We start from the raw sequence: 57,289 nt of genomic DNA, 5'->3' as shown, positions 1-57,289 counted from the left end.
GCACTTCGGCTTCATCGAGCTTCCCGGCCAGCCCGGCCGCTGGATGCTGCCGCGCTCACACTTTGCCGGTTTGGCTTGAGTCGCCACCCGGTTTGGTGACGGTCCGCCAGCACCCACGCAGGCGCGCAGCGCCGCCTCATGGACAATCCGGCTTCCATCCTTGCCCGATCGCCACGGGCCTTGTTGCATGATCCGCCTCTCCGAGCTCAAACTCCCGCTGGAAGCGCTCTCCATAGAGGAGCGCACCGCGGCGCGCCGTGCCACCGACGCGCCGGCCGAAACCGCCGCCGACCGGGCACCGCCGCCGCACCCCATCGCCGCATTGCGCGGCCTCGTGTGCCAGACCCTGGGCCTGCCCGACGCCGCGCTTGCCGAGCTGCGCGTGCACAAACGCAGCTTCGATGCGCGTGGCGCGGCGCTGCGTGCGGTGTATATCGTCGATGTCGCGCTCACCGACCCCGCGCAGGAAACCGCCGTGCTCGCGCGGCACGCGGCCAACCCGCACGTGCAGCCCACGCCGGACATGGTGTGGCGTGCGCCCGCAACCGCGCCGCTGGACTGGGCCCCGGCCGAGGGCGACCGGCCCGTGGTGGTGGGCTTCGGGCCCTGCGGCATCTTTGCCGCGCTGACGCTTGCCGAGATGGGCCTGCGCCCGCTGGTGCTCGAGCGCGGGCGCCCGGTGCGCGAGCGCACCCAGGACACCTGGGGCCTGTGGCGGCGCGGCGTGCTCAAGGCCGAATCCAACGTGCAGTTTGGCGAGGGCGGCGCCGGCCTGTTCTCGGACGGTAAGCTCTACAGCCAGATCAAGGACCCGCGCCACCTGGGCCGTCGCGTCATGCAGGCCTTCGTCGAGGCCGGTGCGCCGCCTGAAATCCTCTACGAAGCGCACCCGCACATAGGCACCTTCAAACTCGTCAAGGTGGTGCAGGCGCTGCGCGCGCGCATCACGGCGTTGGGTGGCGAGGTGCGTTTCGCGCAGCGGGTGGCGGACGTGCTGATCGAGCCGGACGCGCCCGCGCACGGCCCGCGCCAGCTGCGCGGCCTGCAAGTGCACGACCTGGAGCGCGGACAAGACTACGTGCTGCACGCCCGCCGCGTGGTGTTCGCACTGGGCCACAGCGCGCGCGACACTTTTGCGCAGCTGCACCAGCGCGGCGTGTTTCTGGAGCCCAAGCCTTTTTCCATCGGCGTGCGCATCGAACACCCGCAAAGCCTGATCGACCACGCGCGCTGGGGGCGCCATGCGGGCAACCCGCTGCTGGGCGCGGCGGCCTACAAACTGGTGCACCACGCGCGCAATGGCCGCACGGTGTACAGCTTTTGCATGTGCCCGGGCGGCACGGTGGTGGCCGCCACCAGCGAGCCCGAGCGCGTCGTGACGAACGGCATGAGCCAGTATTCGCGCGCCGAACGCAATGCCAACGCGGGGCTGGTGGTGGGCATAGGGCCGGAGGACTTCCCGCACGCCGACCCGGCCGCCTGGGCCGCAGCCTTCGGCGCTGAAGCCGGCGTCCACTACGCCCGCGAGGCCGCGGCGCTGGCGGGCCAGTCCGCCGTGCACCCGCTGGCCGGCGTGGTGCTGCAGCGCCAGTTGGAAAGCGCCGCCTACCGCGCCGGGGGTGGTGGCTATCTGGCGCCGGCCCAGCTCGTGGGCGATTTTGTGGCGGCACGGCCATCGACCGCCCTGGGCGCCGTGCAGCCCTCGTACCAGCCCGGCGTGACCCTGTGCGACCTGTCCACGGTGTTGCCCCGCTATGCCGTGGACGCCCTGCGCGAGGCCCTGCCCGCGCTGGGGCAGCAAATCCGCGGCTACGACCGCAGCGACGCGCTCATGACCGGGGTGGAAACGCGCACCTCGGCGCCGCTGCGCATCACGCGCGGCGCCGACTGCCAGAGCCTGAACGTGCGCGGCCTGTACCCCGCCGGCGAAGGCGCCGGGTACGCGGGCGGCATTCTGTCCGCCGGCGTCGATGGCATCCGCGTGGCCGAAGCGCTGGGCTGCCACCTGCTCGGCATGCCCGCGCCTACGCCCGAGCGCGCCCAACGGCTGGACATGGCCTACGGCTGAGGCTGAGGCTGAGGCTGAGCCAGGTCAGACCGCAGCCTGCAGCGGGCTTCAGCCTCCCGCCGACTGCAGCGCCGCGATGCGTTCCTCGATCGGCGGGTGCGTGCTGAAAAGCTGCCCTATGCCGCCCGCGATGCCGAACGCTGCCATGTTCTTGGGCAGCTCGGCCGGGTGCAGGCCGCCCAGGCGTGCGAGCGCGTTGATCATGGGCTGGCGCCGGCCCAAGAGCTGCGCCGAGCCGGCGTCGGCGCGGAACTCGCGCTGGCGGCTGAACCAGGCGACGATGATCGCGGCCAGAAAGCCCAGCACGATGTCGAGCACGATGGTGGTGACCATGTAGCCTATGCCCGGCCCGCTGTCGCGCTCGTCATTGCGGCGCAAAAAGCTGTCAACCACGTAGCCTATGGCGCGCGAGAGAAACACCACGAAGGTGTTCATCACGCCCTGGATCAACGTCATGGTGACCATGTCGCCGTTGGCGACGTGCGCGATCTCGTGGCCCAGCACGGCCTCGATCTCTTCGTGCGTCATGTTTTCGAGCAGGCCCGTGGAGACGGCCACGAGCGCCGAATTCTTGAACGCGCCCGTAGCAAAGGCGTTCGGGTCGCCCTCGAAGATGCCCACCTCGGGCATCGCGATGCCCGCCTTGTCGGCCAGCTGGCGCACGGTCTCGAGCAACCAGGCTTCCGCGGTGTTGCCCGGCTGCGCGATCACCTGCACGCCCGCGCTCCACTTGGCCATGGGTTTGCTCATGAGCAGCGAGATGATCGCGCCGCCAAAGCCGATCACGAAGGCGTAGCCCAGCAGGGCGCCAAAGTTCATCCCTTGGGCCGTGAGGTAGCGGTTCACGCCGAGCAAGCTGGCGACCACGCCCAGCACGACCACCACGGCGAGGTTGGTCAGCAGGAACAGAACAATGCGTTTCATGGATTTTCCTCGTCAATGCAAGAGGGCGACTGCGCCGCACATAGGGGCGACGCAAGGCGGGTTCAATAAGCAGCCCAGCTACGCGATGTTGTGTTTTTTGGACGTGCCACAGCCAGCGGCGCATGATAAGGAGAACGGGGAAAGGCAAAAATTCCCTACGGGTAAAAGCCCACACGGCGGGCCGAAAAGCCTTCGTCTCGTTTTGCTTCGCCTTCACTCCGTCGTCGACGGACTCCAGAAGGCCTGCGTGATGCAATCGAGCGCCGCGAGCCGGTCGATGAGGGCGTCCAGGTGTTCGCCATCGACCGAGCTGGCCGAGAGCACGGCTTCGATCTCCACCGCGTCGGCTCCGAAGGCGTGCACGTTCAGGTCCCGCGTCGGGTATTCCGCGGCTTCGAGCGCTTCTTCGAGCCGGTCCAGGGCCTCGCGTTGGCGCACTTTGGGGGCGATGACGAACACCGTGTGCGTGGCCTCCACCGCCGTGGTATCAAGCGGCTGGCGTTCGATGCGGTTGACCACCGGGCGCAGCAGGGTATTGGCCGCGAGCACGCACAGCGCGCCCAGCGTCGCTTCCACGATCATGTCGGATCCCGAGCACGCGCCCACCGCGGCCGAGCCCCACAAGGTGGCCGCGGTATTCAGTCCGCGCACATTACCCTCCTCGCGCATGATCACGCCCGCACCCAGAAAGCCTATGCCCGAAACGACGTAGGCGATCACGCGCACCGCGCCGTCGTGCCCGCCGAGCCGGTTGGCCAGGTCCACGAAGATCGCCGCCCCCACCGCCACGAGCACGTTCGTGCGCAGGCCTGCCGTGCGCTGGCGGTACTGGCGCTCCAGACCGATAAGTCCGCCCAGCACGAAGGCCGCGACCAGGCTCACGGCCGTGTCCAGGGCTGACACGAGATTGATGTTGTCCACGGCCTGCATGCTGGTGCGTATCCCTTGTTGGTGCCTTGTTGGTGTCACTGCCAGCCGAAGCGCCGCGCGTAAAAGCGCTTCATGGCCTGGGTCAGCAGCATGTAGCCTAGCAAAACCAAGGCGAGCATCGGAAAGTACGCGAGCGGCAGCGGCTGCAGCTTGAAGTAGTGTGCAAGCGGCCCCATGGGCAGAAAAATCCCCAGCGCCATGATCGCCACCGTGGTGGCGAGCAACAAGGGCGACGGGCGGCTTTGCAGGAACGGGATCTTGCGTGTGCGGATCATGTGCACCACCAGGGTCTGCGTCATGAGCCCTTCGACGAACCAGCCGGACTGGAACAGTGTCTGGTGCTCGGCCGAGTTGGCACCAAAGACAAACCACATGACCAGATAGGTCACGATGTCGAACACCGAGCTCACCGGCCCGAAGAACAGCATGAAGCGGCCGATGTCGGCCGGATTCCAGCGCTGCGGGTCCTTGACCAGCTCTTCATCGACGTTGTCGAACGGAATCGCCGTCTGCGAAAAGTCGTACAACAGATTTTGCACCAGCAGGTGCATGGGCAGCATGGGCAGGAAGGGAATGAAGGCACTGGCCACGAGCACCGAAAACACGTTGCCGAAGTTCGAGCTCGCCGTCATCTTGATGTATTTGAGCATGTTGGCGAAGGTCTTGCGCCCCTCGACCACGCCCTCTTCGAGCACCAGCAGGCTTTTTTCGAGCAGGATGATGTCGGCAGCCTCTTTGGCGATATCGACCGCCGTATCGACCGAAATGCCGATGTCCGCGCTGCGCAGCGCCGGGGCATCGTTGATGCCGTCGCCCATGAAGCCGACCACGTGGCCGTTGCGCTTGAGCTGGCGCACGATGCGGTCTTTGTGCGCCGGCGTGAGCTTGGCGAACACATCGTGCGCCTCGACCACGCGCGCGAGTTCCGCGTCGTCCATGCCTTCGATGGCCGCGCCAAGCACGATGGCGCCCGCCGCAAGCCCGACTTCGCGGCAGATCTTGGCCGTGACCAGGTCGTTGTCGCCCGTGAGCACCTTGACCTTGACGCCATGCGCGGCCAGCGCCTGCAGTGCGGGTGCGGTCGATTCCTTGGGCGGATCGAGAAAGGCGACGTAACCGAGCAGCGTGAGACTGCGCTCGTCGGCCACGCCGTAGGACTCCTGCCCCGTGGGCGCTTCTTTGCAGGCCACGGCGACCACGCGCAGGCCGTCTTCGTTGAGGTCGGCCGTCACGGCGCGCACGCGCTCCAGCAGCTCGGGCGTGAGCGGCTCGTCCTGCTCACCGTGGCGCACGCGCTGGCATATGGAGAGGACTTCCTCGACCGCGCCCTTGCAGATCAAGAGGTGGTGGTCTTCGCGCTCGGACACCACGACCGACATGCGCCGGCGCTGGAAGTCGAACGGTATTTCATCGATCTTGCGGTAGTTGGCCGCGGGGTTGAGCTGCTTGTGCACTTCGGTGTGTTCGAGCACCGCCACGTCGAGCAGGTTTTTCAGGCCGGTCTGGTAGTAGCTGTTGAGGTAGGCCATCTCCAACACGTCGTCGGATTCTTCGCCCCACACGTCGATGTGGCGCGCGAGAAAGATTTTGTCCTGCGTGAGCGTACCGGTCTTGTCGGTGCACAGCACGTCCATGGCGCCGAAGTTCTGGATCGCGTCGAGGCGTTTCACGATCACCTTCTGGCGCGACAGGAGCACCGCGCCCTTGGCCAGCGTGGAGGTGACGATCATCGGCAGCATTTCGGGCGTCAGCCCCACGGCGATGGACATGGCGAACAAAAACGCCTCGGTCCAGTTGCCCTTGGTGAAGCCGTTGATCAGCAGCACCAGCGGCGACATCACGAACATGAAGCGGATCAGCAGCCAGGCCACCTTGTTCACGCCCGCCTGGAACTGCGTGGGCGCCTGGCTGGTTGCCGTCACGCGCTGGGCCAGCGCACCGAAGTAGGTGCGCCCGCCCGTGTGCACCACCACCGCCGTGGCCGAGCCCGAGACCACGTTGGTGCCCATGAACACGATGTTTTCGAGTTCGAGCGGATTGCTGACGTCGGTGCTGCGCAAGGTGGCGAACTTTTCCACCGGCAGTGATTCGCCCGTCATGGCCGCCTGGCTCACGAACAAGTCCTTGGCCGAAAGGATGCGGCAGTCGCCCGGAATCATGTCGCCTGCCGAGAGCAGCACGATGTCGCCGGGCACGAGATCGGCCATGGGCACCTCTTCGCGCCGCGGCGGCTTGACGTGCAGCTGCACATCGAAATACGTCGCCGCCGTGTTGACCACATCCTGCCCAAACGAGCGCCGCATCGCCGTCGCGGTGTTGCTGACCATGGCCTTGAGCTGGTCGGCGGCGATGTGGGACTTGCGCTCCTGCCAGAAGCGGATCGCCACCGAGAGCACGACCATGGAGCCGATCACGATGGTCGCCTTCATGTCCTCGGTGAGGTAGGAGATCACCGCGAGCAGCGTCAGCAGCAGGTCGAACGGCGTCTTGTAGCAGCGCCACAGGTGCAGCCACCAGGGCACGGGCTTGTCCTGCTCGATCACGTTGGGGCCGACGCGCTCGCGCAGTTGCTCGACCTGCGCATCGGTCAGGCCCTCGGGGTGGCTGTCGAGCTGCTGCAGCAGCGCATCGGCTTCGCTTTGCGCTGCAACGATCAAGGTCTGCGCCAGCGCGGGCGGCACCTCGCGGCTCACGGTGGTGCCAGCAACGCTGTCGAGCATGACCAGGCGCCGAAAGTGCCGCCCCAGGCCGCGCGAGCGCACGAAGCTGGCAAAAAGTTCTTTGAGAAGGGACAGGTTCATGAATACCTCCTGCGGCCGCGCCGAAATCTGCCGTCAGCGGCAGCCGTGGTGTCTGCGTTGTGCGCGTCAAAACTCTGAGTGCAGTCGAACGGCAAAAAAGTTCACCGGGCCGCGGTCAGCGTTGTAGGCAGGATGTTCGACATGCTGCCAGTCAAAGGTCAGCCAGGCGTGCTGCATAGCGGCCCAGTTGTAATAGACCTCGGTGATCTTTTCGGGGCGGTAATTCAGGCCGCCGTCACCAATGAAGGCGCTGATGCCACCGTGGGCCAGGTAGGCCTGCCGCTGGCCGGAGATGCCGTTGCGCACGGCCGCCACGCCCACGGCATCCTGCGCCCGCCCCCAGGCGTGGCCCTGCACGAGCACACCGCCCGAGACGGTGTTGTCTGTCTCGGTAAAGGCGTAGGTTTCGGTCTTGCCGTCGGAGCGGCTGGCACGGGCGAAAATCCCCACGCCCGGCGCAACGTCTTGCTCGACGTTCACCCCGAAGCCGGTTTTTGCCTGCGCACGCCGACGCACCGCATCGAGGCTTGGCACTGCACCCGTGGCCGCGCCGAAGTCCAGCGCCTCCTGAAAGCGCGACATCTTTGCGCGGCCGCGGAAGACGAGCAGACGCAATTTGCCCGGGTGGCCGGCGACTTCGTGGGCATGCTCGACTTCGATCTGGTCGCCGTAGTGGTCAAAGATGCGCGTATCTATGGGCTGGCCGTTGGGGTCTTTGGGTTGCATGAAGCGCCCTGCGCGCACGGCCCAGTCGTCGTGGTACCACTCCAGCGCGGCGCCCCAGGTGTAGCCACGCGCATCCGCCGGGTAGTCATAGGCGCCGTTCGCCATCAGCGACCAATTCATGAATTGCGTGCGCGGATCGTGGCTATAGCCGTTGGCGTCGAAAATGTCCGTCGCGGCCAGCTTGCCCAGCGTGAACACCCAGCGGCGCGCAGCGCCCGTGCCTGCGAGCTGGTTTTGTCCGGATTCGACGGTGGTGCGCGCACCATCCGCGCCCCAGGTCTGGCGCAGAAAAAAGCGCGCCACGTTGAATTTGAGAGTGGGCGAAGCGCCGCGCGCCATCTCGCCATTGGTGAATCCACCCAAACCGGTCAGATTGCTCAATGGCTCTTCCTGCACGACCTCCGGATCGAGGTACACCTCGCCGCCCTCCCACGCGCGCAGGCCCAGAAACGCAGTGCTCGTAAAAGAGTAGCTTTTTTCGTGTGCGGGCGAAAGGCTGTTCGGCCCCGAATATGCCGCTGCAAAGGTGTTTTTGGCCTGCCAGATGTAGGTCAGTTGGAACTTGGCGTTCCAGGATTCGCCGGCCGCATCCTGTGCCGCCAGCGCTTTGCCTGTGAACAACGCGCAGCCGCAGGTAGCCGCCATGGAAACGAGCGCCGAGCGGCGCAGATAAGGCATTTGGCGCATGACTTCCCGGCTCGGACACCTGTATGGGCCCGAGCTCCTAACTTGTTTTCGTTGGTTTTTGGGAAGCGAAAGAGCGGCCTTTCCCGGCCGCCCGCGTTTCACTACCCGCCGCGGGGGCAGGGTAGCAACCGCGAATTACCCGGTCGTGACACCTGCCCGTGGTGTGCCAATGAATGGCCTACAACTGGGACTTTCCATGAAGATGTGTGCTCCGAAAATGAATGCGCGCGGATTCTGTCACAACGCGGGGATGCCTGCTGTCTCTGTTTCCTATGCCCCGTTTCCCACCAGGCGCCAGGGCAACGCCTCGCCCGCGCGCAGCGGCTTGAGTTCGCCCTCGCCGAAGGCAAAGCGCTCGGGCGGCGTCCAGCTTTCGCGGCGCAGCGTCACCTGCCCCGGGTTGCGCGGCAGGCCGTAAAAGGCCGGGCCGTGCACGCTCGCAAAGGCTTCGAGCTTGTCGAGCGCGCCGGCCGCGTCGAAGGCTTCGGCGTACATCTCGAGCGCGGCGTGCGCGGTGTAGCAGCCCGCGCAGCCCGTGGCGTGCTCCTTCAGGTGCGCAGGGTGCGGGGCGCTGTCGGTGCCGAGGAAAAACTTGGGACTGCCACTCGCGGCCGCCTGCACGAGCGCCTGGCGGTGCACCTCGCGCTTGAGCACGGGCAGGCAGTAGTAATGTGGGCGAATGCCGCCCTGGAAGATCGCGTTGCGGTTGAACAGCAGGTGGTGCGCGGTGATCGTCGCGGCCGTATAGGCGTCGCTGCCGGCCACGTACTGCGCGGCCTCGCGCGTGGTGATGTGCTCGAAGACGATCTTGAGCGCGGGGAAGTCGCGCCGCAGCGGGATCAGGCGCGTGTCGATGAACACGGCCTCGCGGTCGAACAGGTCCACCGCGGGGTCGGTGACCTCGCCGTGCACCAGCAGCGGCATGCCCAGGCGTTGCATGGCTTCGAGCGTGGGGTAGGTTTTGCGCAGATCGGTCACACCCGCATCGCTGTTGGTCGTGGCGCCCGCTGGGTAGAGCTTGACTGCCACCACACCGGCCGCGTGCGCACGCTCGACCTCCGCAGGCGCGAGCTGGTCGGTGAGGTACAGCGTCATGAGCGGCTCGAAGTGCAGGCCCGCAGGCACGGCGGCAAGGATGCGCTGCCGGTAGGCGAGCGCCTGCGCCGTCGTGGTCACGGGCGGGCGCAGATTGGGCATGATGATCGCGCGCCCGAACTGCGCCGCCGTGTGCGGCACCACGGTCTGCAGTGCGGCCCCGTCGCGCACGTGCAGGTGCCAGTCGTCGGGGCGGGTGAGGGTCAGGGTGGTGGCTGCGGTGTTCATGGCGGCGATTGTCCCATCGGTGCAGACGCTTCTTTATTCATAGCTTCCAGCGCTTGATATGCCTTGGCAGAAGGCCATAAACGCTTGAAATCATTGATCGGCGTCGCACCCGTATTGTTTGCCGGTAATATGCCCTACCTACCAACCGGGGAGTTGCCATGGGCCAAGCCGCAGAAAAACCCGTTTTCACGCCGCAGGACTACCTCGCCTGGGAGGCCGAGCAGCCCGAGCGCCATGAATACCTCGATGGCGAAGTGTTCGCCATGGCCGGCGCCGAAGACCGGCACGTGACGGTCAGCATGAACCTCGCCTTTGCGCTGCGCCAACACCTGCGCGGCAGCCCGTGTCGCACCTACATGAGCGAGATGCGCCTGCATGTGGCGGCGGCCAACTGCTACTTTTACCCCGATGTGATGGTGACTTGCAGCGCCCGCGACCTCGCGAGCCCGCTGGTCAAAGCCGAGCCCAAGCTGCTCGTCGAAGTGCTCTCGCCAAGCACCGCCGCCTACGACCGCGGCGTGAAGTTCAGCCACTACCGGCGCCTCGAGAGCCTCGAGGAATACGCGCTCATAGACCTGGACACGCGCAGCACCGACTGCTTTCGCAAAAGCGCCGAGGGCCTGTGGGTGCTGCACCCTTTCGCTCGCGACGAAACGGTGGTGCTCGCGAGCGTAGGCCTGGAGCTGCCGCCAGAGCAGCTGTTTGCCGACGTGATCGACTAAGCTGATCTGCTCTTTTTTATGAAGCTGCTCATGCAGACCAAATAAGCGCAAACAGGCTTTTTCCTTGCAAAAAATGCCTGCATCGCCTCAGTGCTGCAGGATCTTGTCCAAAAACTCCTTGGTACGCGGCTGGCGTGCCTCGGGGTGGTCGAAGAAATCGTCCTTGCTGCAGTCTTCCAGAATACGGCCGCCCACGTCCATGAAGATCACGCGGCTGCTGACCTTGCGTGCAAAGCCCATTTCGTGCGTCACGACCATCATGGTCATGCCTTCGTGCGCAAGGCCCATCATCACGTCGAGCACCTCGCCGACCATTTCAGGGTCCAGCGCCGAGGTGGGCTCGTCGAACAGCATCACGATCGGGTCCATGCTGAGCGCACGCGCAATCGCCACGCGCTGCTGCTGGCCGCCCGAGAGCTGGCCGGGGAACTTGTCCTTGTGCGCGCCGAGGCCCACGCGCTCGAGCATCTTGAGGCCGCGCCGCAAGGCCTCGTCAGGGCTGCGCCCAAGCACCTTGACCTGCGCGAGCGTGAGGTTGTCCGTCACCGAGAGGTGCGGAAACAGCTCGAAGTGCTGGAACACCATGCCCACGCGGCTGCGCAGGCGCGGCAGGTCGGTCTTGGGGTCGTGCACGGGTACGCCATCGACGTAGATCTCGCCCTTCTGGAAAGGCTCGAGCGCGTTGATGGTCTTGATCAGCGTGGACTTGCCCGAGCCCGAGGGGCCGCACACCACCACCACCTCGCCCTTGTGGATGGCGGTGGAGCAGTCGGTCAGCACCTGCACGGGGCCGTACCACTTGGAGACGTTTTTGAGTTCGATCATGGCTTGCATGGAATGCTTTCGGAACGGCGGCGCTCAGCGCACGATGGCGATTTTCTGGTGCAGGCGCTTGACCAGCCACGACAGCGCGTAGCACAGCACGAAATAGACCACGGCCGCGGCCAGGTAGCTCTCGATCGGGCGACCGAAATTCTTGCCCGCGATCTCGAAACCCTTGAGCAGGTCATAGGCGCCGATCGCATAAACCAGCGAGGTGTCCTGAAACAGGATGATGGTCTGCGTGAGCAGCAGCGGCAGCATGTTGCGAAAGGCCTGCGGCAGCACCACGAGCTGCATCAGCTGGGCGTAGCGCATGCCCAGCGCCTGCCCCGCGAGCACCTGGCCGCGCGGCACCGACTGGATGCCGGCGCGCATGATCTCGCTGAAGTACGCAGCCTCGAACGCCACGAAGGTGATCACGGCCGACCACTCGGCGCCGATCGGCCGGCCGATGAGCGCAGGCACGAGCAGAAAGAACCACAAAATCACCATCACGAGCGGAATGCTGCGCATGCCATTGACGTAGATCGTCGCTGGCCAGGCCAGCCAAGCGAGGCCCGACAGGCGCATGAGCGCGAGCAGCGTGCCCAGCACCACGCCGCCCACGGTGGCCACCAGCGTGAGCAGCAGGCTGAAATACAGCCCCTTGAGCAGGAAGTTGGAGACCAGCGCCCAGTTGAAGAAGGAAAAATCGAGCTGCATGCTCAATGCCCCCCGCCCGCGCCGCCGCCACCCACACCGCCGCTGACACCGCCACCCAAAGCCCCGGGCGCCACGAGCCCGGGCACGCGCAGGCGTTTTTCGATGAGCGCCATGGCGCGGTTGATGGCAAAGGCCGACAGCACGTACAGCGCCGTCACGGCCAGATAAATCTCGACGCCGCGCGAGGTTTCCTCCTGCGCCTGCATGGCGAACATGGTGAGCTCGGCCACCGACACGGCAAAGGCCACCGACGAATTCTTGAACACGTTCATCGCCTCGCTCGTGAGCGGCGGGATGACGATGCGAAATGCCTGCGGCAGCAGCACGTAGCGATAGGCCTGCCAGGGCGTCAGGCCCAGCGCCTGGGCCGCGTAGCGCTGCCCGCGCGGCAGCGCCTCTATGCCCGCGCGCACCTGCTCGGCCACGCGCGCCGAGGTGAAAAAGCCCAGGCCCAGCACCACGAGCACGAAGCCCGGCACGCCCTTGAGCGCAGGCACGAGCGCAGGCACCACGTGGTACCAGACGAAAATCTGCACGAGCAGCGGAATGTTGCGAAACAGCTCGACCCAGGCGTTGCCCAGGCGCACCACGAGCGGATGCCCCTGCAGCGTGCGCAGCGTGCCGATCACGGTGCCCAGCACCAGCGCGAGCAGCAAGGCCAGCAGCGACACCGTCACCGTCCAGCCCCAGGCCGACAACATCCAGTCCAGATAGGTCACGCTGCCGCCGTGGCCGAAGCAGCCGGGCACGGGTTCTTGATCCAGCGTGTCCTGGCAAAACACCTGCCATTCCCAGCGCATAAGCCCTCCTCATGGGCAGGGTGCGGCACAGGCCGCACAAAAAAGCCCCTTGCAACCCAGGTTGGCAAGGGGCGGCGCAGACGACGTGCTTACTTCTTCAGCACGTAGTCTTCCATGGGCTTGTCGTTCGGATGCGCCCAGGCTTCCTTGGTGGCCTCGGACAAGGGCAGGCCGATCTTGGTGTTGGTCGGCGGGATGGGCTGCAGGAACCACTTGTCGTACAGCTTGGCCAGCGAGCCATCGGCAATCTGGCGCTTGATGCTGTCATCGACCGCCTTCTTGAACGCCGGGTCGTCCTTGCGCATCATGCACGCGATGGGCTCGACCGAAAGCACCTCGCCCACGATCTTGAAGTCCTGCGGGTTCTTGGACTTGGCGATGTTGGCGGCGAGGATGGAGCCGTCCATCACGAAGGCGTCGGCGCGGCCCGATTCGAGCAGCAAAAAGCTGTCGGCGTGGTCCTTGCCATAGACCTCCTTGAAGTCGATGCCGCCGGCGCGCTCGTGCTTGCGCAGCGTCTGCACCGAGGTCGTGCCCGTGGTCGTGGCCACGGCCTTGCCGTTCAAGTCCTTGATCGACTGGATGCCCGAATTCGCCTTGACGGCCATGCGCACCTCTTCGACGTAGGTGGTGACGGCAAAGGCCACGTCTTTCTGGCGCGCGCGGTTGTTCGTGGTCGAGCCGCACTCCAGGTCGACCGTGCCGTTGGTCACGAGCGGGATGCGGTTTTGCGAGGTCACGGGCTGGTACTTGACCTCGAGCGTGGACAGACCCAGCTGCTTGCGGATGTCGGCCAGGATGCGCTCGCCCATTTCGGTGTGAAAGCCCACGTACTTGCCGTTGCCCAGCGTGTACGACAGGCCCGAGGACTCGCGCACGCCCAGGGTCACGCTGCCCGTGGACTTGATTTTGGCCAGCGTATCGCTGGTCTGCGCCAAAGCGCCCTGGCTGCCAAGGCTTCCAAGGGCCGCAAACACCAGCGCCGCGAGGGCGGCCTTGGCAAAAGAACGTTTTTGCATCGCAATCTCCTTGTGAGAAATTCCATGGAGCAGCCCCTGCGCCGCCCGACACGGTAACAAGTGGTGGAAAGGCGATTCTCGCACCGTTTTTCGCACACGCGCGCCACTGCACGATGCGTACGCCCGAGGATGGCAAGGCGGCCCGGTGAGTGCCGGAAATCCCATGGCCGTGCCAAGGACGATGAAGCCGCAGCCAAAATCATCGCCCGCGATGGACCAGTGCCGCGCAGGTGCGCAGCGCCACCTCATGGCCCATCGGACATTTTTTGCATCACCCCACGAAAGATTCCACCGCCATGCCACGCCCTTCGCCGTTTCCCTTTGCCTTGGCAAACCCATCGCGGCGACGGTTCGTCCAGGGGTTGGCCGCGGGCGGGGTGCTGACGAACTTTGCGCTGCCCCCGCTGAGCGCCTCGGCCCAGCCACTTTCCGCAGCGGGTGCAAGCACCGAGGTTCTGCAGGGCAACACGTTCGACCTGGTGCTCGCCGAGTCGCCCGTGAATTTCACCGGCAAACCGGGCGTGGCGACCACCGTCAACGGCATGCTGCCCGGGCCCACGCTGCGCTGGCGCGAGGGCGAGACAGTGACCATCCGGGTCACCAACCAGCTGCGCGAGACCAGCTCCATCCACTGGCACGGCATCCTCCTGCCCTACCAGATGGACGGCGTGCCGGGCGTGAGCTTTGCGGGAATCGCGCCGGGCGAGACCTTCACCTACCGCTTCAAGGTGCGGCAAAGCGGCACCTACTGGTACCACTCGCATTCCGGCTTCCAGGAACTGACAGGGCTGTATGGGGCCATCATCATCGACCCCGCCGGGCCGCAGACCCTGCGCGCAGACCGCGACCATGTCGTGCTGCTGTCGGACTGGACGGACGAAGACCCGATGCGTGTCTTCATGAAGCTCAAAACCGCGAGCGATTACTACAACCCCCACCGCCCCACTGCGGCGGACTTTTTTCGCGACGCCTCGCATGACGGGTTCGCGGCGGCGCTCGACAAGCGCCGCATGTGGAACCAGATGCGCATGAGCCCCACCGACCTGGCCGACCTGTCTGCACAAACCTTGACTTACCTGTGCAACGGCAGCACGCCCGCGGGCAACTGGACCGGCCTGTTTCGTCCCGGCGAGCGCGTGCGGCTGCGCTTCATCAACGGCGCCGGCCACACTTTTTACGACGTGCGCATCCCTGGTCTCAAGCTCAAGGTCGTACAGGTCGATGGGGTCGATGTGGAGCCGGTCACGGTGGACGAATTTCGCTTCGGCCCCGGCGAGACCTGCGACGTGCTGGTCGAGCCGCGCGATGACGCCTACACCGTGTTCGCGCAGTCCATGGACCGCACGGGCTATGCACGCGGCACGCTGGCCGTGCGCACCGGCCTGAGCGCCCCCGTGCCGGCCCTCGACGAGCCTCAGTGGCTTTCGATGGCCGACATGATGGGGATGGCGCACGGCTCCACAGGCACGACCGACCACGGCGCTACGCCCGCCCTGCAGCACGCGCACGGCACGGAGCACGGCCAACATGCAGAGCACGAACATGCAATGCCGGACACGGCTGCTGCCGGCGCCCTCGCGCGGCCCGGCACCACGGTGCGCCATGCCCGTACCGAATATGGCCCGGGCACCGACATGCGTGTGGACCTGCCGCGCACCGCGCTCGACGACCCCGGCGTCGGGCTGCGCAACAACGGCCGGCGCGTGCTCACGCTGGCCGACCTGCACACGCCGGGCGGCCCGCTCGATGCACGCGGCCCGGGACGCGAGATCGAATTGCACCTGACCGGCAACATGGAGCGCTACACCTGGTCGATCGACGGGCTCGGCTTCGGCGACTCCCGGCCCCTGCACTTGCGGCATGGCGAGCGGCTGCGCGTGATCCTGCACAACGACACGATGATGACGCACCCCATGCACCTGCACGGCATGTGGAGCGAGCTGGAAAGCCCCGACGGGCGCTTTCTGGCGCGCCGCCACACGCTGCCGGTGCAGCCGGCCCAGCGCGTCAGTGTGCGCGTCACAGCCGACGCGCTGGGGCGCTGGGTCTGGCACTGCCACCTGATGTTCCACATGGACGCGGGCATGTTCCGCGAGGTCGTGGTGTCCTGACCCAAAGCGCATCGACCATGAAAAAGACACATCTCACCATCCTCACCCTGGCACTGGCGGCCTGCGCGGCGCTCCCCGCGCAAGCCCAGTCGTCCAGCGGCCCAACGCAAGACCATGCGGCGCACCAGCATGGCAGCGCCGCCGACGCCGCGCCACCGGCCGCCACCGCGCCTCTGCACACGGGGCACGACGAGTTCCTCCCCAGCCCCAGCCCCAGCCCCAGCCCCAGCCACAATCACACCCCCACCCGGCCAGACACGGCCCAGCCTGCCACCGATGTCATGGCCCCCATGGCGCATGGCGACGCTGACGGTCAAGGCAACTCTGCCCCCCTCGATGCCCGCGACCCCAACGCCTATTCGGATGGGCTGGTGCGGGGCGCGGGCATCTATGCCATCCCCGGCGTTCCCGCACTCCGCCTGGCCGACGAGCACCGCTTCGGTGCGCTGATGCTCGACCGCCTGGAGCGCGTCCACACGCGCGGCGGTGGCAATGCCACCGCCTACGACCTGCAGGCATGGTACGGGCGCGACTTCGACAAAGCCGTGCTCAAGGCCGAGGGCGAGGTGGCCGGCGGCACACTGCACGACGCGCGCACCGAGCTGCTCTGGGGCCACGCCATCACCCCCTACTGGGACACCGAGCTGGGCGTGCGTTACGACGCAGGCACCGGCCCCGACCGCGGCTGGCTGGCCTTTGGCGTCCAGGGGCTGGCGCCGTACTGGTTCCACGTCGAGGCCACCGCCTACCTGGGCGACGGCGGGCGCAGCGCGCTACGCCTGGCGACGAGCTACGAGCTGCTGCTGACGCAAAAGCTCATCCTGCAGCCGCGCGCCGAGGCGCAGCTGTACGGCAAGAACGATCCGGCGCGCGCCATCGGCAGCGGCCTGTCCCACGCCACCCTCGGGCTGCGCCTGCGCTACGAATTCAACCGCCAATTCGCCCCTTACCTCGGCGTGGAACGCACCGGTAGCTTCGGGCGCAGCGCAGACTACCTGCGCGCCGAAGGTGCGCGCGCACAGCAAACGCGCTGGCTCGCCGGCGTTCGATTCTGGTTTTAGGGCGCAGGCTCATAGGAAAGGAAAGACAAACCATGCACCAAGCTGATGACAGCAAACCGGCAAACCTGCCGCGGCGCCGCACACTGCTCGCGGCTGCGCTCACCATGGCACTGGCGGGACCGGGCATCGCGCGGAGCCGGCCACTGGCCCAGGTGTGGAAGGACCCCAGTTGCGGATGCTGCAAGGACTGGATCGCGCACCTGCAAGCAGCCGGCTTCGAGGTGCAGGCATCAGACACCGGCAACGCGGCAGCGCGCGCGCGGCTGGGCATTCCGCAGAAATACGGCTCGTGCCACACGGCACTGATCGGCGGCTATGCCATAGAGGGCCATGTGCCCGCCGCGGACATCCAGCGCCTGCTGCGCGAAGCCCCCCGGGCCCTCGGCCTCGCGGCGCCGGGCATGCCAGTCGGGTCGCCCGGCATGGATGGCCCGGCCTATGGTGGACGCAAAGACGCCTACGAGGTACTGTTGATTGGACTGGACGGAACGGGCACGGTCTATCGGTCGTACCGCTGAGAAACTTTGCCTGGGATGCGGCGCCAGTACCCCCAGGAACCTACCGAACACACGAAGGCAATGGCGGCACCATGCGGCCGTTGTCCGCTTTGGCGGTTCGCGCTGTCCTGCCCGCCTTCACTCCGCCCCACTCGCCTCGTAGGCCTGCAAATGGCTCCACAGCGCCTGCGCACGGCTTTGTTCGGCGTCCTTGCCCGCGGGCCTGGCGCGGTAGGCGCGCACGGACAGGCGCAGCTGCAGCGCCTCGCCCGCCTGCGCGTCGGCGGGCAGCGCGCTCACGAGCCGCTGGGCGCGCAGTTCTTCGCGCACTGCACTGTGGGGCAAAAAGGCCAGCCCGTGCCCTTCGAGCGCCATGGCTTTGAGGCCCTCGGCCATGTCGGTTTCATAGACGCGCTCGAGCTGGCCCGCGAGGCCCGCCTGCTTGAGCAGCAGCTCGGCCAAATGCCCGAGGTAGGCGCCGTGCGCATAGCCGAGAAAAGGCAGCAGCCGCGATGACTGGCCCGCGCGCGCGGGCAGGCCAAAGAGCGGTCGCCCTTTGGCGTCTGGCTTGCTGTAGGGCGCAAGCAATTCCTCGCCGAGCTGCACCATCTCGTAGCGGTCGGCGTCGAGCTGGAACGGCAGCGCCGGGTGGTGGTAGGCAATCAGCAGGTCGCAGCCGCCTTCGACGAGGCGCAGCACCGCATCGTGCACGTTGAGTGCCGCGAGGCGGCTCCTGAACGGGCCGAATTCGGCGTGCAGGCGCGACACCCAGGCCGGGAAAAACGTAAAAGCCAGCGTGTGCGGCACCGCGAACGCGATCACGTCCTGCCCCGCCGCAGCCTGCGCGCGCAGCATGGTGCGCGTGCCCTGCAGCGCCTGCAGCCATTCGAGCGCCTGCGCGTACAGCTTCTGGCCCGCGGGCGTGAGGCGCAGCGGGTAGGCGCTGCGATCGACGAGGTCGGTGCCAGCCCAGGCCTCGAGCGCCTGGATGCGGCGCGAAAACGCCGGCTGCGTCACATGCCGCAGCTGCGCCGAACGGCTGAAGCTGCGCGTATCAGCCAGGCTGACGAAGTCTTCGAGCCACTTGGTTTCCATCGGGGCATTATCGCGAGCAGCACGGCCGCGGCCGAGAAACTCTCACACGACTTACGCAAATCGGGGTGAGGCAAGGGTTCGCCCCATGGCAAAACACCTCGCTGCATCCTAGTGTAGTGTTTGATGCTTGATGCGACAAATAAAACCGATGGATTTTTGGTCTGGGCAAGGCGCAAACCGCAGCGATACCGGGTGGTATCGCGAGGATTTGCAACGCAGCCCGGGCCGAAAAGACGCGGTTTTATGTCGCAGATAGCGTCGAACACTACACTAGTTTGCGTAAGTCCAGTCTCAGTCTCTCAGCCCTGCTGGTAGTGGTAGCGGCAGGCAATCACGACCAACGCCTGCGCGTCCACGCAATACACCAGCCTGTGGGTGTCGTCGATACGGCGCGACCAAAAGCCCGCGAGGTTTTCTTTCAGGGGCTCGGGCTTGCCTATGCCTTCGAAAGGATGACGCAAGCAGTCCTTGATCAAAGCGTTGATGCGCCGGAGGGTTTTGCGATCCTGGAGCTGCCAGTAGGTGTAATCCTCCCAGGCCGCGAGCGTCCAGGTCAGTTTGCTGAGCGTTTGCTCAATCGGCATCGACCAGGCCTTGTTGCGTGACCTGACCTTGGTGGTATTGGGCGATCGAGCGCGCCAGATGCGCCGCGTTGGCAGGCGACTTCAGCAGGTGCACCGTTTCCATGAGGCTGTTGAAGGTGTCGAGCGACATCAGCACCGCATCGGGCGCATCGCGGCGCACGATCACCGTGTAGTCGGCATCGTCTATGGCTTGATCGATCACGTTTTTGAGGCCGTTGCGCGCCTCGGAAAAATTCACCACCCGCATTGCGAAGGCTCCTTGACTTGTGCTACTTGAAGCACAAGTCTAGAGGATCGCGCGCAAGATCGCAAGATGAGGGTGACTCCGCGAGCGCACGCCGCACGCCGCACGCAGGGGCAGCGCTATGCCAGCCCCTACTTACGCCATGAGCGCCCCCTCGCCGCTTTGCTGCAGCGCCCACATGCGCGCGTAGGTGCCGCCTTGCGCGAGCAAGGCGGCGTGCGTGCCGCGCTCGACGATGCGGCCGGCTTCGAGCACGAGGATTTCGTGCGCATCGACCACGGTGGAGAGGCGGTGCGCGATCAGCAGCGTGGTCTTGCCCTGCGCGGCGCTGCGCAACTCGGCCTGGATCGCGCGCTCGTTGGCCGAGTCGAGCGCCGAGGTGGCCTCGTCGAAGATCAAAATCGGCGGGTTCTTGAGCAGCGTGCGCGCGATCGCCACGCGCTGCTTTTCGCCGCCCGAGAGCTTGAGCCCGCGCTCGCCCACCAGCGTGGCGTAGCCCTTGGGCGTGGAGGCGATGAAGTCGTGGATGTGCGCGGCGCGCGCGGCTGCCTCGACCTCGGCCTGGCTCGCGCCCGGGCGGCCGTAGGCGATGTTGTAGGCGATGGTGTCGTTGAACAGCACCGTGTCCTGCGGCACGATGCCCAGGGCGCGGCGCAGGCTCTCTTGCGTGACGCTGCGGATGTCCTGCCCCGCGATGGTGATGCGCCCCTGCTGCACGTCGTAAAAGCGAAACAGCAGCCGCGCGAGCGTCGATTTGCCCGCGCCCGAGGGGCCAACCACGGCCACCGTCTGGCCCGCCGGAATCTCGAAGCTCAGGCCGCGCAGAATGGGCCGCTCGGGCTCGTAGGCAAAGTGCACGTCCTCGAAGCGCACCACCGGCCGCTCGAGCCCCGCGAGCGGCGGCGCACCGGGCGCGTCGGCGACTTCCTGCGGTCGGTCCATGAGCGCGAACATGCGGTCCACGTCGGTCAGGCCCTGCTTGATCTCACGGTAGATCACGCCGAGGAAGTTCAGCGGGATGTAGAGCTGGATCATGAAGCCGTTGACCATCACCAGGTCGCCCAGCGTCATGCGCCCCGCGACCACGCCCTGCGTGGCACGCCAGAGCATCACCACGAGCGCCGTGGCGATGATGAGCTGCTGGCCCGTGTTGAGCAGCGACAGCGTGCTCTGGCTCTTGAGGCGCGCGCGGCGCAAACGCTCCAGGCTCTCGTCGTAGCGGCGCGCCTCGAACTCCTCGTTGTTGAAGTATTTGACGGTTTCGTAATTCAGCAGCGCATCGACGGCCTTGGTGTGCGCGGCGGAGTCGGATTCGTTCGCCTGGCGGCGAAACTGCGTGCGCCACTCGGTCACGCGCACCGTGAAGACGATATAAAGCAGCAGCGCCGCAAGCGTGATCCAGGCAAAGCCCGCATCGAACTTCACGGCGAGCACGCCCAGCACGAGCAGCACCTCGACGAGCGTGGCGATGATGTTGAACAGCGTGAACGAGACCAGCGACTCGAGCGCACGCACGCCGCGCTCGATGTCGCGCGACATGCCGCCGGTCTGGCGCTCCAGGTGAAAGCGCAGGCTCAGCGCGTGCAGGTGGCGGAAGGTCTGCAGCGCGATGCTGCGCGCCGCGCCCTGCGTGGCTTTGGCAAACACCAGCTCGCGCAGCTCGGTGAAGAGTGAGGTGCACAGCCGCAGCCCGCCGTAGGCAAGCAGCAGCCCCAGGGGCACGACGAGCAGCGCCGCTGGATCGCCGGGGCGCACGTTGAGCGCATCCACGAGCGCCTTGAGCAGCACCGGCACGCCCACGTTGGCGAGCTTGGCGCCGACCATGAACGCGATCGCCGCGAGCACGCGCCACTTGTAGTGCCACAGATACGGCAGCAGCCGGCGCAGCGTGGCCCAGTCGGAATGTGCCGAGGCTGGCGCGACAGGAAGGGAGGGAGCAGATTCACCGTGGCGGCGCATGGGGGACAATCCAAAGCAAATCCGGAGATTGTGCCCATGTCCACCACTGCCGCCACCGCTACCACCACGACGCCCCCTCCCGCCACGCTGCCCACCGACAAGGAGCTCGTGCTCAAGGTCATCCCCATGCCGGCCGACTGCAACGCCAATGGCGACATCTTCGGCGGCTGGGTGATGTCGCAGGTGGACCTAGCCGGATCGGTGCTGCCCGCACGCCATGCGCAAGGCCGCATGGCGACCGTGGCGGTGAACGAATTCATCTTCAAGCAGCCGGTGCGCGTGGGCGACGTACTCTCTTTTTTTGCGAGCATCGCGCACGTAGGCCATACCTCGATCACCGTGGAAGTCGAGGTCTATGCCGAACAGCTCGCCAAGCAGGGAAATTATGTGAAAGTCACGCAGGCGCGGCTCACCTACGTGGCCATAGACGATGCAGGCCGCCCGCGCCCTGTGGTGCGCAGGCACGTGGCGGCCTGAGCGCACCCAAGCCCGACGGGCTCCTAAGCCGCGAGCGGCACGGCCGGCCCCGAAGCTGCCGCTCCGTCGGCACCCTTTTTCGCCGTGTTTTGCGTGGGGCCCACGCCCACGGCGATCTCGCCCGAAAGCTGGCCGCCTTCTTCGACCACCAGCTTGCCGTAGCGGATCTTGCCGCGCACCTTGCCGGACTGGTGGATCACGAGCTTTTGGCGCACTGTCAGGGTGCCGTCGAATTCGCCAAAAATCTCGGCGATGTCGATTTCTGCCGAGCCGCGGAAAGCGCCCTCGGCAGCGATATGGATCACGCGCGAGTCCATGGTGGCTTCGACCATGCCCTCGACCACCAGGGTGTCGCAATCGGTGATTTCGACCCCTTTGAGCTTGATGTTCGGCCCGACGATGAGCTTGCTGCCTTGGCTGTCGGGAGCAGGTTTGGCGGCTTGCGCGCTGGCAGTTGTGGGTGCCGCCGCGGCAGAGGTGGCGCCCAGACCCGCAGCGGTGCTTGCGCTGTGGCGCGAAGCAAACGCATCGGGCTCACGCTTGCCGAAGAAGGGGGATTGCACGGCCATCGGTTCTCCTTGAAAAAGAACCTTCATCGTAGGACCTGCTCCCCCTTGCAGGCCTGCGGCAATGCGCAAAAGCCGTAAGCAAAACCCTCAGGCGTTGCATGCGCTTGCAAGCCTTGCGGCAGCACACAGAGCGCCTTTACGCGGGGCGCGCCTCTTGACTCTTTACCGCCCCTCGCGGGGAGGACTTCAGACCTTGCTGAAGTCCGGACGGCGCTTTTCGAGGAACGCGGTGAAGGCTTCGCGCGCGGCGGGGGCGGTGAGCAGGCGGCCGAAGGTTTCGGCCTCTTCGGCGATGCGCTCGAGCACGGCGGGGGTTTGGCCTTTTTTGAGCAGGCGCTTGGTCTCGATGAGGGAGCTCAAGGGCTTGGCCGCGAGCTTTTTCGCTTGCGCCTGCGCCAGCGCGTTGCATTCGGTGGGCGGCACGACGCGGTTGACCAGGCCGGCTTCGAGCGCGGCTTCGGCCAGGAAGGGCTCGCCGAACAGCAGCGCCTCGGCCGCACGGTGGTAGCCGAGAATTTGCGGCGCGAGCAGGCTGGAGCCGGCCTCGGGGCACAGGCCGAGGTTCACGAAAGGCATGGAAAACACTGCGTTGTCGCCCGCATAGACCAGGTCGCAATGAAAGAGCATGGTCGTGCCCAGGCCCACGGCCGGGCCGCAGACGGCGGCGATCATGGGCTTGGAGAAGGTCGCGAGGCCGCGCAGCACCTGGAAAACCGGCGCATTCTGGTCCAGGGGCGGGCGTTCGAGAAAGTCGGCGATGTCGTTGCCCGCGCTGAACACCGTCGCGTCGCCCTGGAACACGAGCACGCGCACCTGCGGGTCGGCTTCGGCCGCGGCGAGCGCTGCAGCCAGCGTGGCGTACATGGCCGCGGTGAAGGAGTTTTTCTTGTCCACGCGGTGGAAGGTGATGGTGCACACACCGGCTTCGGTGTGCACGAGGATGTCCTGGTTGCTGGAGCTCATGGGGGTTCTCAAAGGATGGGGGGAAGTGCGTGTCGTCCGGGACTGCGTCCGGGCCTTATTCTTTGTAATAGACCACTTGGTGCGTGGTCGCGAGCATGGTGCCGGCTTCGTTCCACACCTGTGCAGTCTGGTCAAAAAAGCCGTTGCGGAATTCCTGCGCCTGCGCCTGGCCGAGCAGGTAGCCGGCGCCGGTGGCGGCAAGCTCGGTGCTGCCAGCGTGGAAATACGCCGTCATGGACACCGTGCCTATGGGCACGCGGCGCGCGCGGCGCAAAAACAGGCGCGGAAAGAACAGGTCGCACAGCGCCGCGAGCGCGCAGAAGTCCAGCGGTCGCGGCGGCGCGTCGCGCATCCATAGCTGGCTGAGGCTGCTGTGGCTGTGGCTGTCGTCCCACTCGCGCGGAAAGTCGCCGACGATCGCGCGCATTTCGTAGCGGTTGCGCCACTCCATGGGCACGCCGCCGCGTGCTTCGGCCAACACCTCGTGCGGGCGCGGCACGGGGGGCGCGGGCGTGTCGCTCACGCTCCAGGTTTCGCGCCGCGCCGCGGTCACGGCCGTGGCCGTGGTGGTGACGGCGAGCGCACCGCTCGCGTCGGTCTGCAGCAGCGCCACGCTCCAGTGCTGCGTGGAGCGGTTGGTGCGCAGCGGCGTGGCCGTGGCGATGAAGGGGCCGTCGGCCAGCGGGCCGGCATAGTTCACGGTGAGGGCGAGCGGCTCGCCCAGGCGCTCAGGGTGCAGCATCACGGCGTTGAGCGCCTGCGCAGCGGTGATGCCGCCATAAGGCCCGACCATGTTCGCGTAGCCGGGGTGCGTGCGGCCCTGCCAGTAGCGCGTGCCCGCATGGCCGGGCCAGCCTGCGGGGGCGTCGCAGGGCGTGAAGGCCATGGCTTCGTCGAAGGGGTGTGGTGTGGCGGGAGTGGGGGTCGTCAAAACGGGTCTCCTCGATCGGTGTGGAGGGGCAATAGGGGATGGAGGCCGAGTATCTACGCAATGCGCGAGTGCCGCACGCGGCATCGGCTTTGCGCTCTCTAAAAGAGAGCTGCTTACGCCTTATGGTAAAGGCGCAGAAGCCAAAATCACTCCACATCACCCGGCCAGCGCGAGGTCAGTGTCCATCAGCACCTGGCTGCCCGAGCGCGCGCTGCGCATGAGCGCGGCGGTTTCGGGGAAGAGGCGCGCGAAATAAAAGCGCGCCGTCTGCAGCTTGGCGCGGTAAAACGGCTCGGCATGGCCCGCGGCGATCTGGCGCAGCGCAACCTGCGCCATGCGCGCGAACAGGTAGCCGAACACCAGGTGGCCGGCCACGCGCAGGTAGTCGGTCGCGGCAGCGCCCACCTCTTCGGGGTTCTGCATGGCTTTCATGCCGATTTCGGTCGTGAACTGGGTCATCTTTTCGCCCAGGCCGGCCAGCGGCTGGATGAATTCGGCCATTTGCGGGTTCGCGGCCTCCTGCTGCGCCAGCGCGGCCACGAGCTTGCCGAACTTGCGCAGCGTCGCGCCCTGGTTGGCGAGCACCTTGCGGCCGAGCAGGTCGAGCGCCTGGACGCCGTTCGTGCCCTCGTAGATCATGTTGATGCGCGCATCGCGCACGAACTGCTCCATGCCCCACTCCTTGATGTAGCCGTGCCCGCCGAAGACCTGCTGGCACAGCGTGGCGGCCTGGTAGCCGTTGTCGGTGAGGAAGGCCTTGGCGATGGGCGTGAGCAGCGCGACGAGTTCGGCGCTTTCGGCGCGCACTTTCTCGTCGGGGTGGTGCAGCTCTTTGTCCACGAGCAGCGCGCAGTAGATCGCAAGCGCGCGTCCGCCCTCGGCCCAGGCTTTGGCCGTGAGCAGCATGCGGCGCACGTCGGGGTGCACGATGATGGGGTCGGCGGGCTCGTCCTTGGCCTTGGGGCCCGAGAGGCTGCGCATCTGCAGGCGCTCCTTGGCGTAGGCCAGCGCGTTCTGGTAGGCCACCTCGGTCAGGCCCAGCGACTGCACGCCCACGCCCAGGCGCGCGGCGTTCATCATCACGAACATCGCGGCCAGCCCCTTGTGCGGCTCGCCCACCAGGCTGCCTGTGGCGCCGTCGAGCACCATCTGGCAGGTGGCGCTCGCGCGTATGCCCATTTTGTGTTCCAGGCCGCCACAGTAGATCGCGCTGCGCGCGCCCAGGCTGCCGTCCGCCTGCGGCAGAAATTTGGGCACGACGAACAGGCTGATGCCCTTGCTGCCCGCAGGTGCGTCGGGCAGGCGCGCGAGCACCAGGTGCACGATGTTTTCCGCCAGGTCGTGCTCGCCCGCGCTGATGAAAATCTTGGTGCCGGTGAGCTTGTAGCTGCCATCGGGCTGCGGCTCGGCGCGCGTCTTGAGCAGGCCCAGGTCGGTGCCGCAGTGCGGCTCGGTCAGGCACATGGTGGCCGTCCAGTGCCCGCTCGTGAGGCGCGGCAGGTACAACCGCTTTTGCTCGGGCGTGCCGTGCGTGTGCAGGCATTCGTAGGCGCCGTGCGAGAGGCCGGGGTACATGGTCCAGGCCTGGTTCGCGGCGTTGAGCATTTCGTAAAAGCACTGGTTGATGACCATGGGCAGCCCTTGGCCGCCGTAAGCCGGATCGCACGACAGCGCAGGCCAGCCGCCGGCCACGTACTGCGCGTAAGCCTCCTTGAAGCCGGTCGGCGTGCGCACGGCGTGCGTCGCTGGGTCGAGCGTGCAGCCCTCGGTGTCACCGCTCATGTTGAGCGGAAAGAGCACCTCGGCGGCGAACTTGCCACCTTCTTCGAGCACGGCGCGCAGCGTGGCTGCGTCGAAATCGGCGTAGGTCGGCATGGCCTTGAGCTCGTCGCTCAGGCCGAACACTTCATGCAAAACGAATTCAATGTCGCGCAGGGGCGGGGTGTAGCGGGGCATGGTGCTCATTCCTTGGGAGTGGAGGGTGAAGGTAAAACCTGCGTTGGCGGCACTTTTGCACCATAACGCTGCAGGATGTGGTCAAAGCCCGTGAGCGCGCGTGCGAGCGAGCCGGGCGTTTGTAAAAAGCGTGCCTCGTAGTGCAGCGCGAGGATCAGGCCGTGGATTTCGAACAGCATCTGCTCCTCGTCCGTGTCGGCGCGCAGTTCGCCGCACTCCTTGCACAGCACAATCGCGCGCTTCAAGGCCGCGTGCCAGGTGCATACCGAAGACGCGAGCGCGTCGCGCACCGGGCCCGGCCGGTCGTCGAACTCGACCGCGCCGCTGATGTAGAGGCAGCCCGAGTCGATCTCGACCGAGGTGCGCGCCATCCAGCGCTCGAACAGCGCGCGCAGGCGCGCCACGCCGCGCGGGGCCTGCAAGGCGGGGTAGAACACCTCTTGCTCGAAGCGCGCGTGGTATTCGCGGATCACCGAGATCTGCAATTCCTCGCGCGAGCCGAAGTGCGCAAACACGCCCGACTTGCTCATGCCCATGCGCTCGGCCAGCGCCCCCACGGAGAGGCCCTCGAGTCCGATGTGCGTCGCAAGCCCGAGCGCCGCATCGACGATCGCGGCCTTGGTCTGCCGGCCTTTTTGCAGGGCGCGGCCCGCGCGCGCCGCTGGATCGGGCGCTGCGCGCCCTGGCGCCGAAGGCACGGGAGATTGCGGCGAGTTCGAGGGACTGGACATGCACGGTCAAAATAGAACGACCGTGCTATTTTGCCCGAAGTGCGAAGATCCCTCGCGCCGGACTGCCATGCCCCGCGCGCGGCCATGGCTCAGCTCCGAAAATCTGCCGCGCCGTTACGACTTGGCCGCGCGCATGGGATACGCCCACACCATGCCCGCGTAGATCAGCGCACCGATGATCAGCGCGCCCGCGGCGACTTCGAGCGACAGCGCAAATCCCGCCGCCGCGTCGGGCAGGCGGCGCAGCAACAGCGCGACCAGCGCCGGGCCGAGGATCTGCCCTACGCCATACATGGCCGTGAGCAGGCCGATGAAGCTCGCGGCCTGGGCCGGGCGCAGGCGGCGCACCTCGTGCATCGCAAAGAAAGTGATCGCGGTAAAAGGCACGCCCAGCAGCACGCTGCCGAGCACGAAGCCCGCCAGACTCGGGCTGTAGAGGCTTGCCGCCACGCCCGCGGCCTGCAGCACATAGCACACGATCAGACGCAGGCGAAAGTCACCGCCGTGCGGCAGGCGCGAGACGAGCAGCGCGCCGGCCATCACGCCCAGGCCGAACATGGGCCAAAACAGGTCCAGCCAGGCCGAGCCGGGCAAGGCCGTGCGCGCAATCACGGGCAGAAAGGTTGCGGTGATGATGTAGCCAAAGCCTGCGAGGCCGTAAGCCAGCGCGAGCCAGGCCATCTCGGCGCGGCCCTGTGGCGGCGTGCTCACGCCGCTCCCTGTCTGTCCTGCGGCCGGTGCACCGGCGTGCAGACGCTCATCCCCGCCGCGCAGGGTGCGCCAGACCGAGGCCGCGAGCACCCAGGCGAGCAGGCCGAACAGCACCCAGCCCGCCGCAGCGCGCCAGTGCCAGGCCGTCATGGCGCTGGCCGCGAGGCCGCTGAGCACGATGCCCGCGCCCGGCCCCATGTAGATCATGCCGCTGAGCGCAGGCACACCCAGCCGCGCGAGCCGCGCCATGCACCAGCCCGAGGTATAGACGAACACCACGGCGCTCGTTACGCCCGCGGCAAAGCGCAGCACGGGCCAGGCCGCAGGCGCGGGCCAGGCCATCGCGAGCGTGAGCAGCCCCGTCGCCACGAGCCCGCCGCGCACCAGCGTGACGAAGGCAAACAGGGGCAGCACACGCAGCCGCGCCCACAGCCAGGGCTGCAGCGTGCACAGCACGGCGCCGACCAGGTAGCCGAAATAGTTCGCGCTCGCGAGCCAGCTCGCGCCGGGCAGGTCGAGCAGGCCATCGTGCAGCATCATGGGCAGCAGCGGCGTGAACGCAAAGCGCCCTATGCCCATGGCCACGGCCAGCGCCACCAGCCCTGCGAGCGCGATGTCCATCGGACGCTGCGCGGCGGGTGTGCCAAGAGGCGCCGGTGGAGGAAGGTTTGGAGCCGAGCTGGGGGCGCTGCGCATGGTGCTGTCTCTGGGTGAGCTTGTTGTGTGCGCATTGTCACAGCTTCACCGCGCGCGACAGCCTGCCCCGGTTGAACCCAGATTGTCCATTCGGCGGTGCTGCGCACCTACGCAGGCGCTGGCTGACGGCTGACGGCTGACGGCTGACGGCTGACGGCTGACGGCTGACGGCTGACGGCTGACGGCTGACGGCTGACGGCTGACGGTCATTTTGGCCGCTGCAAGGAAACCCGTCATTGCGAGCCCCGCAGGGGCGCGGCAATCCAGTCCCGGTTTTGCAAGGGACGCAGGCGCTGCATCGAAGGCCATATGGATTGCCGCGGGCCTTCGGCCCTCGCAATGACAGGGAACCATCGTCCCACGTCCTCATGAACAATCTGGGTTGAGCGATCAACGCGCGCTCCGCATGCGCGGAAGAGCGCCTCCGCAGGCGCGGCTATCCCTGCGCAAAGCGCGCAAACACCCCGTCGAGGCGCTCCTGCCAGGCACGTTTGGTCTCCGCAGCGACGAAACTGGCTTCGAAGCTGTTGCGCGCCAGCATGTAGGCGTGCGGCGCCCCCAGGCCCGTGGCGGCAAACAGCTGCGTGAAGTTGTCGTTGATGTAGCCACCGAAGTAGGCCGGATCGTCGGAGTTGACCGTGACGCACAGCCCCGCAGCGAGCAACTGCGGCAGGTTGTGCTGCGCCAGGCTGGCAAAGACGCAGAGCTTGAGGTTGGACAGCGGGCACACGGTGAGCGGAATACGCTCGCGCGCCAGGCGCTGCAGCAGCGCCGCGTCGTGCTGCGCCTGCACACCGTGGTCTATGCGCTCGGCGTGGAGCACGTCGAGCGCGCTCCAGATGTAGGCCGGCGGTCCCTCCTCGCCCGCGTGCGCGACCAGGTGCAGGCCCAGCTCGCGGCAGCGTGCGAACACGCGCGCAAATTTTTCTGGCGGGTGGCCGAGCTCGCTCGAATCCAGCCCCACGCCGATGAATTTGTCGCGCAGCGGGAGGGCCTGCTGCAGCGTGGCAAAGGCGTCTTCCTCGCTCAGGTGGCGCAAAAAGCACAGGATCAGCGCCGCCGAAATGCCCCACTCGGCACGCGCATCCACGCAGGCGCGGTGCAGACCGTGAATGACTGCCTCCATGGGCACGCCGCGCGCCGTGTGCGTCTGCGGGTCGAAGAAAATCTCCGCGTGCACTACGTTTTCAGAAGCAGCGCGCGCAAGATAGGCGCGCGCCATGTCATAAAAGTCCTGCTCCTGCAGCAAGACGCTGGCGCCCGCGTAGTAAATGTCCAGAAAGCTCTGCAGGTTGCTGAAGGCATACGCGCTGCGCAGCTGCGCCACGCTCGCATACGGCAGCGCCACGCCGTTGCGCTGCGCGAGCGCAAAGATCAGCTCGGGCTCGAGCGAGCCTTCGATGTGGATGTGCAGCTCGGCCTTGGGCATCGCGGCGAGTAGCGCGGGCAGGCGCGCAGGGGCGATGTGCGCGAGCTGGGCGGGGAGCGCGGGAAGATCGGCAGAGGACATGGGCGGTCTCCAAAAAAACGTCCGCTCGCCGCACAAAGCGGCAGCGAGCGGACGCACTATGCATGAACGGCAGACCAGACTGCCTTGCGTCTGTGGCGCTTTACTTCTTCTCCCCGCCCGGCACCTTGCCCTCCACGCCCTTGACGTAGAAGTTGATGCTCGTGAGGAATTTGTCGTCGGCCACGGCGTCCTTTTCGAGCACGGGCTTGCCGTTCTGGCCCACGATGGGGCCCTTCCAGATCACCAGGCTGCCGTCCTTGAGGCCGCTTTTGGCGGCATCGACCTTGGCCTTGAGCTCGGCGGGCACGTCATCGGCGATCGAGACGATGTCGATTGCGCCCTCTTTCACGCCCCACCAGCTGCGCCCGGTTTTCCAGGTGCCGTCGAGCACCTCTTTGACGCTCTGGATGTAGTACGGGCCCCAGTTGATGACCGAAGACGCCAGGTGCGCCTTCGGGCCGTAGGCTTTCATGTCGCTGTCCCAGCCGAACGCGCGCTTGCCCTTGTCCTCGGCAGTCTTGAGCACGGCGGGTGAGTCGGTGTTCTGGAACAGCACGTCGGCGCCGCCGTTGATCAGCGAGGTCGCGGCCTCGGTCTCCTTGGGCGGGTTGAACCACTCGTTCACCCAGACCACCTTGGTCTTGATCTTGGGGTTCACGCTTTGCGCGCCGAGCGTGAAGCTGTTGATGTTGCGCACCACTTCGGGAATGGGCACCGAGCCCACCACGCCCAGCGTGTTGCTCTTGGTCATGCCGCCCGCGATGATGCCCGCAAGGTATGCGCCCTCGTAGGTGCGGCTGTCGTAGGTGCGCAGGTTGTCCGCCGTCTTGTAGCCCGTGGCGTGCTCGAACTTGACCTCGGGATGGTCGGGGGCGACCTTGGCCATGCTTTCCATGTAGCCGAACGAGGTGCCGAACACGAGCTTGTTGCCCTGCCCCACCATGTCGCGGAACACGCGCTCGGCGTCTGCGCCTTCGGGCACGCTCTCGACGTAGCTCGTCTGCACTTTGTCGCCAAACTCCTTCTCGACCGCCTTGCGCCCCTGGTCGTGCGCGTAAGACCAGCCGCCGTCGCCCACCGGGCCCACGTAGGCAAAGGCGATCTTGAGCGGCTCGGGCCTGGGTGCGGGCGCCTGCGCGGCCGAAGCCGGTGCTGCGGCGGGCGCGGGGGCCGGCGCGGGCTCTTCCTTCTTGCCGCAGCCGGCAAGCGCGGCCGCCGCCAGGGCCGAGAACGTGGCGAGTTTGAGCAGGGAGCGTTTGTGCAGATCAGTCATGGGGGGATTCCTTCCAGAACAGAGGGCTTGCAGGGACGAAAATCGAAGCGCGGCCGCGACCGCAGAGGGCCAAAATCACCCCGGATGGAACGGCTTGCCGAGCGAGGCCGGCATGTTGACACGAATCCAGACCGGGTTGCGCGAAATCAGCGCGAGCACCACGATGGTGGCCACGTAGGGCAACATGCTCAGCCACTGGCTGGGCAGCTCCACGCCCGTGGCCTGCAGGTGAAACTGCAGCATGGTCACGCCGCCGAACAGGTACGCACCAAGCAATACCCGTGCCGGGCGCCAGGTGGCAAAGGTGGTGAGCGCGAGCGCGATCCAGCCGCGCCCCGCGACCATGCCCTCGGCCCACAGCGGGGTATACACCGTCGAAAGGTAAGCGCCCGCGAGGCCGCACAGCGCGCCGCCCACCATCACCGCCGCAAGGCGGATGCGCCGCACCGGGTAGCCGAGCGCGTGCGCCGCCGCGGGCGACTCGCCCACCGCGCGCAGCACCAGCCCGGCGCGCGCGCGGTACAAAAACCACGCGAGCGCCGCCGTGAGCAGCATGGTCAGGTACACGAGCGGGTGCTGGCGAAACAGCGCCGGCCCGAGCAGCGGCACGTCGCCCAGCACGGGAATCGCGTAGCGCGGCAACTCGGGCAGTTTGGCCTGCACGTAGCCTATGCCCACGAAGGCCGAAAAACCGCTGCCGAACAGGCTCAGCGCGAGCCCCGTGGCGTACTGGTTGGTGTGCAGCCAGACCACGAGCAGGCCGAACGCGGCCGCAAGCAGCGCGCCCACCGCCATGCCCGCAGCAAAGCCCAGCCAGGTATTGCCCGTGTGCACCACGGTGGCAAAGCCGGCGATCGCGGCGCACAGCATCATGCCCTCGGCGCCCAGGTTGACGACGCCGGCCTTTTCGTTGATGAGCAGCCCCAGCGCCGCGAGTGCGAGCACCGTGCCTGCGTTCAGCGTGGCGGCAATGAGCAATGCGTAGGATTCCATGCCTCAACCCCCTGCCTGCCGCGCACCGAGGCGGCCCCAGCGCACGCGGTACGCGATCAGCGTGTCGCAGGCCAGCAGCGTAAACAGCAGCAGGCCCTGGAACACCCCCGTGATCGACTTGGGCAGCCCCAGGCGCGACTGCGCGAGCTCGCCGCCGATGTAGAACATGCTCATCAGCAAGGCCGAGAGCACCATGCCCACCGGGTGCAGCCGCCCGACGAAGGCGACGATGATCGCGGCAAAGCCGTAGCCCGCGGGCACGTAGGGCGTGAGCTGCCCGATGGGCCCCGCGACTTCGAGCGCCCCGGCCAGCCCCGCAAGCCCGCCCGACAGCAGCAGCGCGAGCCACAGCGCGCGCCGCGAAGAAAAGCCCGCGTAGCGCGCCGCCGCAGGCGCAAGCCCGCCCACCTGCTGCGCAAAGCCCGCGCGCGTGCGAAACAAAAACACCCACAGCCCCGCCGCCGCCACAAGCGCGAGCAGCAGGCCGACGTGCACGCGCGTGCCCGGCCACAGGCGCGGAATCTGCGTCACGCGCTCGAACATGCGCGTCTGCGGAAAGTTGTAGCCCTGCGGGTCTTTCCACGGCCCGAACACCAGATAACTGAGCAGCAGCGAAGCCACATAGACCAGCATCAGGCTCACGAGGATTTCGTTCGCGTGAAAACGATCGCGCAGCAGCGCCGTGAGCGCGGCCCAGGCCATGCCACCGAGCACGCCCGCGAGCAGCAGCGCGGGCACGATCCAGCGGCCCGTCTCGGGCGTCGCGAGCAGCGCCACGCCGCCCGCGCTGATCGCGCCGAGGATGTATTGCCCCTCGGCGCCGATGTTCCACACGTTGGAGCGAAAGCACACCGCGAGCCCGAGCGCGATCAACAGCAACGGTGTGGCCTTGACCAGCAGCTCGCCGAGCGCGTAGGCCGATTTGACGGGCTCCCAGAAAAACGCCTGCAGGCCGCGCAACGGGTCTTTGCCCAGCAGCGCGAACAGCGCCACGGCGATGAGCACCGTGAGCGCGAGCGCGAGCAGCGGCGAGGCATACGTCCAGCCGCGCGAGGGTGCCGGCCGGGGCTCAAGCCGCAGCATGCGTGGCTCCGTCGGAGGTGGACGCAGGCGCGCCGGGGTTTTGAGGCCGCGATTCGGACGACGATTCTGAAGACATTTCGGCCCTCTGCGCCAGATGCCCTTGCACTTCGGCGTGCCACAGGCCGCTCATCCAGGCGCCGATCTGCGCCACCGTGGCCTCGGCGCGTGACACCGCGGGCGACAGCCGCCCCTTGGCCAGCACATGCAGCCGGTCGCTGAGCTCGAACAGCTCGTCGAGCTCCTCGCTGAGCACGAGCACCGCGCAGCCCGCATCGCGCAGCGCCAAAATCTCGGCACGGATCTGCGCCGCCGCGCCCACGTCCACGCCCCAGGTCGGCTGCGCGACGATGAAGAGGCGCGGCCGGGCGTCGATCTCGCGCCCGACGATGAACTTTTGCAGATTGCCGCCCGACAGCGACTGCGCGGGCGCCTGCGGCCCGGCCGCGCGCACGCGAAAGCGCTCGATGATGCCGCGCGCCTGCGCCTGCAGCGCCGCAAGCCGAATCCAGCCGCCCGCGGCCACGGCCTGCGCGCGCGTGAGCAGCAGGTTGTGCGCCAGGTCCATGCTGGGCACGGCGCCACGGCCCAGGCGCTCCTCGGGCACGAAGTGCAGGCCCAGCGCACGGCGCGCCCGCGGGCCTTGCCGGCTCACATCTTGGCCTTGCTGGCTCACTTCCTGCCCCTGCCGGCCCGCGCCCGGCCCCACGATCTCGATGCTGCCGGGCGCGGCGCGCGTGTCCTCGCCCGAAAGCGCGGCGAGCAGTTCCTTTTGCCCGTTGCCCGACACGCCCGCAATACCCGCGACCTCGCCCGCACGCACCTCCAGCCGCACATCGACCAGATCGACGCCAAACGGATCGGCGCGCCGCAGCGACAAGCCCTGCACGCGCAGCACGGGCGCACCCGGCGGCGCCGCGCGGTGCTGCAGCGCGGGCGGCTCGGCGCCAATCATCAGGCGCGAGAGCGAGGCGTTCGATTCGAGCGCCGGATTGCACACGCCCGTGACCTTGCCGCCGCGCAGCACCGTGCAAGCCGTGCACAACGCGCGAATCTCGTGCAGCTTGTGGCTGATGTAGAGGATGCTGCAGCCCTCGCTGGCAAGCCGGCGCAGCACAACGAAGAGTTTTTCGACCGCCTGCGGCGTGAGCACCGAGGTCGGCTCGTCGAGGATCAACAGCTGCGGCGCGCCGAGCAGCGCGCGGATGATCTCCACGCGCTGCATCTCGCCCACGCTCAGCGTGTGCACCGGGCGCAACGGATCGACATCGAGCCCGTATTCGGCCGCCTTGGCGCTGATGCGGCGCGTGACCTCGGCGAGCGCCAGCCCCTTGTCCAGCCCCAGCCACACGTTCTCGGCCACGGTGAGCGTGTCGAACAGGCTGAAATGCTGGAACACCATCGCAATGCCCAGCGCGCGCGCCTCCTGCGGGTTGCGCACCTGCACGGGCTGGCCGTTGAACCACACCGCGCCAGCGTCGGGCTGCACCGCGCCGTAGATGATCTTCATGAGCGTGGACTTGCCCGCACCGTTTTCGCCCAGCACCGCATGGATCTCGCCCGGCTGCACCATGAGCGACACATCATCGTTGGCCACCACGCCGGGGTAGCTTTTGCGGATGCCGGCGAGCTGCAGGCGGGGCGGGGCGGAGCCGCGATCTGGGTCGCTTCCCGCGGCAATCAAAGAGGACGATGCGTTCATGCGGTGCACTTGCTTGGCTATCCCAATTTTATTGGAGCAATGTTGAAGCAAATTCGATGCCTCAGCGCACGCAGCATGCGCGGGAAGCTCTTTTTTTGGCAGCGCACTACGCTCAGGAACGACGGATTCTGGCGGCCCCGATCCGGCATAGAACATGCTATTTCATCGACGTCCGTCCGCCGCCGCACAATGGCGCAGAGCATAGACCGCTTTTCCCTTTCGTTGTCCAGATTCACTCCCCATGAACACCCGCCCCTTACGCTTCGTGCGCCGTGGCCAGTTGGTCAGGCTGGCGCATGTGCCGCCCGAGCGCACCTTGCTCGACTTGCTGCGCGAAGACCTGGCTCAGACCGGCACCAAAGAGGGCTGCGGCGAGGGCGACTGCGGCGCCTGCACCGTGGTGCTGGCCGAGCTGCACGAGGGGCGGCTGCGCTACCGGGCCGTGAACAGCTGCATTCGGCTTGTGCATTCGATCGACGGCCTGGCGCTGTGGACGGTGGAAGACCTGACGCGCGACCCGCTGCTGCGCCGTGCGTGCGCCGCTGCCGATCCCCAAACCGAGGCGCGGGGCGATGCCTGCAGCCCCGAGCACCCTGCGCACCCGATTGCGGCAGCCGCTGCGCCTGGCGCCCAGGGCGCTGTAGGCGCGGCGTCCAGCGCCGATCTGCACCCCGTGCAGCAAGCCCTGCTCGAATGCCACGGCTCGCAGTGCGGCTTTTGCACGCCGGGTTTCGTGATGAGCCTGTTCGGCCTGTACCAGAACAAGATCGCTGCGCGCGCTACGGGGCACGCAGGGTACGCGGGTCAAGAAGTCACGCAGGAACAGGCGCTCGAGGCGCTCTCGGGCAACCTGTGCCGCTGCACCGGCTACCGTCCCATCCTGCAGGCGGCGCAGCGCATGGGCACGCTGCCCGCCGTGGCCGTCGAGGAAGCCGAATTGCTACGACTATTGAAGCTGCTTGCGCAGGAGGATAAAGGGCTGGAAGGCAATTTTGCTTATGAATCGCCACAGACCCTGCCGGCCCTGCTCGCGGCGCGCGCGGCGCGGCCCGAAGCGCAGGTGGTGGCCGGCTGCACCGACGTGAGCCTGTGGGTGACGCAGCAGCAGCGGCGCTTTGCGCAGGTGCTCGATGTCACACGCGTGTCCGAGCTGCGCCGCATAGACTGGCATGCCCACCACATCGCCATCGGCGCGGCGGTGACGCTCACCGATGCGTTTGCCGCGCTGGCGCAGCAGTGGCCGCAGCTGCACGATTTTGGCGCGCGCTTTGCGGGGCTACCGGTGCGCAACGCGGGCACGCTGGGTGGCAACGTGGCGAACGGTTCGCCGATCGGCGACTCGATGCCGCTTTTGATCGCGCTGGGCGCGCAGCTCGTGCTCGCGAGCACGCGCGGCGAGCGCACGTTCGCGCTCGAAGACTTTTACACCGGCTACCGGCGCACCCAGCTCGCGCCCGACGAATTGTTGGTGCGCATCCTGGTGCCGCGGCCACCCGCCGCGTCGTCCGCGCCGGGTGCTCACAACTCGCACGGTGCGCCCGGTGCGCAGGATGCTCCCGGTGCGCCCGGTGCAGCGCCGCACACGGCGCAGCTTCTGCGCGCCTACAAGGTCTCCAAGCGCTGGGAGGACGACATCTCGGCCGTGTGCCTCGCGCTGCAGGTCGAAGTCGCAGAGGGCGTGGTGCAGCGCGTGCGCATAGGCGCGGGCGGCGTCGCGGCCACGCCGGCACGGGCGCGGGCCACCGAGGCCGCGCTGCTCGGCCAGCCCTGGACGCAGGCCACCCTAGACGCCGCCGCGCACGCCCTGCAAGCGGAGTTCACGCCCTTGTCCGACCTGCGCGCGACTAGCAGCTACCGCCGCGCCGTGCTTGGGCGCTTGCTGCAGCGCTTTTGGCTGGAAAGCCAACCCGAACATCAAGAAGAAAATGGGCCCCAGTGCCCGCCCCATCTCCATCAGCAGCTACCAAGTTTGGAGCATCACTACCTGCCGCCGCTGTTGCAGGAGGTCGCGCAATGAAGCCCGCTACGCTGCCTGCCGCGGCTTCTGCCGCATCCTTGCCGATGTCCCTCAGCCCCGCGCTGGGCCAGCCCTGGCCGCACGAAAGCGCGCGTGCCCAGGTCTGCGGCGCGGCGCCCTATGTCGATGACCTGCCCGAGACCAAGGGCACGCTCTACGCCGCGCCCATCGTCTCGCCGTGTGCGCACGGGCTGCTGCGCGGCATCGACGCGGCACCTGCGCTCGCGCTGGCCGGCGTGCACGGCGTGGTGCTCGCGGGCGACCTGCCAGGCGACTTGTGGCTGCCCACGCCCGCGCGCGATGAGCCCATTTTTGCGCACGAGCGCGTGCAGTACCTGGGCCAGGTGCTGGGGCTGGTGGTGGCGGACAGCCCGGCGCTGGCGCGGCGCGCGGCGCGCGCGGTGCAGGCCGACATTGCGCCGCTGCCCGCGATCCTCACGCTCGAACAGGCGCTGCAGTCGCAAAGCTACGTGCTGCCACCCGTCACGCTGCGCCGCGGCGATGCGGCGGCGGCGCTCGCGGTGGCCCCGCGGCGCCTGCGCGGGCGCTTCGAGGTCGGCGGGCAGGAGCACTTTTACCTCGAAGGGCAGGTCGCCTACGCGCTGCCGCTGGAGCAAGGCCAGTGGCTCGTGCATTCGAGCACGCAGCACCCCGCCGAGGTGCAGCACTGGGTCGCGCACGCGCTCGGGCTTGCGCAGCACGCGGTGCGCGTGGAATGCCGGCGCATGGGCGGCGGCTTTGGCGGCAAGGAGACGCAGGCCGGCCAGATCGCCGTATGGGCGGCGCTGGCCGCGCACAAGTTCGGCCGCCCCGTGAAGCTGCGGCTCGCGCGGCGCGAGGACTTTCTCATCACCGGCAAGCGCCACCCCTTCGCCTACGAGTACGAGGTGGGCTTCGACGACACGGGGCGCATCCAGGGCCTGCGGCTGCAAATGGCGGCCAACTGCGGCTTCTCGGCCGACCTCTCGGGCCCGGTGGCCGACCGCGCGGTGTTCCACTGCGACAACGCCTACTACCTGGGCGACGTGGAAATCACCTCGCTGCGCTGCAAGACGCACACGCAAAGCCACACGGCCTTCCGCGGCTTTGGCGGGCCGCAGGGCATGCTCGCGATCGAGGCCATCCTCGGGGACATCGCGCGCGCGCTGGGGCGTGACGCGCTCGACGTGAGGCTGCGCAACCTCTACGACCCCGACCCGACCGCGGGGCGCCACACCACGCCCTACCAAATGGCGGTGGAAGACAACATCCTGCCGCAATTGCTCTCACAACTGGAGCTGTCTGCGCAGTACCGACGCCGGCAAGAGGCCATTTTTGGCTGGAATCGCACGCAGCCCGTGCTGCGCCGTGGGCTCGCGCTCACGCCGGTCAAGTTCGGCATCAGCTTCACGGCCACGCAGTTCAACCAGGCGGGCGCGCTGGTGCACGTCTATACCGACGGCAGCGTGCAGGTCAACCACGGCGGCACCGAGATGGGGCAAGGGCTGCACACCAAGGTGGCGCAGATCGTCGCCGACGAGCTCGGCGTGCCGCTTGGCCGCGTGCAGGTGACGGCCAGCGACACCGCCAAGGTGCCCAACGCGAGCGCCACGGCCGCGTCGAGCGGCACCGACCTCAACGGCCGCGCCGCGCAGGACGCCGCACGCCAGGTGCGCACGCGCCTGGCGGCGCTGGTGGCGCAGCTCGACGGCTGCAGCCCCGCGCAGGTGCGCTTTGCCGACGGCCAGGTGCACTCGCCCACGCACCAGCGCAGCTTCGCGGCGCTGGTGCAGCTCGCCTACGCGCAGCGCGTGCAGCTGTGGAGCGACGGCTTTTACCGCACGCCCAAGATCCACTACGACAAGCACACGCTCACGGGCCGGCCGTTTTACTACTTCGCCTACGGCGCGGCCTGCACCGAGGTGGCCATAGACACGCTCACGGGCGAGAGCCGCGTGCTGCGCGTGGACATCCTGCACGACGTGGGCCGCAGCATCAACCCGGCCATAGACCGCGGCCAGATCGAGGGCGGCTTCGTGCAGGGCATGGGTTGGCTCACGACCGAGCAGCTCGTGTGGAACGACGCCGGCGCCCTGAGCACCTGCGCGCCCAGCACCTACAAAATCCCCACGGCGGGCGACATGCCCGTGCAGTTTCACGTGGACTTGTGGCCCGAGCCCAACCGCGAAGACAACGTGGGCGGCAGCAAGGCCGTGGGCGAGCCGCCCTTCATGCTCGCGCTCAGCGTCTATGAGGCGCTGCGCAACGCCATCGCCGCCGCGCCGGGCGCAGCGGGCGAACAAAGCACGGTGGGTGCGGCGGCCAAGCCCTTCGCCGCACAGCCGCTGCGCCTCGACGCCCCGGCCACGCCCGAGCAGATCCTGCGTGCGCTCGGGGCCTTGGCAGCGGACTGAGGTCACTACTGCTCAGGCTTGCCGCGCCCGCAGGCCGCGCGTCAGAGCCGCGTCGCCGCGGTCTTGCAGCACCTGCTGGGTCAGCACACGGTTGCGCCCCGCGCGCTTGGCCTCGTAGCAGGCCATGTCGGCGGCGTGCAGCACGGTGCGCAGGTCGTGCCAATGGGCATCGCCCAGCGGCACCAGCCCTATGCTCACGCTGAGCGTGAAGCTGTGTCCATGGTAGGTGGCTTCGAGCGCCTGCACCGCGACGCGCAGCTGCTCGGCCACGGCCTGGCCGCGCGCGAGCGAGCAGCGCGGCAGCACTACGCCGAACTTGTCGCCACCCAGGCGCGCGGCCCAGCCAGTCTGGCGCACCTGGTGGTCGATGAGCCGCGCAACATGGCGCAGCACGTCGTCGCCCGCGCCGTGGCCCGCGACTTCGTTGACCAGCGTGAGGTGGTCGAGGTCCAGAAACAGCAGCACGCCCGCCTCGGCCGGATCGAAATCGGCGTGCACCACGGCCACGTTCCCCGACCTTGCCGCGATCTCGGCCGCCTGGCCGCGCTCGGCCAGCAGCAGGCCCAGGCGCTGCTCGAAGCTCGCGCGGTTGCACAGCTGCGTGAGCGCGTCGTGCGTGCGCTCCCACTCCTGCTGGTGGCGCACCTCGCGCTGCGCGGTGATGTCCTCGAACAGCCACAGGATGCCCGCCTCGGCATCGCCCGGCTGCAGAGGCCGCGCCTGCACCTGCGCCCACATCAGGCTGCCGTCCTTGCGCACAAAGCGCGCCTCGCCGTCGAGCACGCCGTGGGCGGCAAACTCGGTCTGCATGCGGGTGCGCCAATGTGCGTAGTCGGCGTCGCTCGGGTGCAAGCGCCGCGCCGAGCGGCCCTGCAGCTCATGCACGCCGTAGCCGAGCATCTGGCACGCCTGGCGCCCGAGCAGCTGCAAAACGCCTTGGCGCGAAACCGCGATGCCCACCGGGGCGTGTTCCAAAATGGACTGCAGCTGCGCCGCGAGGGCATCGCTGCGCTGCCATTGGCGCAGGCCTTCTTGCTGCAGGCGCTGCAGCCAGTCCGCCAGCGCGGCCACCTCATCCCCCTTGGCCGCGGCACCGGTTTCAGCCCACGGCTGCGCTGCCTGCGCAGCGGGCCCAGGTGGCAACAAACCCGCGCCCGGCGCAGCCGCTGCTGCAGAAGCATCCAGTGGCCGCCGCACGCGCTGCGCCTCGCGCCCCAGGCGCGCGAGCGGCTGCGCCAGCCAGGCCAGCAGCCCCACCAGCAGCAAAGCACACCCGCCCACTGCGGCCACTGCAGCCTGCCCCGCGCCGCGGCGCAAGGCCGCCCCCGCGCCGAGCAGATCGGGCACGGCGCTCACACGCGCCACGGTCCACTGCGGCAGCGGCATGTCCGCGCAACTCGCCAGGTACCCACCCTGCACCTGCGCACGCCCCCCAAGCGCTGCCGGCGCGCATGCAGCATCAGGCCGAAGGCCCGCTTCATCGCGCACGCTGCCGAGCACACGGGCCGGATCGGTGTGGAAAAGAATGCGGCCCGTGCGCGTAAATACCAGCAGCCGCGCCTGCCCTTGCTGGGGCACGGCAGTCACTGCGGGCGCGAACAAGGCCTGCGATGGCAGCGGCACGCTGACGCCCAGCGCGCCCAGCACCTGTCCGTTCGCCCCCAGCAGCGGCAGGCTGAAGGCGATGTGCGCCGCGGCCGACCCGCCGGCAAGCACTTCGCCCACCTGCGCCCTGGCCTCGCGCACGGTGCGCTGCAAGAGCGCGCGCTCGGCGGCGCTGGCTTCGTCCAGTCCGGGCTCGTCCGCGCTTTGTGGCGCCACGCCGCTGTCGCGCAGCGTGCCGGCCTGGTGCGCTTGCAGGTGCGTGAGCACGGTGCCATCGGAGCGCGCCACGGTCATGCTGGCGAACCAGGGCGCTGCCGCGAGTTCCTGCTGCAGCGCGCGCTGCAGCGCCGCGGGCTGCGCCAGCAGTTGCGGCGTGATGCGCGTGGCCGCGCCGCGCAACGGCTTTTGCACCTGCTCGATCTTGCCCGCGAAAAGCCGTGCCAGCAGATCGACCTCGTCGCTTTGCTGGCGCGCGAGCCTGTCGAGGGCGTCCTGCTGCACGGAACGCGCCACGAGCCACGCGCTGGCAGCCCCCGCGAGCACGAGCAGCACCAGCGCCACGCCCATCAGGCGCAGCACCAGGGGGCCGGGCATGCTCCAGGCGGGGGCGACGCCCGCGGGAGCGGCGGACGATGGCGCGCAGGTCGATGGCGCAGCGAGAGGCATCAGGCCGCCTTCGGCGCAAAGGCCGTGCCCGCAAGCGCCAGCGTAAGAGGAAGATCGAACATCGAAGGCATCCACGCGCCCCGGAATGCGGGCGCATGGATGGCAGCATACGCAGCCGCAACGCGCGTGTAATTTGGGGGGAACCCGAATCCCGCCAAAGGCGCGGGCACGGCGGGCGGGCGTCCAGACGGGCACCTGCGGGACGATCTGAACGGGCTCTCAGAAACCAGGGGTAACGCCCGCAACCGATTGCAGGGCGTGCGGCTGCGGCAGGTTGAGCACGTTGCCCGTGCCTGCGATCAGACCATGCTCGCGCAGGTGGCGCAGGATGCGCGAGAAAGTCTCGGGCGCAATGCCCAACTGCGCGGCGATGATGCGCTTGCGTTCTTGCAGGGTCACGCGCAGGGTGCCGTTGGGTTCGGGCTGTGCATGCTGCAGCAGCCACTGCGCACAGCGCGCCTCGGCGTCCTGCGCCAGGCGGCTCACGGCCAGGTCCGTCTGCCGGCGGCACGCGGCGGCCATGTCGTGCAGCAAGGCGCGCGCAGGCTCCGGCAGCGCGGCACAACCTTGCTGGAACGCAGCCAAAGGCAAGCGGCGCAGCCGCACCGCCGTTTCGGCCACCATATCGACCGCGCAGTGCTTGCCAAGCAGGGCATCGGCCGCGTCCAGCCAGCACGGCCCTTCGACCAGCCCGAGGCGATGGCGCAACTCGCCGTGTTCGCACACGCCGAGCACGACGCGGCCGCTATCGAGGTGCAGCACCGAATCCAGGCGCTCGTGGCGCTGGCGCAGCATGTCGCCCGCAACCGCCGTCTCGGCTTCCGAAGAAAGGGGGAACAGGGTGGATGACAACATGGTGCCCCGACTGTGCCGTGCCGCGCCGCCGCCCATATTGAGCAAAATCAAATGGTGCCACCTATCCGGCCGCCCACACGTGCCGCGCCACCGCCATGCACCACCTTGCGGCGGCATGAGAATTGCTTTTATTTGCCATGGCCGCTTTTTGTGCCCAGCGCATTGCCGGGGTTGCCATAGATCGCGCGCCGGCGTCGCGCCGACAATGCCGGCGTTCCTTTTTTCCAGGAGGGTTATCCATGAAAAAGAATCTCGTCACCCTGGCCGCGCTGCTGTGCGCCGCAGCCGCCCAGGCCCAGAGCTCCGTGCAGGTCACGGGCTTGCTCGATGCCTATGTGGGCTCCATGCGCTATGCCGGCGATGCCGAGCGCACCAGCACTGTGGGCAGCGGCGGCATGACGACCTCGTGGTTCGGCTTCAAGGGCAGCGAAGACCTGGGCGGCGGGCTCAAGGCAAACTTTGCCCTGACAGGCTTCATGCGCATGGATACGGGCGAACCCGGCCGTTTCCCGAATGACCCTTTCTTTTCGCGCGATGCGAACGTGGGACTCTCGGGCAGTTTTGGCGCCGTGACGCTGGGGCGCGGCCTGGCGCCCAACTTCCTGCCCTCGGTGATCGCCAACCCGCTGGGCGACTCCTTCACCTTCGCGCCGCTGATCCTGCACATGGACGTGCCGCTGTTCAACGCCTCGCACTGGGCCAATTCCGTGCCCTCGGACACTGGCTGGTCGAATGAAATCATCTACACCACGCCCGACTTCTCGGGCCTGAAGGCCAATCTGCACTACCAGTTCGGCGAAGTGCCCGGCAGCAACGGCAAGAAGAACGTCGGCGTCAACGCGCTGTATTTCAACGGCCCGCTCACGCTCACGGCGTTTTACGAGCACGACCAGATCAGCAACCCCGCGCCCACCACCTACTTCGGCACGACCAAGAAGGACTGGATGCTCGGCGGCGCCTACGACTTCAGCGTCGTCAAGGCTTATCTGACTTATGGCCAGGCCAAGTCCGACGACAGCCCGATCAAGGCCAAGACCACGCAGGTCGGCGCCTCGATCCCGCTCGGCGGGCCGGGCAAGGTGCTGGCCTCGTGGGCGCAGACCAAGCTCACGGACGTGGACCTCAAGCGCAAGACCTTCACGCTCGGCTACGACTACAACCTGTCCAAGCGCACCGACGTCTATGCGATGCTCATGAACGACCGCATCACGAACCAGGACACGGGCAACAGCTTCGGCATCGGCATGCGCCACAGCTTCTGACGCCTGCAGGCCCACTTCCAGCGCGCACTTGCGCACACTTGAACGCCGCTCAGAGCACCAGCAGCGCGCGAAAGTCGTTCACGTTGGTGTAGGTCGGCCCGGTCACGAGCAAGTCGTCCAGGGCCGAAAAGAATCCCCAGGAATCGTTGCGCGCAAGGTGCTCGGCCACGCGCAGGCCGGCGCGTGCGGCGCGCGCGAGCGTGTCCGGCGCCACCCAGGCGCCCGCGTTGCTCTCGCTGCCGTCTATGCCGTCGGTGTCTGCCGCGAGCGCCCAGATGTTCGGCGCGCCTTGCAGCGCCTGCGCGAGTGCGAGGCAAAACTCGCCCGCGCGCCCGCCGCGCCCCGGCAAATCGCCCGCAGCGCGCGGGTGCACCGTCACGGTGGTTTCGCCGCCCGACAAGAGCACGCAGGGCGCCGCAAACGGCGCGCCGCGCTGCGCCACGCTGCGCGCGAGCGCCGCGTGCACCTTGGCCACTTCGCGCGACTCGCCTTCGATCGCGTCCGAGAGCACGTGCGCAGCGATCCCTGCGCCGCGCGCAGCCTGCGCCGCAGCCTGCAACGCCTGCCAGGGCGTGGCGATCAGGCGCACGATGTTTTTGGCAAAAGCCGCAGCGCCAGGCTTGGGCGTCTCGAGCACGCCGCTTTCCAGCCCTTGCCGCAGCGACTGCGGCAGCGCGATGCCATAACGCCGCACGATCTCGAGCACCTCGGCGCAGCTGCTCGCGTCGGGCACCGTGGGGCCGCTCGCGATCACGGCAGGGTCGTCGCCCGGCACGTCGCTGATCGCGAGCGTGCACACCGGCGCCGGTGTGCACGCAAGCGCGAGGCGCCCGCCCTTGATGCGCGAGAGGTGTTTGCGCACGCAGTTCATCTCGGCGATGTTCGCGCCGCTTGCGAGCAAGGCGCGGCTGATGCGCTGCTTGTCCTGCAAGGTCAACCCCTCCACGGGCAGCGCGAGCAGCGCCGAGCCGCCGCCCGAGACGAGGAACAGCACCAGGTCGTCGGCCGTGAGGCGGCTTGCCTGCACGAGCGCAAGCATGCGCTGCGCTGCCGCCTCGCTCGCGGCGTCGGGCACGGGGTGCGCGGCCTCCGTCACTTCGATGCGCTGCGGCAGTCCCGCGGATCGCGGCGGAATGTGGCCGTAGCGCGTCACGACCAGGCCCGACAGCGGCGCATCCGCCGGCCACAGCGCCTCGAGCGCCTGCGCCATCGCGCCCGCAGCCTTGCCCGCGCCGAGCACCAGCGTGCGCCCGCGCGGCGGCGCGGGCAAGGCAGCCGCGAGCCCATGCAAGGGCTGAGCGCTGCGCACCGCGGCCTCGAACAATCCCCGCAGGAAGGCGTGCGGCTGGGTGTGCGGGTCAGGCAGCGGTGGGGACAAGGGGGCGCTTGGGTCTGGCATGGCACGCCTCGCTGCGGGCCGACGGGTCGAAGTCCGCACGAAAAAGAAGGATTTTTACAATCAAAACAGTAGCTGCTTGTGCTTTATGGAAAAGCACAAGTGGCACTTTCAATCCCATAAAAAATCATCAAAAACAATAGCGTTTGGCGGGCTGCCACATTCCCGTCATCGGCAGCAATTATGGTCCTGCCCCTGCCCCTGCCCCTGCCCCTGCCCCTGCCCCTGCCCCTCGCTCCCATGACCCACATACCACCGCCCGCTCGGCATGCGGCCATGCTGGCCCTGCTTTCCCCTGCGCTGCGCCACGGTACGGGCACGCTGGCGCGTCTGGTGCGCACGGGTGCGCTGCAGTGCGTGTTCCAGCCCTTGGGCGACTTGCGCACTGGCGGGGTGTATGCCCACGAGGCCTTGATTCGCGGCCCGCAGGATACCGTCTGGCACTCGCCCCTTGCGCTGCTGGAGCAGGCGCAGCGCGAGCAAGTCCTGGCCGACTTCGAGCTGTTTTGCATCTTCACCGCGCTGCGCGACTGGGCGGCCACGCACCCCGCCGGCACTGCGCCGGGGCGCCTGTTCGTCAACATCAGCGCCGATGCGCTGGTGCTGGGCGTGTCCATTTTCGGCACCAAGCTCGCGCAGGCGGTGCGCAGCATGGGGAGCAAGGCGCGCATGCTGGTGCTCGAAGTCACCGAACACGAGCGCGTGGCCGACATGGCCGCACTGCGCGAAGCCGTCAAAACCGTGCACGCCTGCGGCATACGCCTGGCGCTCGACGACTTCGGCGACGGCCGCTCCAGCCTGCGCCTGTGGTCCGAGGTCAAGCCCGACTTCGTGAAAATCGACAAGCATTTCATCCACGCCATCAGCGCGCACCCGGAAAAGCTGCAGATGCTGCAGGCCATCAAAGGCATCGCCGAGATGTTCGGCACGCAGCTGATTGCCGAAGGCATAGAGACCCGCGAAGACCTGCACGCCCTGCGCGACCTGGACATTCCGTTCGGCCAGGGCTGGCTGCTGGGCCGCCCGGTGCAAGCGCCGCGTGCCTGCCTGGAGGATGCGGCGCTGGCCGTGCTGCGAGACCGGCACGTGGCCGTACTCCCCCACCTTGGACAAACGGCCCGCCCTGGCATCCTGCGCAGCATCCCCATGGTGCAGGCGCCGACCGTCAGCCCCGACGCAAGCAACGACGCCGTCGCTGCGCTGTTCCATGCGCATCCAACCCTGCACGCCTTGCCCGTGGTCGAAGGCACGCGCCCGCTGGCGCTGATCAACCGCCTGCAGTTCATGAACCGCTACGCCATGCTCTACTTCCGCGAGGTGCATGGCCGCAAACCCTGCCTGGCATTCGCCAATCCGTCGCCGCGCGTGGTCGAACTCGACTGCGACGTGGAGCAACTCATGGGCATCCTCACCTCGCAGGACCAGCGCTACCTCAACGACGGCTACATCGTGACCGACAACGGCCGCTACCTGGGCCTGGGCACGGGCGCCCAGTTGGTGCGCGCCGTCACGGAAACGCGCATCGAGGCCGCGCGCCACGCCAATCCCTTGACCTTCCTGCCCGGCAACATCCCCATCAGCCTGCACATACAGCGCCTGCTCGACAACGGCACCGAATTCACGGCCGGCTACGCCGACCTGAACCACTTCAAGCCCTTCAACGACTATTACGGCTACTGGCGCGGCGACCAGATGATCCGTCTGCTGGCCCGGCTGGCTACGGCGCACTGCGACCCGCGCCGCGATTTCGTCGGGCATGTGGGGGGCGACGACTTCGTGCTGCTGTTCCAAAGCAGCGACTGGCTGCAGCGCTGCGAGAACCTCGTGGCGGAATTCGCCCGCGAGGCCCTCTTGCTGTTCGACGAGGCCGCGCGCAAGGCCGGCGGCATCCACGCCGAAGACCGCGACGGCGTGCGCCGCTTTTTTCCCTGCACCACCTTGTCGATCGGTGTGGCACGCATCACGCCAGGTGCGCTGCACCGCGCCGAAGACGTGGCCAACCTGGCCGCCCTGGCCAAGCACGAGGCCAAGCTGGCCGCGAGCGGCATCGCCGTGCACACCAGCCCCGCCGCAACGCAGGCCGCACCGGAACTGGCACGCGCTGCCTGAGCGGCAGGCAGCGCAGCGCGCAAGCTCAGTTTTTCGCCACCGAGGCTTCGCCCTCGCTCCAGCCGCCGCCCAGCGCCTTGTAGAGCAGCACCTGGTTCTGCCGCTGCGCGAGCTGCGTCTGCGCAAGCGCCTGCTGCGCCGCAAACAGCGTGCGCTGGGCGTCGAGCAGTTCGAGGTAGCTGGCCACGCCGCTGCGGTAGCGCTGGTCGGACAGGCGGTAGCTGACCAGCGCCGCATCGACCTGCTGCTGCAGCGCCTGCACCTGGTCGCCCAGCGTCGCGCGGCCCGCGAGCGCGTCGGAGACCTCGCGGAACGCCGTCTGGATGGCTTTTTCGTACTGCGCCACGGCAATCTCGCGGCCCGCGCGGGCGGAATCGAGCCCGGCCTGGTTGCGTCCGGCGTCGAAGACGGTCAGCAAGGTCTGGTTGGCCTGCGTCCACACCCAGGTGCCGCCGCTGAACAGGTCGGAGAGCTGGTTGCTCGCATTGCCCGTGGAGGCCGTGAGCGCAATGCGCGGAAAGAAGGCCGCGCGCGCCGCGCCGATGTTGGCGTTGGCCGCGATCAGCTGCTGTTCGGCCTGGCGAATGTCGGGGCGACGCGTGAGCAGATCGGAAGGCATGCCCGCGGGCACATCGACGAATTGCACGCCTTGCTGCGTGTCGAGCAAAGACTCGGGTACGCCCTGGCCCACGAGCAGGGTGAACACGTTGAAGTCGAGCGCGCGCTGGCGTTTTTGCTGCGCGAGCGTGGCGCGCGCCGTGGCGGCGAGCGATTCGGCCTGGCGCAGGTCGAGCTCCGACGCCACGCCCTGCTCGAAGCGCATGCGGATGAGCTTGAGCGACTCTTCGCGCGTGGCCAGCGTGCGCTCGGTCAGCGCGAGCAGTTGGTCATCGGTCTGCAGGCTCAGCCAGGTGCTCACGACCGAGGCAATCAAGCTGGTCTGCACCGCGCTGCGCGCCTCTTGCGTGGCAAAGAACTGCGCGAGCGCTGCTTCCTTGAGGCTTTGCAGGCGCCCGAACAGGTCGATCTCCCAGCTCGCCATGGTCAGGCCCACGGTGTAGGCGTGCGCCATGTTGCCGTTGGCGCCGGGCTGGTAGCTGCCCGTCAGGCCCGCGCTGACGGTGGGCAGCTGGTTCGCACGGTTGATCTGGTACTGCGCGCGCGCCTGCTCTATCGTGAGTGCAGCGACGCGCAGGTCACGGTTGTTGGCAAGCGCCAATTCCACGATGGAGCGCAGGCGCGCATCGTTGACGAAGTCCTGCCAGCGGATGTCCGCCGCCTGCGGCTTGGCCGTGTCGGCGACGGGGGCTGGAGCGCCGCCAGGCACGCTGGGCCACTGCGGCGCCACAGGCGCAGCAGGGCGCTCGTAGGTCGGAATCAAAGAGCAGGCGCTGAGCCCCAGGGCCAGCAGCGCCGCGCTCCAGCGCAGCGAAGGAACGGAAACGGTCGAAGCCATGGTTCAGTGGTCCTTGTGTTCTTCGGTGGCTGCGGGAGCGGCCTGCCCAGAGCGCGGCTCGCCTTTGAACAGGCTGCGCACCACGACAAAGAAGATCGGCACGAAAAAGATCGCCAGGAAGGTGCCGGTGATCATGCCGCCGATCACCCCCGTGCCGATCGCGCGCTGGCTGGCCGAGCTCGCGCCCGTGGCGATGGCCAGCGGCACCACGCCGAGGATGAAGGCCATGGAGGTCATCAAAATCGGCCGGAAGCGCAGGTGCGCCGCCTGCAGCGCGGCGTCGAACACGCTGCGGCCCTCGGCCTGCAAGTCTTTCGCAAACTCGATGATCAAAATCGCGTTCTTCGCCGACAGACCGATGATGGTCACGAGGCCGACCTGGAAATACACGTCATTGGGCATGCTGCGCAACAGCACCGCCAGCAGCATGCCGAGCACGCCCAGCGGCACCACCAGCATCACCGAGAACGGGATCGACCAGCTCTCGTACAGCGCGGCCAGGCACAGGAACACGGACAGAATCGCAAACGCATAGAGCACGATGGCCTGCGAGCCGGCGATCTTTTCTTCGCGCGACTGGCCCGTCCACTCGAAGCCGAAGCCCGCAGGTAGCTGTGATGCAAGGCGCTCCATCTCGGCCATGGCCTGCCCCGTGCTGTAGCCCGGCGCGGCGTTGCCCGCGATGCGCATTGAGGGGTAGCCGTTGTAGCGCACCGTCTGCATGGGCCCGGTCACCCAGCGCGTCGTGGCAAAGGTGGAAAACGGCACCAGATTGCCCCGGCTGTTAATGGCCGTGAGTTGGAGGATATCGTTGGGCTGCATGCGCGCGGGCGCATCGGCCTGCACGACGACACGCTGCATGCGCCCGGCATTCGGAAAATCGTTGATGTAGGACGAACCGAAGGCCACCGAAATGGCGTTGTTGATGGCCGCAAAGCTCACCCCTTGCGCGCTCGCCTTGTCGCGGTCTATGTCCACCTGCAGTTGCGGCGCGTCTTCGAGGCCGTCGGGGCGCACGGCCGTGAGCACGGGGCTCTTCATGGCCATGCCCAGGAGCTGGTTGCGCGCATTCACGAGCGCATCGTGGCCGTTGCTGCCGCGGTCCTGCAGTCGGAAGGAAAAGCCCGTGCTCGTGCCGAGTTCGGGAATCGGCGGCGGACTCAGCACGAAGATGAAGGCGTCACGAATCTTCGAGAAGGCCCCCATGGCGCGCCCCACGATGGCTTCGACGCTGTGCTCGGCTCCTGGACGCTCGGCCCAGTCCTTGAGCGTGACAAAAGCAAGGCCGGCGTTCTGTCCACGCCCCGAGAAGCTGAAGCCCTGCACGGACACGATGTTGTCCACCTCGGGCTGCTTGAGCATGAACTCCTCGATCTGCTTCACCACGGCGTCGGTGCGGCTGAGCGCCGCGCCTGGCGGCAGCTGGATGTTCACGAGCGCGAAACCCTGGTCTTCATTGGGCAGGAAGGAAGTGGGCAGACGCAGGTAGAGCACGCCGGCGGCCGCCACCAGGGCCACATAGACGATCATCATGCGGCCGCCGCGGTGCAGGAGCTTGGCCACCCAGCCTTCGTAGCGCTTGGCGCTGCGGTTGAAGCTGCGGTTGAACCAGCCGAAAAAGCCTTTTTTCTCGTGGTGGTGCCCGGCCTCGACGGGCTTGAGCAGCGTGGCGCACAAAGCCGGCGTGAGCGAAAGCGCCAGAAAGGCCGAAAAAGCGATGGACACGGCCATCACCGCCGAAAACTGGCGGTAGATGTTGCCCACAGAGCCCGCAAAGAACGCCAGCGGCAAAAACACCGACACCAGCACCACGGTGATGCCGACCACGGCGCCCGAGATCTGCCCCATGGCCTTGCGCGTGGCCTCGCGCGGCGGCAGGCCCTCTTCGCTCATGATGCGCTCGACGTTTTCCACCACCACGATGGCGTCGTCCACCACGATGCCGATCACCAGCACCATGCCGAACATGCTCAGCACGTTGATCGAAAAGCCCATGGCCAGCAAAGCGCCGAAAGTGCCCAGCAACGCCACCGGCACGACAATGGTCGGAATCAAGGTGTAACGGATGTTCTGCAGGAACACGAACATCACGATGAACACCAGCACGATGGCTTCAAACAGCGTTTGCACCACCTTCTCGATCGAGATCGAGACGAACTTGGAGCTGTCGTAGGGCAGGCTCCAGCGCACCCCTTTGGGGAAATACTTTTCCAGCTCCTGCAGCCGCGCGCGCACCATCTTGGCCGACGCGAGCGCGTTGCCGCTGGGCGAGAGCTGTATGCCAATGCCCGCGGCCGGCTTGCCGTTGAGGCGCGCCGAAGTCATGTAGGCCTCGACGCCGAGTTCGATGCGCGCCACGTCCTTGAGCCGCACCGCGGAGCCGTCGGGGTTGGCGCGCAGCACGATCTTGCCGAACTGCTCCACCGAGCTGAGTTGCCCTGGCACCACCACGGTGGCCGTGATGGTCTGCTCCTTCAGGTTGGGCAGGTTGCCCAGGCTGCCCGAAGACACCTGCGCGTTCTGCGCCTGAATGGCGGCGGCGATGTCGGCGGTTGAGACGTTGTAGCCCTGCATCTTTGCCGGGTCTATCCACACGCGCATGGAGCGCTCCGCGCCGAACAGCTGCACCTGCCCGATGCCGGGCACGCGCTGCAGCTCGGGCACCACGTTGCGCGCCGCATAGTCGGTCAGGTCATAAAGCGTAACGTCCGGCGAATCGGACGAAAGCATTGCGAACTGCAGGAAGTTCGAGCGCGACTTGTCCACCTTCACGCCCTGCTGGGTCACCGCCGCAGGCAGGCGCGGCGTGGCGCGCGAGAGGCGGTTTTGCACGTCCACCTGCGCCATGTCGGGGTTGATGCCGGGCTCGAAACTCAGCGTCAGCGTGCCCGTGCCGTCGGCCTGGCTCACGGCCTCCATGTAGGCGAGGCCGGTGGCGCCGTTCATCTCGCGCTCGACCACGGCGATCACGCTGTCTTCGAGCGTCTGCGCGGACGCACCGGGGTAGGTAAATGACACCACGATGCTCGGCGGCGCCACCGTGGGGTACTGCGCCACGGGCAGCTGCGTGATCGACACGCCACCCAGCACCATGATGAAAATGGCAACCACCCAGGCAAAAATCGGGCGGTCAATGAAGAACTTGGGCATGAAGAGCGCTCCTCTTGGTTAGCGACTGGCGCTCACTGGCGAGCCGCAGCGGGAGCGCTGGCCGCATTGGCCGGGGAGGAGCTTGGCGCTGCCGGCGCGCCGGAGGCTGCGCCCGCGCTGGCCCCGGCGCCACCCGCCGCGGCGGCTTGCCAGGGCACAGCCTTCACGGGGGTGCCCGGCGGCAGCATCATCAACTTCTGGAAGCCGTCCACCATGACCTGCTCGCCCGCCTTGAGGCCGTCGAGCACCACCCACTGGTTGCCGCGCGCCGCACCGACTTTGACCTTGCGTGGGCTGAGCTTGCCGTCGGGACCGACCACCGTGACCGTGTCGCCCTGCTGCGTGCGCGTGACGGCCTGCTGCGGCACCGTGATGCCGTTGGGCAACTGCGCCTGCTCGACGCGCACGCGCACGTACAGGCCTGGCAGCAAGTCGCCCTTGGGGTTGGGCACCTCGGCGCGCAGGGTGATCTGGCCCGTGGCCTGGTCCACCGTCAGGTCCGAAAACAGCAGTTTGCCGGGCTGGGCGTATTCGCTGCCGTCTTCGAGCACGATGCGCACACGCGCCGCGTTTTCATTGCCCACGCGCTGCAGCTGCCCCGCCGCCATGGCGTTGCGCAGCTGCATGACTTCGGTGGCCGATTGCGTGAAGTTGACGTACACGGGGTTGATCTGCTGGATCACGGCCAGTTGCGTGGCCTCGCCCTGCCCCACGAGCGCGCCTTCGGTCACGAGCGCGCGCCCGATGCGCCCCGAAATCGGCGCCGTGACGCTCGCGTAGCCCAGGTTGATGCGCGCGGTCTGCACGGCCGCCTTGCCCGCGGCCACATCGGCCTCGGCCTGCTTTTGCGCCGCCGCGGCGTTGTCATAGTCCTGCTTGCTCACGGCATTCACGGCCACGAGCGGCTTGTAGCGCTCGGCCAGCGCCGTGGCTTGCAGCACATTGGCCTGCGAACGCGCGAGCGCGGCCTCGGCGCTTTGCAGCGCGGCCTGGTAGGGCGCAGGGTCGATGGCATAGAGCAGCTCGCCCGCCTTGACGTCGCTGCCTTCACGAAACAGCCGCTTTTGCACGATGCCCGCCACGCGCGCACGCACCTGCGCGATGCGGAAGGCCTCGACGCGGCCAGGCAGTTCGGTCACCAGGCCGACTTCACCGGGCTGCACCGTGACCACGCCCACTTCGGGCGGCGGACGCTGGGCACCGGCACCGGCACCGGCTGGCGCCTCGGGCTTGCCGCAGGCGCTCAGCAGCGCGGTGGCACACACCGCCGTTGCCATGAGCCCAACGCGCAAACGCCACGCTGGTGTCGCGGAGGAAAACGGAAGAACAATCTCGGCGTGTCGCAAGGCAGGCATGGTGTTCCTTCGATCAAAAATTCAGACGGTCGCCCACCCGCCAGCGAACCCAGCGAGCACGGCAAAAATGGGAAGACATTGCGATTCCAGGCCATGCATCCCACATGCCAAGTGAGCACCTGTTCAGGCGCCTGGTCGCGTCATGAAGCGGCGCAGTATATATACATCCGCGAATGTATGTATATTCGCCCGATCGGCACGCACTGTGGAGGGTTTTTTGATGGCTAGACGCACCAAGGCCGACGCGCAGGCCACGCGGGAGAGCCTGCTCGATGCTGCCGAACAACTGTTTCAGGCGCGTGGCGTTTCGCGCACCTCGCTCAACGACATCGCCGTGGCCGCGCACGCCACGCGCGGCGCGATCTACTGGCACTTCAAGGACAAGGCCGACCTCGTCAACGCCATGATGGAGCGCGTGAGCCTGCCGCTGGAGCAAATGCTCGCGCACGAGCAGCTCGTGCAAGCCCAAGACCCCGTGGCCGAACTGCACGCCGTGATGCTCGAGGTGCTGCACCTGATCGCCACCGACGCGCAGACGCGCCGCGTGCTGCAGATCGCCACGCACAAGGTCGAATACGTCGACGAGCTCGGCGCCGTGCAGTCGCGCCACCTGAGCGTGCACGCCGAGTGCCTGCAGCGCAACCGCCAGACGCTCGCCAAAGCCTTCGCGGTGCGCGCCGTCACACCGCTCGTGCCGCTCGATACCGCCGTGCTCGGGCTGCAGGTGCTGCTCGAAGGGCTGGTCAACCAGTGGCTGCTCGACCCGGCGGGCTTCGACCTCGTGCAAGCCGGCAGCGCCACGCTCGACGTGTACCTGGCGGGCCTGGGCCTGCCGCGCAAGCCCACGTCGGCCGCCGCGCCCGCGCCCGCGCTCACGGCCGCGCGCGCGTAGCCGCATCGCCACCTGCCGCGCCGCCGGCTACGTCCGCCGTGTACCACTGCGCGATGAGCGCGCGCTCGGCCTCGGTCATCTGCGTGGCATTGTTCATGGGCATGCGCTTTTCCACCGCCACCTGCTGGTAGATCGCCTGCGCGTGCCGGCGCAGGTTTTCGGGCACGTCCAAACGCAAGCCTTTCATCTGCACCTGCGCGCCGTGGCAGGACACGCAGCGCTGCTGCACGATGGCCTGCACTTTTTCAGCATCATTTTGGCCCCCAGCGCTTGATACACCTGCGCTAGCAGCTATCGAAACAAGACCATCCGATGTCTGCGGCCGCAACCACCACAACAGGGCCGCGAGCACCGCCACGCCCACCAGCGCATACGGCAGCGGATGGCGGTTGCGCCCGAGCTTGTAGCCATGGCGCAGTACGAAAAACTGGCGAATGCTCGCGCCCGCAAACATCATGAGCACGAGCACGAGCCAGTTCTGCGGATGGCTCCAGGTGAAGCTGTAGTGCCCGCTGAGCATCGCAAACACCACCGGCAGCGTGAAATACGTGTTGTGCACGCTGCGCTGCTTGCCGCGCAGCCCGTGCAGCGGATCGACCGGTTGCCCCGCGCGCAGCGCCGCCACCATCTTGCGCTGGCCCGGGATGATCCAGAAAAACACGTTTGCGCTCATGCTCGTGGCCAGCATCGCGCCCACGAGCAAAAAGGCCGCGCGCCCGGCAAACCAATGGCAGGCCAGCCAGGCCGCCGCCGCGACGAGCACGAGCACGAGCGCCCCGACGATGGCGTCGCCACGCGGGCGTTGCCCCCAGATGCGGCACACGGCGTCATACAACAGCCAGAACGCCACCAGAAAGCCCAACGCCACCGCCACTGCCAGCGCCGGCGGCCAGTCCATGCGTGACTTGTCGATCAGGTAGGTGCTCGCATTCCACAGGTAAGACACCGTGAAGAGCGCAAAGCCGCTGAGCCAGGTGCTGTAACTCTCCCAAAAAAACCAATGCAGATGTGCGGGCAGCTGCGGCGGCGCGACGCTGAACTTCATCGGGTGGTAAAAACCCCCGCCGTGCACAGCCCAGAGCTCGCCGCTCACGCCCTGGCGGCGCAAGTCCTCGTCCTGCGGCGGCGTGAGGCTGCTGTCGAGAAACACGAAATAAAACGACGACCCTATCCAGGCGATCGCCGTGACCACGTGCAACCAGCGCAGCAGCAGATTGGCCCAATCGAGCAGATAACTTTCCATGTGCGGCACACCTCAGCCAAGCTGCTCACCACCGCGGGCGCTCTGAGCAGCACACGAAAAACGGCCGCGCTTCTGAATCGGGAGAACCCTTGGACACTTCAGGCACCGCTGCGACCGCGCCGTGGAGTGTATGCACGAATCGTTCCCGCGGCGCATTCCCGCGGCGACCTAAAATCCCGCGCATGCTCGACCTCCTCCTCCTTCGCAAAGACCTGCCCAGCGTCATCGCACGGCTCGAAACCCGCAAAAACCCCCAGCCCTTCCTCGACGTCGCGGCCTTCCAGGTGCTCGAAGCCGAGCGCAAGACGCTGCAAGCGCACACCGAGGCGCTGCAGGCGCGTCGCAACAGCCTTTCCAAGCAGATCGGCCAGTGCAAGGCGCGGGGCGAAAACGCCGACGCACTCATGGCCGAGGTCGCCCAACTCAAAGATGAGCTAGAGCATTCCGCCGCGCGGCTCGAACAAATCCAGGCCGAGCTGCACGCGCTGCTGCTCGCCGTGCCCAACCTGCCGCATGCAAGCGTGCCCGTGGGTGCGGACGAAAGCGCCAACGTCGAAGTGCGCCGCTGGGGCACGCCGCCGCAGTTCGACTTCACACCCAAAGACCACGTCGATGTCGGCACGCCGCTGGGGCTCGACTTCGAAACCGGCGCCAAACTCTCGGGCGCGCGCTTTTCCGTCATGCAAGGCCCGATCGCGCGCCTGCACCGCGCGCTCGCGCAGTTCATGCTCGACCTGCAAACCGGCGAACATGGCTACACCGAATGCTACGTGCCCTACGTCGTCAACGCCGAGTCGCTCTTGGGCACAGGCCAGTTGCCCAAGTTCGCAGGCGACCTGTTTGCCGTGCAAAAAGGTGGGCAGGACGCCGAGCCTGCGCCCGAACAGGCTGCGCTCTACCTCATTCCCACGAGTGAAGTGCCGCTCACCAATTTCGTGCGCGACACCGTGCTCCTTGAGAGCGAACTGCCACGCAAACTCACCGCGCACACCCCCTGCTTTCGCTCCGAAGCCGGCAGCCACGGGCGCGACACGCGCGGCATGATCCGCCAGCACCAGTTCGACAAGGTCGAGCTCGTGCAGATCGTGCACCCCGAAAAAAGCTACGAAACGCTCGAAGCCATGACGCACCACGCCGAGGCCGTGCTGCAGCGCCTGGGCCTGCACTACCGCGTCATGAGCCTGTGCACCGGCGACCTGGGCTTTGGTGCCGCAAAAACTTACGACCTCGAGGTGTGGTTGCCCGGCCAAAATACATTCCGCGAAATCAGCTCGGTGAGCAATTGCGAAGCCTTCCAGGCACGCCGCCTGCAAGCCCGCTTCAAAAACGCTCAGGGCAAAAACGAACTCGTGCACACGCTCAACGGCTCGGGCCTCGCCGTAGGCCGCACCCTCGTCGCAGTGCTCGAAAACTACCAGCAAGCCGACGGCAGCGTAACCATCCCCGAAGCCCTGCGCCCCTACCTGGGCGGCCAAACCCGCCTCGCGCCAGATGCTTGAGACAGTTTGCTAGAATTGCGCGCTTCGACACCAAGGAGAGGTGGCAGAGTGGTCGAATGTACCTGACTCGAAATCAGGCGTACGTGCAAGCGTACCGTGGGTTCGAATCCCACCCTCTCCGCCAAAAATATTTTCTAAGTCATTGATTTAGAAGAAAAAAAGCCACAGAAAGGTGGCTTTTTTTCTGTCCGGCCATCTTTCTAACCATATCGGTTTCGTGGCTGTAGCTGGACGTTAGCGTGCTTGATTGGACTGTTTCTTCAGTTGATGGAGCTAAGCAACCTTCCCACCTTTGCTGCTGTCAGTGCTTCTCAGGCGCTCGCCGGGGGGGTACTTGACTGTTGAGGTGCGCGTCGATGGTGTTCCCGATCCAATTTAGGCACTCGGCCATGTCAATCACCTGGTTGACCTCTTCACCAGCATCAGACTTAGGCGATTCGCCGGTCTCTACTACATCATCATTGCTGGCATTTCCGTCTCGTGGCCTCACATCAGCGGCTATCACCAAGAATCCTGGCAGCGCCGCACAAACTTTCTTGGTCGTGTGGCCGCTTTCGCAGCCTTGCAGGATGTGGTGCAAGCCGTCGATGGCATCAGCCACCAGCGCCGCGACCTCTGAGTGTTGATTCCAGAAACAAAGTGAGCCGGCTTCCGAACCAAAATTGAGCCACTGAATTGACGGTCAAATGGCTGTCTGGATTGTGGATAAGTCTACATCTTCGGC

At 67.3% G+C, this 57,289-nt stretch carries 45 protein-coding genes and 1 tRNA gene (1 of these 46 cut by a window edge); 14 read left to right on the top strand and 32 right to left on the bottom strand.

What is annotated here, in order from left to right:
- Together PYV55_RS02850 and PYV55_RS02845 are read left to right on the top strand one after the other, a co-directional pair.
- A protein-coding gene (locus PYV55_RS02850) for a GNAT family N-acetyltransferase (RefSeq protein ID WP_275849068.1) crosses the window boundary here: on the top strand, window positions 1-79 show its final stretch. It extends 422 nt beyond the left edge of the window; only the last 79 of its 501 coding nucleotides appear in the window; its start codon lies off the left edge, out of view; its stop codon occupies window positions 77-79.
- Window positions 80-187: 108 nt separating this feature from the next.
- Complete coding sequence (locus PYV55_RS02845; protein ID WP_275849066.1) at window positions 188-2,068, top strand: NAD(P)/FAD-dependent oxidoreductase; 1,881 nt, start codon at window positions 188-190, stop codon at window positions 2,066-2,068.
- A gap of 48 nt (window positions 2,069-2,116) precedes the next feature.
- On the opposite strand, the gene htpX is transcribed toward PYV55_RS02845, so the two are convergent.
- The 5 genes from htpX to pyrC form a co-directional block, all read right to left on the bottom strand.
- Complete coding sequence (gene htpX, locus PYV55_RS02840; RefSeq protein ID WP_275849064.1) at window positions 2,117-2,992, bottom strand: protease HtpX; 876 nt, start codon at window positions 2,990-2,992, stop codon at window positions 2,117-2,119.
- Between the two features lie 213 nt (window positions 2,993-3,205).
- Entirely contained in the window at window positions 3,206-3,922 is a 717-nt protein-coding gene (locus PYV55_RS02835) for an MgtC/SapB family protein (RefSeq protein ID WP_275849062.1), read from the bottom strand.
- 35 nt (window positions 3,923-3,957) lie between these two features.
- On the bottom strand, window positions 3,958-6,723 hold the full coding sequence (gene mgtA / locus PYV55_RS02830; protein ID WP_275849060.1) for a magnesium-translocating P-type ATPase: 2,766 nt from the start codon (window positions 6,721-6,723) through the stop codon (window positions 3,958-3,960).
- Window positions 6,724-6,789: 66 nt separating this feature from the next.
- The gene (locus tag PYV55_RS02825) at window positions 6,790-8,136 is read right to left on the bottom strand and encodes a carbohydrate porin (protein ID WP_275849058.1); all 1,347 of its coding nucleotides are present in this window, start codon (window positions 8,134-8,136) and stop codon (window positions 6,790-6,792) included.
- A 270-nt stretch (window positions 8,137-8,406) separates the two neighbouring features.
- Entirely contained in the window at window positions 8,407-9,459 is a 1,053-nt protein-coding gene (pyrC, locus tag PYV55_RS02820) for a dihydroorotase (RefSeq protein WP_275849056.1), read from the bottom strand.
- 158 nt (window positions 9,460-9,617) lie between these two features.
- On the opposite strand from pyrC, the gene PYV55_RS02815 reads away from it, so the two are divergent.
- Entirely contained in the window at window positions 9,618-10,181 is a 564-nt protein-coding gene (locus PYV55_RS02815) for a Uma2 family endonuclease (protein WP_275849054.1), read from the top strand.
- 87 nt (window positions 10,182-10,268) lie between these two features.
- Here PYV55_RS02815 and PYV55_RS02810 read toward each other — a convergent pair whose 3' ends face one another.
- From PYV55_RS02810 to PYV55_RS02795, 4 genes are all read right to left on the bottom strand, one after another.
- A complete protein-coding gene (locus PYV55_RS02810; protein ID WP_275849161.1) occupies window positions 10,269-11,006 on the bottom strand; it encodes an amino acid ABC transporter ATP-binding protein in 738 nt (245 codons plus the stop codon).
- Window positions 11,007-11,039: 33 nt separating this feature from the next.
- The gene (locus PYV55_RS02805) at window positions 11,040-11,705 is read right to left on the bottom strand and encodes an amino acid ABC transporter permease (RefSeq protein WP_275849052.1); all 666 of its coding nucleotides are present in this window, start codon (window positions 11,703-11,705) and stop codon (window positions 11,040-11,042) included.
- Window positions 11,706-11,707: 2 nt separating this feature from the next.
- Window positions 11,708-12,505 carry an amino acid ABC transporter permease gene (locus PYV55_RS02800; protein ID WP_275849051.1) on the bottom strand — a complete coding sequence of 266 codons (798 nt, stop codon included), beginning with the start codon at window positions 12,503-12,505 and terminating at the stop codon, window positions 11,708-11,710.
- A gap of 89 nt (window positions 12,506-12,594) precedes the next feature.
- On the bottom strand, window positions 12,595-13,524 hold the full coding sequence (locus tag PYV55_RS02795; protein WP_275849048.1) for an amino acid ABC transporter substrate-binding protein: 930 nt from the start codon (window positions 13,522-13,524) through the stop codon (window positions 12,595-12,597).
- A 296-nt stretch (window positions 13,525-13,820) separates the two neighbouring features.
- Between PYV55_RS02795 and PYV55_RS02790 the strand changes: the two genes are divergently transcribed.
- From PYV55_RS02790 to PYV55_RS02780, 3 genes are read left to right on the top strand one after another with little or no spacing between them, the layout of a single operon-like run.
- Window positions 13,821-15,635, top strand: coding sequence for a copper resistance system multicopper oxidase (locus PYV55_RS02790; protein WP_275849047.1), 1,815 nt, complete (start codon window positions 13,821-13,823; stop codon window positions 15,633-15,635).
- Between the two features lie 17 nt (window positions 15,636-15,652).
- Complete coding sequence (locus PYV55_RS02785; protein WP_275849045.1) at window positions 15,653-16,696, top strand: copper resistance protein B; 1,044 nt, start codon at window positions 15,653-15,655, stop codon at window positions 16,694-16,696.
- A 32-nt stretch (window positions 16,697-16,728) separates the two neighbouring features.
- A complete protein-coding gene (locus tag PYV55_RS02780) occupies window positions 16,729-17,214 on the top strand; it encodes a DUF411 domain-containing protein (RefSeq protein WP_275849044.1) in 486 nt (161 codons plus the stop codon).
- 117 nt (window positions 17,215-17,331) lie between these two features.
- On the opposite strand, the gene PYV55_RS02775 is transcribed toward PYV55_RS02780, so the two are convergent.
- From PYV55_RS02775 to PYV55_RS02760, 4 genes are all read right to left on the bottom strand, one after another.
- Window positions 17,332-18,288 carry a LysR family transcriptional regulator gene (locus PYV55_RS02775; RefSeq protein WP_275849042.1) on the bottom strand — a complete coding sequence of 319 codons (957 nt, stop codon included), beginning with the start codon at window positions 18,286-18,288 and terminating at the stop codon, window positions 17,332-17,334.
- 299 nt (window positions 18,289-18,587) lie between these two features.
- Window positions 18,588-18,872, bottom strand: a complete 285-nt coding sequence (locus PYV55_RS02770; protein WP_275849040.1) for a Txe/YoeB family addiction module toxin — start codon at window positions 18,870-18,872, stop codon at window positions 18,588-18,590.
- Window positions 18,862-19,119: a type II toxin-antitoxin system Phd/YefM family antitoxin gene (locus PYV55_RS02765; RefSeq protein ID WP_275849039.1), complete on the bottom strand. Its 258-nt coding sequence runs from the start codon at window positions 19,117-19,119 to the stop codon at window positions 18,862-18,864. The genes PYV55_RS02770 and PYV55_RS02765 overlap by 11 nt, the downstream gene beginning before the upstream one ends.
- A 132-nt stretch (window positions 19,120-19,251) precedes the next feature.
- On the bottom strand, window positions 19,252-21,075 hold the full coding sequence (locus PYV55_RS02760) for an ABCB family ABC transporter ATP-binding protein/permease (protein WP_275849037.1): 1,824 nt from the start codon (window positions 21,073-21,075) through the stop codon (window positions 19,252-19,254).
- Between the two features lie 36 nt (window positions 21,076-21,111).
- Between PYV55_RS02760 and PYV55_RS02755 the strand changes: the two genes are divergently transcribed.
- Window positions 21,112-21,552: an acyl-CoA thioesterase gene (locus PYV55_RS02755; protein ID WP_275849035.1), complete on the top strand. Its 441-nt coding sequence runs from the start codon at window positions 21,112-21,114 to the stop codon at window positions 21,550-21,552.
- A gap of 23 nt (window positions 21,553-21,575) precedes the next feature.
- Here PYV55_RS02755 and PYV55_RS02750 read toward each other — a convergent pair whose 3' ends face one another.
- From PYV55_RS02750 to PYV55_RS02700, 11 genes are all read right to left on the bottom strand, one after another.
- Window positions 21,576-22,121 carry a bactofilin family protein gene (locus PYV55_RS02750; protein WP_275849033.1) on the bottom strand — a complete coding sequence of 182 codons (546 nt, stop codon included), beginning with the start codon at window positions 22,119-22,121 and terminating at the stop codon, window positions 21,576-21,578.
- 186 nt (window positions 22,122-22,307) lie between these two features.
- A complete protein-coding gene (locus PYV55_RS02745) occupies window positions 22,308-23,084 on the bottom strand; it encodes an enoyl-CoA hydratase (protein WP_275849031.1) in 777 nt (258 codons plus the stop codon).
- Window positions 23,085-23,139: 55 nt separating this feature from the next.
- On the bottom strand, window positions 23,140-24,015 hold the full coding sequence (locus tag PYV55_RS02740) for an acyl-CoA thioesterase (protein WP_407066755.1): 876 nt from the start codon (window positions 24,013-24,015) through the stop codon (window positions 23,140-23,142).
- 156 nt (window positions 24,016-24,171) lie between these two features.
- Window positions 24,172-25,971 (bottom strand): acyl-CoA dehydrogenase C-terminal domain-containing protein, encoded by a 1,800-nt coding sequence (locus tag PYV55_RS02735; protein ID WP_275849029.1) that lies wholly within the window; start codon window positions 25,969-25,971, stop codon window positions 24,172-24,174.
- A gap of 5 nt (window positions 25,972-25,976) precedes the next feature.
- Window positions 25,977-26,702: a TetR/AcrR family transcriptional regulator gene (locus PYV55_RS02730; protein ID WP_275849027.1), complete on the bottom strand. Its 726-nt coding sequence runs from the start codon at window positions 26,700-26,702 to the stop codon at window positions 25,977-25,979.
- Window positions 26,703-26,816: 114 nt separating this feature from the next.
- The gene (locus PYV55_RS02725) at window positions 26,817-28,109 is read right to left on the bottom strand and encodes a YbfB/YjiJ family MFS transporter (protein ID WP_275849025.1); all 1,293 of its coding nucleotides are present in this window, start codon (window positions 28,107-28,109) and stop codon (window positions 26,817-26,819) included.
- 436 nt (window positions 28,110-28,545) lie between these two features.
- Window positions 28,546-29,619 carry an adenosine deaminase gene (locus tag PYV55_RS02720; RefSeq protein WP_275849023.1) on the bottom strand — a complete coding sequence of 358 codons (1,074 nt, stop codon included), beginning with the start codon at window positions 29,617-29,619 and terminating at the stop codon, window positions 28,546-28,548.
- Window positions 29,620-29,719: 100 nt separating this feature from the next.
- A complete protein-coding gene (locus PYV55_RS02715; protein WP_275849021.1) occupies window positions 29,720-30,892 on the bottom strand; it encodes a BMP family ABC transporter substrate-binding protein in 1,173 nt (390 codons plus the stop codon).
- 75 nt (window positions 30,893-30,967) lie between these two features.
- A complete protein-coding gene (locus PYV55_RS02710) occupies window positions 30,968-31,885 on the bottom strand; it encodes an ABC transporter permease (RefSeq protein ID WP_275849019.1) in 918 nt (305 codons plus the stop codon).
- A 3-nt stretch (window positions 31,886-31,888) separates the two neighbouring features.
- A complete protein-coding gene (locus PYV55_RS02705) occupies window positions 31,889-32,968 on the bottom strand; it encodes an ABC transporter permease (RefSeq protein ID WP_275849017.1) in 1,080 nt (359 codons plus the stop codon).
- Window positions 32,955-34,667 carry an ABC transporter ATP-binding protein gene (locus tag PYV55_RS02700; RefSeq protein WP_275849015.1) on the bottom strand — a complete coding sequence of 571 codons (1,713 nt, stop codon included), beginning with the start codon at window positions 34,665-34,667 and terminating at the stop codon, window positions 32,955-32,957. The genes PYV55_RS02705 and PYV55_RS02700 overlap by 14 nt, the downstream gene beginning before the upstream one ends.
- Window positions 34,668-34,908: 241 nt before the next feature.
- On the opposite strand from PYV55_RS02700, the gene PYV55_RS02695 reads away from it, so the two are divergent.
- Together PYV55_RS02695 and xdhB are read left to right on the top strand one after the other, a co-directional pair.
- Complete coding sequence (locus PYV55_RS02695; protein WP_275849013.1) at window positions 34,909-36,684, top strand: xanthine dehydrogenase small subunit; 1,776 nt, start codon at window positions 34,909-34,911, stop codon at window positions 36,682-36,684.
- On the top strand, window positions 36,681-39,077 hold the full coding sequence (gene xdhB / locus PYV55_RS02690; protein ID WP_407066754.1) for a xanthine dehydrogenase molybdopterin binding subunit: 2,397 nt from the start codon (window positions 36,681-36,683) through the stop codon (window positions 39,075-39,077). Before PYV55_RS02695 ends, xdhB begins: the two co-directional genes overlap by 4 nt.
- A 12-nt stretch (window positions 39,078-39,089) precedes the next feature.
- On the opposite strand, the gene PYV55_RS02685 is transcribed toward xdhB, so the two are convergent.
- Entirely contained in the window at window positions 39,090-41,348 is a 2,259-nt protein-coding gene (locus PYV55_RS02685; protein WP_275849011.1) for a sensor domain-containing diguanylate cyclase, read from the bottom strand.
- Between the two features lie 219 nt (window positions 41,349-41,567).
- On the bottom strand, window positions 41,568-42,203 hold the full coding sequence (locus PYV55_RS02680) for a Crp/Fnr family transcriptional regulator (protein ID WP_275849010.1): 636 nt from the start codon (window positions 42,201-42,203) through the stop codon (window positions 41,568-41,570).
- A gap of 239 nt (window positions 42,204-42,442) precedes the next feature.
- On the opposite strand from PYV55_RS02680, the gene PYV55_RS02675 reads away from it, so the two are divergent.
- Window positions 42,443-43,465, top strand: a complete 1,023-nt coding sequence (locus PYV55_RS02675; RefSeq protein WP_275849008.1) for a porin — start codon at window positions 42,443-42,445, stop codon at window positions 43,463-43,465.
- 49 nt (window positions 43,466-43,514) lie between these two features.
- On the opposite strand, the gene PYV55_RS02670 is transcribed toward PYV55_RS02675, so the two are convergent.
- Window positions 43,515-44,864, bottom strand: a complete 1,350-nt coding sequence (locus tag PYV55_RS02670) for a glycerate kinase type-2 family protein (RefSeq protein WP_275849006.1) — start codon at window positions 44,862-44,864, stop codon at window positions 43,515-43,517.
- Between the two features lie 237 nt (window positions 44,865-45,101).
- On the opposite strand from PYV55_RS02670, the gene PYV55_RS02665 reads away from it, so the two are divergent.
- On the top strand, window positions 45,102-46,970 hold the full coding sequence (locus PYV55_RS02665) for a phosphodiesterase (protein WP_275849004.1): 1,869 nt from the start codon (window positions 45,102-45,104) through the stop codon (window positions 46,968-46,970).
- 25 nt (window positions 46,971-46,995) lie between these two features.
- Here PYV55_RS02665 and PYV55_RS02660 read toward each other — a convergent pair whose 3' ends face one another.
- From PYV55_RS02660 to PYV55_RS02650, 3 genes are read right to left on the bottom strand one after another with little or no spacing between them, the layout of a single operon-like run.
- The gene (locus PYV55_RS02660) at window positions 46,996-48,426 is read right to left on the bottom strand and encodes an efflux transporter outer membrane subunit (RefSeq protein WP_275849003.1); all 1,431 of its coding nucleotides are present in this window, start codon (window positions 48,424-48,426) and stop codon (window positions 46,996-46,998) included.
- A gap of 3 nt (window positions 48,427-48,429) precedes the next feature.
- Window positions 48,430-51,576, bottom strand: a complete 3,147-nt coding sequence (locus PYV55_RS02655; RefSeq protein ID WP_275849001.1) for an efflux RND transporter permease subunit — start codon at window positions 51,574-51,576, stop codon at window positions 48,430-48,432.
- A 32-nt stretch (window positions 51,577-51,608) separates the two neighbouring features.
- Complete coding sequence (locus tag PYV55_RS02650; RefSeq protein ID WP_407066753.1) at window positions 51,609-52,931, bottom strand: efflux RND transporter periplasmic adaptor subunit; 1,323 nt, start codon at window positions 52,929-52,931, stop codon at window positions 51,609-51,611.
- A 220-nt stretch (window positions 52,932-53,151) separates the two neighbouring features.
- On the opposite strand from PYV55_RS02650, the gene PYV55_RS02645 reads away from it, so the two are divergent.
- Window positions 53,152-53,823: a TetR family transcriptional regulator gene (locus PYV55_RS02645; RefSeq protein WP_275849000.1), complete on the top strand. Its 672-nt coding sequence runs from the start codon at window positions 53,152-53,154 to the stop codon at window positions 53,821-53,823.
- On the opposite strand, the gene PYV55_RS02640 is transcribed toward PYV55_RS02645, so the two are convergent.
- Window positions 53,804-55,066: a urate hydroxylase PuuD gene (locus PYV55_RS02640; protein ID WP_275848998.1), complete on the bottom strand. Its 1,263-nt coding sequence runs from the start codon at window positions 55,064-55,066 to the stop codon at window positions 53,804-53,806. The genes PYV55_RS02645 and PYV55_RS02640 overlap by 20 nt on opposite strands.
- Before the next feature lie 182 nt (window positions 55,067-55,248).
- On the opposite strand from PYV55_RS02640, the gene serS reads away from it, so the two are divergent.
- The gene (gene serS / locus PYV55_RS02635; RefSeq protein WP_275848996.1) at window positions 55,249-56,565 is read left to right on the top strand and encodes a serine--tRNA ligase; all 1,317 of its coding nucleotides are present in this window, start codon (window positions 55,249-55,251) and stop codon (window positions 56,563-56,565) included.
- Between the two features lie 34 nt (window positions 56,566-56,599).
- Window positions 56,600-56,689 (top strand) — tRNA-Ser (locus tag PYV55_RS02630).
- Between the two features lie 177 nt (window positions 56,690-56,866).
- Here PYV55_RS02630 and PYV55_RS02625 read toward each other — a convergent pair.
- Window positions 56,867-57,166 carry a hypothetical protein gene (locus PYV55_RS02625; protein ID WP_275848994.1) on the bottom strand — a complete coding sequence of 100 codons (300 nt, stop codon included), beginning with the start codon at window positions 57,164-57,166 and terminating at the stop codon, window positions 56,867-56,869.
- Window positions 57,167-57,289 lie beyond the last annotated feature (123 nt).

The organism is Extensimonas soli (genome assembly GCF_029211265.1).
Classification (GTDB): Bacteria; Pseudomonadota; Gammaproteobacteria; order Burkholderiales; family Burkholderiaceae_C; genus Extensimonas; species Extensimonas soli.
Note: the sequence above shows the minus strand (reverse complement) of the source record. Positions and strands in the feature narration are given on the sequence as shown.

What these genes read in the sequence shown, in the direction of transcription:
- PYV55_RS02685 (WP_275849011.1), bottom strand. Translation starts at nt 41,348, where the DNA reads ATGCCTCTCGCTGCGCCATCGACCTGCGCGCCATCGTCCGCCGCTCCC.
- serS (WP_275848996.1), top strand. Translation starts at nt 55,249, where the DNA reads ATGCTCGACCTCCTCCTCCTTCGCAAAGACCTGCCCAGCGTCATCGCA.
- PYV55_RS02705 (WP_275849017.1), bottom strand. Translation starts at nt 32,968, where the DNA reads ATGCTGCGGCTTGAGCCCCGGCCGGCACCCTCGCGCGGCTGGACGTAT.
- PYV55_RS02650 (WP_407066753.1), bottom strand. Translation starts at nt 52,931, where the DNA reads ATGCCTGCCTTGCGACACGCCGAGATTGTTCTTCCGTTTTCCTCCGCG.
- PYV55_RS02750 (WP_275849033.1), bottom strand. Translation starts at nt 22,121, where the DNA reads ATGGCCGTGCAATCCCCCTTCTTCGGCAAGCGTGAGCCCGATGCGTTT.
- PYV55_RS02780 (WP_275849044.1), top strand. Translation starts at nt 16,729, where the DNA reads ATGCACCAAGCTGATGACAGCAAACCGGCAAACCTGCCGCGGCGCCGC.
- PYV55_RS02655 (WP_275849001.1), bottom strand. Translation starts at nt 51,576, where the DNA reads ATGCCCAAGTTCTTCATTGACCGCCCGATTTTTGCCTGGGTGGTTGCC.
- PYV55_RS02755 (WP_275849035.1), top strand. Translation starts at nt 21,112, where the DNA reads ATGTCCACCACTGCCGCCACCGCTACCACCACGACGCCCCCTCCCGCC.
- PYV55_RS02715 (WP_275849021.1), bottom strand. Translation starts at nt 30,892, where the DNA reads ATGACTGATCTGCACAAACGCTCCCTGCTCAAACTCGCCACGTTCTCG.
- PYV55_RS02745 (WP_275849031.1), bottom strand. Translation starts at nt 23,084, where the DNA reads ATGAGCTCCAGCAACCAGGACATCCTCGTGCACACCGAAGCCGGTGTG.
- PYV55_RS02640 (WP_275848998.1), bottom strand. Translation starts at nt 55,066, where the DNA reads ATGGAAAGTTATCTGCTCGATTGGGCCAATCTGCTGCTGCGCTGGTTG.
- PYV55_RS02700 (WP_275849015.1), bottom strand. Translation starts at nt 34,667, where the DNA reads ATGAACGCATCGTCCTCTTTGATTGCCGCGGGAAGCGACCCAGATCGC.
- PYV55_RS02665 (WP_275849004.1), top strand. Translation starts at nt 45,102, where the DNA reads ATGACCCACATACCACCGCCCGCTCGGCATGCGGCCATGCTGGCCCTG.
- htpX (WP_275849064.1), bottom strand. Translation starts at nt 2,992, where the DNA reads ATGAAACGCATTGTTCTGTTCCTGCTGACCAACCTCGCCGTGGTGGTC.
- PYV55_RS02805 (WP_275849052.1), bottom strand. Translation starts at nt 11,705, where the DNA reads ATGCAGCTCGATTTTTCCTTCTTCAACTGGGCGCTGGTCTCCAACTTC.
- PYV55_RS02660 (WP_275849003.1), bottom strand. Translation starts at nt 48,426, where the DNA reads ATGGCTTCGACCGTTTCCGTTCCTTCGCTGCGCTGGAGCGCGGCGCTG.
- PYV55_RS02695 (WP_275849013.1), top strand. Translation starts at nt 34,909, where the DNA reads ATGAACACCCGCCCCTTACGCTTCGTGCGCCGTGGCCAGTTGGTCAGG.
- PYV55_RS02815 (WP_275849054.1), top strand. Translation starts at nt 9,618, where the DNA reads ATGGGCCAAGCCGCAGAAAAACCCGTTTTCACGCCGCAGGACTACCTC.
- PYV55_RS02710 (WP_275849019.1), bottom strand. Translation starts at nt 31,885, where the DNA reads ATGGAATCCTACGCATTGCTCATTGCCGCCACGCTGAACGCAGGCACG.
- PYV55_RS02645 (WP_275849000.1), top strand. Translation starts at nt 53,152, where the DNA reads ATGGCTAGACGCACCAAGGCCGACGCGCAGGCCACGCGGGAGAGCCTG.
- PYV55_RS02675 (WP_275849008.1), top strand. Translation starts at nt 42,443, where the DNA reads ATGAAAAAGAATCTCGTCACCCTGGCCGCGCTGCTGTGCGCCGCAGCC.
- PYV55_RS02720 (WP_275849023.1), bottom strand. Translation starts at nt 29,619, where the DNA reads ATGTCCTCTGCCGATCTTCCCGCGCTCCCCGCCCAGCTCGCGCACATC.
- mgtA (WP_275849060.1), bottom strand. Translation starts at nt 6,723, where the DNA reads ATGAACCTGTCCCTTCTCAAAGAACTTTTTGCCAGCTTCGTGCGCTCG.
- PYV55_RS02775 (WP_275849042.1), bottom strand. Translation starts at nt 18,288, where the DNA reads ATGGAAACCAAGTGGCTCGAAGACTTCGTCAGCCTGGCTGATACGCGC.
- PYV55_RS02765 (WP_275849039.1), bottom strand. Translation starts at nt 19,119, where the DNA reads ATGCGGGTGGTGAATTTTTCCGAGGCGCGCAACGGCCTCAAAAACGTG.
- PYV55_RS02730 (WP_275849027.1), bottom strand. Translation starts at nt 26,702, where the DNA reads ATGTCCAGTCCCTCGAACTCGCCGCAATCTCCCGTGCCTTCGGCGCCA.
- PYV55_RS02735 (WP_275849029.1), bottom strand. Translation starts at nt 25,971, where the DNA reads ATGCCCCGCTACACCCCGCCCCTGCGCGACATTGAATTCGTTTTGCAT.
- xdhB (WP_407066754.1), top strand. Translation starts at nt 36,681, where the DNA reads ATGAAGCCCGCTACGCTGCCTGCCGCGGCTTCTGCCGCATCCTTGCCG.
- pyrC (WP_275849056.1), bottom strand. Translation starts at nt 9,459, where the DNA reads ATGAACACCGCAGCCACCACCCTGACCCTCACCCGCCCCGACGACTGG.
- PYV55_RS02800 (WP_275849051.1), bottom strand. Translation starts at nt 12,505, where the DNA reads ATGCGCTGGGAATGGCAGGTGTTTTGCCAGGACACGCTGGATCAAGAA.
- PYV55_RS02670 (WP_275849006.1), bottom strand. Translation starts at nt 44,864, where the DNA reads ATGCCAGACCCAAGCGCCCCCTTGTCCCCACCGCTGCCTGACCCGCAC.
- PYV55_RS02810 (WP_275849161.1), bottom strand. Translation starts at nt 11,006, where the DNA reads ATGATCGAACTCAAAAACGTCTCCAAGTGGTACGGCCCCGTGCAGGTG.
- PYV55_RS02790 (WP_275849047.1), top strand. Translation starts at nt 13,821, where the DNA reads ATGCCACGCCCTTCGCCGTTTCCCTTTGCCTTGGCAAACCCATCGCGG.
- PYV55_RS02795 (WP_275849048.1), bottom strand. Translation starts at nt 13,524, where the DNA reads ATGCAAAAACGTTCTTTTGCCAAGGCCGCCCTCGCGGCGCTGGTGTTT.
- PYV55_RS02760 (WP_275849037.1), bottom strand. Translation starts at nt 21,075, where the DNA reads ATGCGCCGCCACGGTGAATCTGCTCCCTCCCTTCCTGTCGCGCCAGCC.
- PYV55_RS02845 (WP_275849066.1), top strand. Translation starts at nt 188, where the DNA reads ATGATCCGCCTCTCCGAGCTCAAACTCCCGCTGGAAGCGCTCTCCATA.
- PYV55_RS02770 (WP_275849040.1), bottom strand. Translation starts at nt 18,872, where the DNA reads ATGCCGATTGAGCAAACGCTCAGCAAACTGACCTGGACGCTCGCGGCC.
- PYV55_RS02835 (WP_275849062.1), bottom strand. Translation starts at nt 3,922, where the DNA reads ATGCAGGCCGTGGACAACATCAATCTCGTGTCAGCCCTGGACACGGCC.
- PYV55_RS02680 (WP_275849010.1), bottom strand. Translation starts at nt 42,203, where the DNA reads ATGTTGTCATCCACCCTGTTCCCCCTTTCTTCGGAAGCCGAGACGGCG.
- PYV55_RS02825 (WP_275849058.1), bottom strand. Translation starts at nt 8,136, where the DNA reads ATGCGCCAAATGCCTTATCTGCGCCGCTCGGCGCTCGTTTCCATGGCG.
- PYV55_RS02725 (WP_275849025.1), bottom strand. Translation starts at nt 28,109, where the DNA reads ATGCGCAGCGCCCCCAGCTCGGCTCCAAACCTTCCTCCACCGGCGCCT.
- PYV55_RS02785 (WP_275849045.1), top strand. Translation starts at nt 15,653, where the DNA reads ATGAAAAAGACACATCTCACCATCCTCACCCTGGCACTGGCGGCCTGC.